Origin of the sequence: Companilactobacillus suantsaicola, assembly GCF_004745525.1 — a bacterium.
Lineage (GTDB): Bacteria > Bacillota > Bacilli > Lactobacillales > Lactobacillaceae > Companilactobacillus > Companilactobacillus suantsaicola.
The window spans coordinates 1-57671 of sequence record NZ_RKLY01000010.1; the positions used below are offsets into that span (position 1 = coordinate 1).

At 36.6% G+C, this 57671-nt stretch carries 45 protein-coding genes (1 of these 45 running past the window's edge); 28 read left to right on the forward strand and 17 right to left on the reverse strand.

Annotation, left to right across the window (positions count from 1 at the left end; all coding sequences use genetic code 11):
* Positions 1-512: 512 nt before the first annotated feature.
* Positions 513-1454 carry a DUF1002 domain-containing protein gene (locus tag EGT49_RS05075; RefSeq protein ID WP_135372159.1) on the reverse strand — a complete coding sequence of 314 codons (942 nt, stop codon included), beginning with the start codon at positions 1452-1454 and terminating at the stop codon, positions 513-515.
* A 250-nt stretch (positions 1455-1704) separates the two neighbouring features.
* Between EGT49_RS05075 and EGT49_RS05080 the strand changes: the two genes are divergently transcribed.
* The 4 genes from EGT49_RS05080 to EGT49_RS05095 all read left to right on the forward strand — a co-directional run bounded on the left by EGT49_RS05080 (position 1705) and on the right by EGT49_RS05095 (position 7286).
* Positions 1705-2943 (forward strand): PTS sugar transporter subunit IIC, encoded by a 1239-nt coding sequence (locus EGT49_RS05080; protein ID WP_135372161.1) that lies wholly within the window; start codon positions 1705-1707, stop codon positions 2941-2943.
* A gap of 817 nt (positions 2944-3760) precedes the next feature.
* On the forward strand, positions 3761-4816 hold the full coding sequence (locus tag EGT49_RS05085) for a D-alanine--D-alanine ligase family protein (RefSeq protein ID WP_135372163.1): 1056 nt from the start codon (positions 3761-3763) through the stop codon (positions 4814-4816).
* Between the two features lie 276 nt (positions 4817-5092).
* Positions 5093-6253 carry an N-acetylglucosamine-6-phosphate deacetylase gene (nagA, locus tag EGT49_RS05090; RefSeq protein WP_135372165.1) on the forward strand — a complete coding sequence of 387 codons (1161 nt, stop codon included), beginning with the start codon at positions 5093-5095 and terminating at the stop codon, positions 6251-6253.
* Between the two features lie 289 nt (positions 6254-6542).
* Positions 6543-7286 (forward strand): glycerophosphodiester phosphodiesterase family protein, encoded by a 744-nt coding sequence (locus EGT49_RS05095; RefSeq protein WP_135372167.1) that lies wholly within the window; start codon positions 6543-6545, stop codon positions 7284-7286.
* A gap of 432 nt (positions 7287-7718) precedes the next feature.
* Here EGT49_RS05095 and EGT49_RS05100 read toward each other — a convergent pair whose 3' ends face one another.
* The 7 genes from EGT49_RS05100 to EGT49_RS05130 all read right to left on the reverse strand — a co-directional run bounded on the left by EGT49_RS05100 (position 7719) and on the right by EGT49_RS05130 (position 15333).
* Positions 7719-9626 (reverse strand): Ig-like domain-containing protein, encoded by a 1908-nt coding sequence (locus tag EGT49_RS05100; RefSeq protein WP_135372169.1) that lies wholly within the window; start codon positions 9624-9626, stop codon positions 7719-7721.
* A gap of 201 nt (positions 9627-9827) precedes the next feature.
* Positions 9828-11147, reverse strand: coding sequence for a zinc ribbon domain-containing protein (locus EGT49_RS05105; protein WP_135372171.1), 1320 nt, complete (start codon positions 11145-11147; stop codon positions 9828-9830).
* Positions 11148-11363: 216 nt separating this feature from the next.
* Entirely contained in the window at positions 11364-11657 is a 294-nt protein-coding gene (locus EGT49_RS05110) for a PTS sugar transporter subunit IIB (RefSeq protein ID WP_135372172.1), read from the reverse strand.
* A 16-nt stretch (positions 11658-11673) separates the two neighbouring features.
* Positions 11674-13014 (reverse strand): PTS galactitol transporter subunit IIC, encoded by a 1341-nt coding sequence (locus EGT49_RS05115; protein WP_135372174.1) that lies wholly within the window; start codon positions 13012-13014, stop codon positions 11674-11676.
* 30 nt (positions 13015-13044) lie between these two features.
* The gene (locus EGT49_RS05120; protein WP_135372175.1) at positions 13045-13491 is read right to left on the reverse strand and encodes a PTS sugar transporter subunit IIA; all 447 of its coding nucleotides are present in this window, start codon (positions 13489-13491) and stop codon (positions 13045-13047) included.
* A gap of 2 nt (positions 13492-13493) precedes the next feature.
* Positions 13494-13886, reverse strand: a complete 393-nt coding sequence (locus EGT49_RS05125; protein ID WP_135372177.1) for a PTS sugar transporter subunit IIA — start codon at positions 13884-13886, stop codon at positions 13494-13496.
* Positions 13879-15333 carry a BglG family transcription antiterminator gene (locus EGT49_RS05130; RefSeq protein WP_135372179.1) on the reverse strand — a complete coding sequence of 485 codons (1455 nt, stop codon included), beginning with the start codon at positions 15331-15333 and terminating at the stop codon, positions 13879-13881. The genes EGT49_RS05125 and EGT49_RS05130 overlap by 8 nt, the downstream gene beginning before the upstream one ends.
* 233 nt (positions 15334-15566) lie before the next feature.
* Here EGT49_RS05130 and EGT49_RS05135 point away from each other — a divergent pair, with 233 nt between their 5' ends.
* Positions 15567-18038: a hypothetical protein gene (locus tag EGT49_RS05135; protein ID WP_135372181.1), complete on the forward strand. Its 2472-nt coding sequence runs from the start codon at positions 15567-15569 to the stop codon at positions 18036-18038.
* A gap of 213 nt (positions 18039-18251) precedes the next feature.
* On the opposite strand, the gene EGT49_RS05140 is transcribed toward EGT49_RS05135, so the two are convergent.
* Positions 18252-19004 carry a tyrosine-protein phosphatase gene (locus EGT49_RS05140; protein WP_135372183.1) on the reverse strand — a complete coding sequence of 251 codons (753 nt, stop codon included), beginning with the start codon at positions 19002-19004 and terminating at the stop codon, positions 18252-18254.
* A gap of 64 nt (positions 19005-19068) precedes the next feature.
* On the opposite strand from EGT49_RS05140, the gene EGT49_RS05145 reads away from it, so the two are divergent.
* From EGT49_RS05145 to EGT49_RS05170, 6 genes are all read left to right on the forward strand, one after another.
* The gene (locus EGT49_RS05145) at positions 19069-19833 is read left to right on the forward strand and encodes a glycosyltransferase family 2 protein (protein WP_135372185.1); all 765 of its coding nucleotides are present in this window, start codon (positions 19069-19071) and stop codon (positions 19831-19833) included.
* 209 nt (positions 19834-20042) lie between these two features.
* Positions 20043-20627, forward strand: coding sequence for a hypothetical protein (locus tag EGT49_RS05150; RefSeq protein ID WP_135372187.1), 585 nt, complete (start codon positions 20043-20045; stop codon positions 20625-20627).
* Positions 20628-20685: 58 nt separating this feature from the next.
* Positions 20686-21690, forward strand: a complete 1005-nt coding sequence (locus EGT49_RS05155; protein ID WP_135372189.1) for a helix-turn-helix transcriptional regulator — start codon at positions 20686-20688, stop codon at positions 21688-21690.
* Between the two features lie 115 nt (positions 21691-21805).
* Positions 21806-22945 carry a hypothetical protein gene (locus tag EGT49_RS05160; RefSeq protein WP_135372191.1) on the forward strand — a complete coding sequence of 380 codons (1140 nt, stop codon included), beginning with the start codon at positions 21806-21808 and terminating at the stop codon, positions 22943-22945.
* Positions 22946-23157: 212 nt separating this feature from the next.
* Positions 23158-23823: a type 1 glutamine amidotransferase gene (locus tag EGT49_RS05165; protein ID WP_135372193.1), complete on the forward strand. Its 666-nt coding sequence runs from the start codon at positions 23158-23160 to the stop codon at positions 23821-23823.
* Between the two features lie 8 nt (positions 23824-23831).
* Complete coding sequence (locus EGT49_RS05170) at positions 23832-24434, forward strand: alpha/beta hydrolase (protein WP_135372195.1); 603 nt, start codon at positions 23832-23834, stop codon at positions 24432-24434.
* A gap of 31 nt (positions 24435-24465) precedes the next feature.
* On the opposite strand, the gene EGT49_RS05175 is transcribed toward EGT49_RS05170, so the two are convergent.
* Positions 24466-25275, reverse strand: coding sequence for a hypothetical protein (locus EGT49_RS05175; RefSeq protein ID WP_135372197.1), 810 nt, complete (start codon positions 25273-25275; stop codon positions 24466-24468).
* 302 nt (positions 25276-25577) lie between these two features.
* Positions 25578-25817 (reverse strand): hypothetical protein, encoded by a 240-nt coding sequence (locus EGT49_RS05180; protein ID WP_135372199.1) that lies wholly within the window; start codon positions 25815-25817, stop codon positions 25578-25580.
* Between the two features lie 429 nt (positions 25818-26246).
* Here EGT49_RS05180 and EGT49_RS05185 point away from each other — a divergent pair, with 429 nt between their 5' ends.
* The 6 genes from EGT49_RS05185 to EGT49_RS05210 all read left to right on the forward strand — a co-directional run bounded on the left by EGT49_RS05185 (position 26247) and on the right by EGT49_RS05210 (position 34077).
* Positions 26247-26627 carry a YueI family protein gene (locus EGT49_RS05185; protein ID WP_135372201.1) on the forward strand — a complete coding sequence of 127 codons (381 nt, stop codon included), beginning with the start codon at positions 26247-26249 and terminating at the stop codon, positions 26625-26627.
* 15 nt (positions 26628-26642) lie between these two features.
* On the forward strand, positions 26643-27620 hold the full coding sequence (locus EGT49_RS05190; protein ID WP_135372203.1) for a ribose-phosphate diphosphokinase: 978 nt from the start codon (positions 26643-26645) through the stop codon (positions 27618-27620).
* 609 nt (positions 27621-28229) lie between these two features.
* Positions 28230-28934 carry a trehalose operon repressor gene (gene treR / locus EGT49_RS05195; protein WP_135372205.1) on the forward strand — a complete coding sequence of 235 codons (705 nt, stop codon included), beginning with the start codon at positions 28230-28232 and terminating at the stop codon, positions 28932-28934.
* Between the two features lie 53 nt (positions 28935-28987).
* Positions 28988-30499 (forward strand): PTS transporter subunit EIIC, encoded by a 1512-nt coding sequence (locus EGT49_RS05200; RefSeq protein ID WP_135372207.1) that lies wholly within the window; start codon positions 28988-28990, stop codon positions 30497-30499.
* 9 nt (positions 30500-30508) lie between these two features.
* Positions 30509-32821: a glycoside hydrolase family 65 protein gene (locus EGT49_RS05205; protein ID WP_167849758.1), complete on the forward strand. Its 2313-nt coding sequence runs from the start codon at positions 30509-30511 to the stop codon at positions 32819-32821.
* 614 nt (positions 32822-33435) lie between these two features.
* Positions 33436-34077, forward strand: coding sequence for an SDR family oxidoreductase (locus EGT49_RS05210; RefSeq protein ID WP_135372211.1), 642 nt, complete (start codon positions 33436-33438; stop codon positions 34075-34077).
* 68 nt (positions 34078-34145) lie between these two features.
* On the opposite strand, the gene EGT49_RS05215 is transcribed toward EGT49_RS05210, so the two are convergent.
* From EGT49_RS05215 to EGT49_RS05225, 3 genes are all read right to left on the reverse strand, one after another.
* Positions 34146-35294 (reverse strand): MFS transporter, encoded by a 1149-nt coding sequence (locus EGT49_RS05215; RefSeq protein ID WP_135372213.1) that lies wholly within the window; start codon positions 35292-35294, stop codon positions 34146-34148.
* 154 nt (positions 35295-35448) lie between these two features.
* Positions 35449-35811 (reverse strand): hypothetical protein, encoded by a 363-nt coding sequence (locus EGT49_RS05220; protein WP_135372215.1) that lies wholly within the window; start codon positions 35809-35811, stop codon positions 35449-35451.
* Positions 35812-36057: 246 nt separating this feature from the next.
* Positions 36058-36516 carry a DUF2975 domain-containing protein gene (locus tag EGT49_RS05225; RefSeq protein WP_167849759.1) on the reverse strand — a complete coding sequence of 153 codons (459 nt, stop codon included), beginning with the start codon at positions 36514-36516 and terminating at the stop codon, positions 36058-36060.
* A gap of 282 nt (positions 36517-36798) precedes the next feature.
* Here EGT49_RS05225 and EGT49_RS05230 point away from each other — a divergent pair, with 282 nt between their 5' ends.
* From EGT49_RS05230 to EGT49_RS05255, 6 genes are all read left to right on the forward strand, one after another.
* Entirely contained in the window at positions 36799-37635 is an 837-nt protein-coding gene (locus EGT49_RS05230) for a PRD domain-containing protein (protein WP_167849760.1), read from the forward strand.
* A gap of 104 nt (positions 37636-37739) precedes the next feature.
* Positions 37740-39734 carry a beta-glucoside-specific PTS transporter subunit IIABC gene (locus EGT49_RS05235; RefSeq protein ID WP_135372221.1) on the forward strand — a complete coding sequence of 665 codons (1995 nt, stop codon included), beginning with the start codon at positions 37740-37742 and terminating at the stop codon, positions 39732-39734.
* Between the two features lie 66 nt (positions 39735-39800).
* Positions 39801-41252 (forward strand): glycoside hydrolase family 1 protein, encoded by a 1452-nt coding sequence (locus EGT49_RS05240; protein ID WP_135372223.1) that lies wholly within the window; start codon positions 39801-39803, stop codon positions 41250-41252.
* A gap of 118 nt (positions 41253-41370) precedes the next feature.
* A complete protein-coding gene (locus tag EGT49_RS05245; protein ID WP_135372225.1) occupies positions 41371-41565 on the forward strand; it encodes a hypothetical protein in 195 nt (64 codons plus the stop codon).
* 134 nt (positions 41566-41699) lie between these two features.
* A complete protein-coding gene (locus EGT49_RS05250; RefSeq protein ID WP_135372227.1) occupies positions 41700-43910 on the forward strand; it encodes an SLAP domain-containing protein in 2211 nt (736 codons plus the stop codon).
* Between the two features lie 113 nt (positions 43911-44023).
* A complete protein-coding gene (locus EGT49_RS05255) occupies positions 44024-46258 on the forward strand; it encodes an SLAP domain-containing protein (RefSeq protein ID WP_135372229.1) in 2235 nt (744 codons plus the stop codon).
* A 65-nt stretch (positions 46259-46323) separates the two neighbouring features.
* On the opposite strand, the gene EGT49_RS05260 is transcribed toward EGT49_RS05255, so the two are convergent.
* Positions 46324-47529 (reverse strand): MFS transporter, encoded by a 1206-nt coding sequence (locus EGT49_RS05260; RefSeq protein ID WP_135372231.1) that lies wholly within the window; start codon positions 47527-47529, stop codon positions 46324-46326.
* 199 nt (positions 47530-47728) lie between these two features.
* Entirely contained in the window at positions 47729-50056 is a 2328-nt protein-coding gene (locus EGT49_RS05265; RefSeq protein WP_135372233.1) for an HAD-IC family P-type ATPase, read from the reverse strand.
* An 87-nt stretch (positions 50057-50143) separates the two neighbouring features.
* On the opposite strand from EGT49_RS05265, the gene EGT49_RS05270 reads away from it, so the two are divergent.
* The 4 genes from EGT49_RS05270 to EGT49_RS05285 all read left to right on the forward strand — a co-directional run bounded on the left by EGT49_RS05270 (position 50144) and on the right by EGT49_RS05285 (position 55158).
* Entirely contained in the window at positions 50144-50806 is a 663-nt protein-coding gene (locus tag EGT49_RS05270; protein WP_135372235.1) for an HAD hydrolase-like protein, read from the forward strand.
* A 2-nt stretch (positions 50807-50808) separates the two neighbouring features.
* Positions 50809-51624, forward strand: a complete 816-nt coding sequence (locus tag EGT49_RS05275) for a hypothetical protein (RefSeq protein WP_135372237.1) — start codon at positions 50809-50811, stop codon at positions 51622-51624.
* Between the two features lie 123 nt (positions 51625-51747).
* Positions 51748-53415, forward strand: a complete 1668-nt coding sequence (locus EGT49_RS05280; RefSeq protein ID WP_135372239.1) for a glycosyltransferase family protein — start codon at positions 51748-51750, stop codon at positions 53413-53415.
* A gap of 36 nt (positions 53416-53451) precedes the next feature.
* Positions 53452-55158: a glycosyltransferase family protein gene (locus EGT49_RS05285; protein WP_135372241.1), complete on the forward strand. Its 1707-nt coding sequence runs from the start codon at positions 53452-53454 to the stop codon at positions 55156-55158.
* A gap of 368 nt (positions 55159-55526) precedes the next feature.
* On the opposite strand, the gene EGT49_RS05290 is transcribed toward EGT49_RS05285, so the two are convergent.
* Positions 55527-56915, reverse strand: a complete 1389-nt coding sequence (locus EGT49_RS05290; protein WP_135372243.1) for a hemolysin family protein — start codon at positions 56913-56915, stop codon at positions 55527-55529.
* Positions 56916-57141: 226 nt separating this feature from the next.
* Here EGT49_RS05290 and EGT49_RS05295 point away from each other — a divergent pair, with 226 nt between their 5' ends.
* Positions 57142-57671, forward strand: the 5' portion of a protein-coding gene (locus EGT49_RS05295; protein WP_135372245.1) for a MerR family transcriptional regulator. The gene runs 31 nt beyond the window's last position; the window shows 530 of its 561 coding nt (coding positions 1-530); the start codon lies at positions 57142-57144; the stop codon falls past the right edge of the window.

Below are 57671 nucleotides of genomic sequence, written 5' to 3' on the forward strand. Positions count from 1 at the left end.
AGCCTAAACCAACAATTATAGAAGAAAAAGCACTCGACTTTCTGGAAAGAAAGTCGGGTGTTTTTGCGTTCTGAAAGAAATCAGAAAATCAATACGGTCGGTTATTTACTGCTTACGTTTTATGATTGGATAAATTTAATGGAAAATAAAAGAGGATCTTACTAGGAATGCAGTAATTTTGCTGCAACTTAGTAAGTTCCTCTTATTTTTTATTGTTGTTACTTTTTTAGTTTTGAATAGTAGAACGCAATATCCAATTAAGATATTAAATCCTAAGTCAGAATAGAATCTCTATTCTCAAATGAATGAAAAGCAAATAATTAATAGAACGAAAATTCAGTCCGGAATAGCAAAGCCGATTTGGCTCAGATGTGAAATTATTCTTAGCGCTTTAGCGCTTAGAATAAGGCCAAGCTTTGAGATTTTGCGCACTTTGCAAAAGCTCAAAGTGTTGCCGCCAAAATCGGCTTTGCTATGGAGGACGGCATACTTAACCTTCACTCACAAAAGAACTAATTGAACAATCCACTGAAGAATGAAACGATGCTGTCCCAGATTCTTTGTAGGAAATTGCGGTTTTCTTCGGTGTTTAGATTGTCGAAGATGTTTTTGGCTTTGCTCATGATGTCACTGCTTAACTTTTTAGCTTGTTCCTTAAAGTTGGAATTGTTTAGTGCACCTGAGTCTCTGATTTCTACCATTAAATTGATGATCTTTTGTTTTTGACTGTTGTTAATAATGTTTTGCAAGTTGTTTTTTTGCAAATTGTTATTAACGATTGTGGTGATTTGGTTAACGGTTACGTTGTCACCTTTGTTAGCAAGGTCTGATTTCATACCGGCAACGGCATTGTTTAGTTGTTTGTCGGAATAACCATCGGTGTTTTTGTTAGCGTCGGTGATATTGCTTAACACGTTCATTTCTTTTTGAGCGGCATTAACTTGGTTTTGATTTAAAGTTTCACCACTGTCGGCGTATGCGGCATAGATTCCAGCCAGAGCACCTGATCCATCGATTGGTGTAGCGGATGTTACGTAGATATTGGCATCACTGATACCAGCCGTTACGGCAGCGTTACGGTATTGATCAGCGGTGATAGTTGTGATGTTGTTTTTACCATTATAATCAACAATTTTCACGTTGATACCTGAGCCAGATGAGGTTTTTTGAATCAAGGCTGAAGACCAAACACCGTTACTGCTAGTAAAGCTGCTGCCACTTGGATTCAAGTATTTTACTAACGTATCGCCTGTAACGGTAATAGTTTTGTAGTCACCACTGATTTGTGATGATAGAGCATCGATTGTTCCTTGTCTTTGACTCGAAGTTAGGGATGTTCCCAGTGTCATAACTGGTTGATCGTTTAAAGTGTCGGCTTTAACTGTTTGAGTTGTAAAGACTCCTAAAGTTATGAGTGACACTAGTCCTAATAAAATGATATTTAATTTTTTCAAGGTTGTTTCCTCCTTAGGATAATTAAACCAAATATGTGTGAAGAATTCGAGAAGATGAGAAAAATTCTATTTGAAGTGTAAATTCTAGTTCATATTAAAATAATAATCAAATTCGATTCGAAAAAATAATAGAAGTTGACGTAGCGTCAATTATTTACTAAATTTGGTATATACCTATTGAATAAAAGCGGTTGCAAGAATATACTCATCATGTTATTAAATCGATTTATCAGAAAAGAGGGGAAGACTTTTGAGAAAATTTATGGATTGGTTGCAGAATAAAATCATGCCACCAATGTCAAAGGTCGGAAATAACAAATATCTTGTCTCGATTCGTAATGGGTTAGTACTCACTCTGCCAGCTATTATCAGTGGTAGTGTCTTCTTGATTATCGGAAATATTCCTATTACTGCTTGGGCAAATTTCATCAAACCATATATGAATATGATTGGGGTTGCTGTTAACGGATCGTTTGGAATCATTTCGTTGTTGGCAGCAATTGGGATTGGTTATGAACTTGCCAAACAATTGGACATCGATGCAATCTCTGGTGCTGGACTCTCGACGATGGCATTTGTGATTGTTTCGTTCAACGATAAGTTCAAATTAGATGTTAATAATTTTTCATCTTCTGGGTTATTTACTGCTATTATTACGGCAATGATTTCGGTTTCAATTTTGAACTTCTTCATCAAAAAGAACATTGTCATTAAGTTGCCAAACGGAGTTCCAACCGCTGTTTCCAACTCATTTGTTTCACTATTACCAGGTTTTGTGATTTTAGTATTGTTCTGGTTCATCAGAATGCCACTACATATCGATATCAACCTAGTAATTCAATCAATTTTCCATCCATTGCTATTTGCGATGAACACATTACCAGGAATTCTCGTCTACACATTCCTAGTCAGCCTACTTTGGGTCTGCGGTATCCACGGTGACATGACTTTGGAAGGAATTGCCGATCCAATTTTCCTACAATTCCTAGCCGCAAACGGAACAGCCTTCGCACATCACCAGCCATTACCCTATGCGACCGCCGCTGGATTTTCTAGTTTGATGGTTAACGTTGGTGGTACTGGGGCCACAATTACGTTAGTTGTTTTAATGTTGTTCTCAAAGAGTAAAACCTATCGAGATCTCGGACGAGTTGCCTTTCCGGGTGCCTTGTTTGAAATTAACGAACCGGTTATCTTTGGATTTCCTATCGTTATGAATCCATTGACGATGATTCCATTTATCGTGATTCCCTTGATTTTAGCTACCGGCAGTTATATTTTGATCAGCTTAGGTTTAATGAATGCCCCAGTAGCGATGGTTCCTTGGACAATGCCACCAATTATCGGACCATTGATGGCTACTGGCTGGGATTGGCGTGCCGCTGTTTGGTCAGCCATCGAGTTAGTTTTAGCTGGAGCAATGTACTATCCATTCTTCAAAGTTGCTGAAAAAGGAATGCTTGCTAAAGAAAAAACAACTGAAAATTAGTTTTGATTCTCTTTGGTTGATGGTGGTTAGATGCCGTCTTCCGTAACAACTCGGGGAAACGCTGGAACGCTGTCGGCACAACTTGGAGCCAATTCCAAGAGCGGGAATTGTCTTCAAGATTGGCCTTCTAGTAAGCGATAAATCGCTAACTAGAATATGACGGCTGAGCATTTCCCCGAGTTGTTGCTCCAGACTAGAATGCAGATCTATGCAATATTTTGGTGAATTCTGATTGGAATACTATATCTATTTGGAACTAGGTGTTGAACTGATTTATAGTTTGGATACATTATAATCATTTGAACTTTCGTTAGTAAAATTTCATAAAAAATAATAGAAGACATTACTAGAGATGTAGGAGATTGCTGCATACTAGTGATGTCTTCTTTTTTTATGCTGCTCATACTTCTATTCAGAATAGGGAAAGTAATCTAATCATAAAAATATCAAGCACTATATATGAATAGAATCAGTATCCCTAAATGAATGGAAAGCAAATAAATCATAAAAGTGAAATTCAGTCCGGAATAGCAAAGCCGATTTGGCTCAGATGTGAAATTCTGCTTAATGCTTTAGCATTTAGCAGAAGGTCGAGCTTGAAGACAATTTCCGGTTTTGAAATTGGCTCCAAGTCGGCCCACATCGTTCCAGCCAAAATCGGCTTTGCTATGGAGGACGGCATACCACTACCACCAACAAATAAAACTTACTAAATTACCATCAAAAAAATAGTAATTAATGCTGGTTTGTGCTATTCTGTAGGTTCTAGGAATACGCTTAAGTACATAATTAAATAAAAAGGATTAGGTGAAACACAATGAAAATTGTCGTTCTTTCAGGCGGAAGAAGTACAGAAAGAAATGTTTCTTTATCTTCCGGAGTTAAAATCACCAACGCACTACGTAGTAAAGGTTACGAAGTAGCTTACGTTGATTCATTCTTAGGTATGGATATTGCAGAAGATCAAATCGATGATCTTTTCACAACCGAACCAGAAGATGAAACAAATTTAGTTATTGATGATGAAGTCTTAACTGACGAAAAAATCAATGCACTTCGTACCGATGGAACTATCGGTCTTCTAGGCAAGAATGTTCTAAATATTTGTCGTCACGCTGATATTGTCTACATGGGACTTCACGGTGAAGATGGCGAAAATGGTAAGATGCAGGCAGTCTTTGATGTCTTCGATATTAAGTATACTGGTAGTGGAACATTAGCTTCTGGTCTTGCTATGGATAAGAAGTATTCAAAAGAAATCTTCGTTCAAGCAAATATCCCAACAGCTAAGTTCACAACTACAAAAACTGATAAGATTTTGTCAGAAGATATTCCATTCAACTATCCAATGGTTGTTAAACCATCTAACGGTGGTTCAAGTGTTGGTACACATATCGTTGAGAACGCAACTGAATTAAGAGAAAACGTTGCTGACGCTTTGAGATTTGATAGTGAAGTTTTAATTGAAGAATATATCAAAGGTAGAGAATTTTCCGTTGCTATCGTTGATGGACTAGTTTTACCAGCCGTTGAAATTACCGTTGATACTGGTTGGTACGATTTCCAACACAAATTCCAAGCTAACAATGTGACACATTTCATCACACCACCAGAAAACTTGGATGACGAACTTCATACTAAGATGCAAGCTTTGACAAAGAAGACGTTTGAAGCCTTAGGTATGAGCAATTATGGTCGAGTGGACTTCTTGTTGCGTGATGGCCAATTATATGTCATGGAAGCCAATACTTTACCAGGTATGACCCCATTGTCATTGATGCCAAGAGAAGCAGAAGCTGCCGGCATTTCTTACGCTGATTTGTGTGAGAGAATTATTAAGAGCAAAATGCATTACTACGAAACTAAAAGATAATAAAAAACAGTTAGGTCGATTGATCTAACTGTTTTTTTGTTAAAAAAATTTACAATGTAAAATTTTAGTTATTTAGCATTTTTCACGGTCATTTTCTGTTACTATGAGCGAGTGCAAGGGTAGGGTAAATTTATTTTGTGGGGGATTAATCATTCCTTATACCAAAATAAGTTTTTTTAATGACAAAATGGTGATTAATTGTTGATTGGGATGTGGTATAGACCAGTAATTAATGCTATAATGAAATCGTTAAAACAATTAAGGAGAGACTGGATAATGTCATATTATATTCATGCTAAAAAGTTCTTTTTGAAAAACGCTACTGAAAACGGTGGTTATCTAGAAGTTACAGATGACGGTAAGTTTGGTAGTTTCTACACGGAAGAAATGGGTAAACCAGAGGGTAAGATTGTCGACTACTCAGACAAATTTATTGCTCCTGGTCTTGTTGACACTCACATTCATGGTCTATGTGGTCATGATGTTATGGATGATGATTTTGACAAACTAAATGAAATGTCAGAAGGCTTGTTAAAGGCCGGTGTTACTTCATGGTTGCCAACAACATTAACAGCTTCACATGACCAACTAAAACATATTTGTCAAACAATCGGTGACAATTATAAGAAGGCCACTGGTGCTAAGATTCAAGGTATTCATTTTGAAGGTCCTTTCTATACAGAAAAGCATAAAGGTGCTCAAAATCCTAAGTACTTCAGAGATCCAGATGCTGAAGAATTCAAAGACTGGCAAGATGCTGCTCACGGTATGATCAAGAAGATTTCTATTGCCCCAGAAAGAAAAGGCTCAGTAGAATTCACTAAGGAAGTTGCTTCAGATGATGTTGCTGTTTACCTTGGTCACAGTGATGCTACTTTTGAACAAGCAAAGGCTTGTGTTGAAGCAGGCGCTACAGGATTCACACATACATATAACGGTATGAGCGGCTTAAACCACAGATTACCAGGAATGGTCGGCGCAGCTCTTTCAATGAAATTAGTTGACGACGAATTGATTTGTGATGGACACCACGTAAATCCATTTGCTGCTAGAGTAGTTATCGAAAAGAAAGGCGCAGAACACGTTGCCTTGATTACAGATTGTATGCGTGCCGGATTGATGCCAGAAGGTAATTATGTCCTAGGTGAATTACCAGTTATCGTTAAAGACGGAACAGCCAGATTAACTGATGAAACACACAACTTAGCCGGTTCAATCTTACTTCTTAAGGATGCTATCAAGAACGTTGTTGACTGGAACATTGCAACTGATGAAGAAGCTATCGAAATGGCAACATACACAGCTGCAACAAGTTCAAAGATCGGCGACAAATGTGGTGTAATTGCTGAAGGTAGAGATGCTGACTTTATCGTATTAGATGACGATATGAGTTTGGAAGAAACATACTTAGACGGAGTTTCACGTTACCAAGCATAGATTAGAGCGTGGAGCAGGCCCGCTTAGGACTTGGCAGATAGCCTAGCTTCACGAATTATCCGCGCACTTTGCGGATGATTTGGGAAGCGTAGCTATATGTCCAAGTCCTGGCCTGCGGAACGCGTTTTAGCTATTCCGCATAGAACCATGGTTAAAAAACAAAAGAACTAATTCTATCTAATATCAAAAAAAAACCCAAAACCAAAAAACCGAGGTCTACCACATAGACACCTCGGCTTTTTAGTCCCTTGCATAACTGTTGTATACTCTATTTATCAGGAGGATTAAGATGAATAAAAAAATTGTTGCTCATAGAGGAATACCAACATTAGCACCTGAAAATACCATGGCTTCATTCAATGAAGTGGTTAATCGTGATGTTAAATGGATCGAAACTGACTTGAGTATTACTAAGGATGAAAAGGTTTTTGTCATTCATGACGATAAGTTAAACAGAACAACTAATCAATCTGGTTCAATCGAGACCGTTGATAGTGACACTGTTGAAAAAGCTGATGCTGGTTACTGGTTCGCGGAAAAATTCCGTGGTGAGAAGGTACCTACTTTAGATCAACTAATTGATTTTCTTAATATTCATAAAATTAATGCCAATATCGAATTAAAAGGTGTTGTCGGGGACAATGCTAATTACTTAGCTGACCGCTTGGTGGAAGAATTTGCCAAAGCCTTAGATCGATTGGATGAACATGTGGAATTGATCATTTCTAGTTTCAATCCCATCATGTTGGAAAAAATGTATAAAGTTAGACCTGATTTGAAGTATGCTGTTTTGTTCAGTCGGGCTACTTTAGGTGATGATTGGAATTTAGTTATGCAAGCTTGTCATGCTAAAATCGTTCATCCCGAAGGTGCTGGTTTAACTGAAGAAAAAGTTAAGCAAATGAAGGATTACGGTTATGAGATCAATGCATGGACAGTTGATGACATTAATCGTGCCCAAAAATTGTTGAACTGGGGTGTTGATGGCATTATCACCAACATCGCAGACAGAATGTTATTTTTAGAAGATTAAAAATTTGAACAAACAAATAGCCTCGAAAAAGTTGGTATCGGAAACTTTTTCGGGGCCTTTTTGTCTAGACAAATTTCTTTTTTCGGAGGATTCATCGTAATAATAAATGACAGTTTCAGTTCTTAGAAGGGACAAGAACTTACTTAGAACACATGATTTATCTAATATCATTTGCTGATACAACAAAATCTTTAATTAAATTGATTTTGTATCATCTCCATTTCAACCCGTTTTTTTGTAACTATCCCGTTCATTACAAATACCGCGACTACGATTGATCAATCGGTGACATTTTGGTATGTGTAAGCTCACAAAGTGAGTCTTCGAAGAAGAGAGACACCACCTTCTGTCTACTGTTCCTCTTACTTTCAAGTATAAACACCAGTATCGATATTCCAAGATATGAACCGTATATCATACTTATTGTCAAAATTAGATACTCTGTTCAAAGGTCCAACTGAGTTTAGAGGAATATTTTCCAGAGACAAAGGATTTTTTATCGAGATGCAGCAATAATCCGTTGTCTTTATGCCAGATTATCGAATTAAAGATATTGCCATTGTGTGATTGGGAAACTAGAGTTTTCTGATATAAAGGATTTTTAAAGGTTGAGCCATTATACAATCTTAAACTAGCCGGTAAAATGACATTCGTATCAGAAGTGAAAGGTGTCAATTGTGTTAAAAATAATCTCATAGCCATTTTTTGGCGACGCTGATCATCAACTTTGATAACCGGATTAGGGTCGTTTGTTTCCTCGGTTCGATGTTTGATGGAATGCCCGTCATACAAGGAGATTGGTTCAAAACTGATGTCTTTGAATTGGGCTGTTAATTTGTTGGTAATGTAGTTGATATTCAACTCAGGGCCGTAACTAGTGTATTTATCGCCATCGGGATCTAAACCGTAGTATTCAGGAGTCGAGAGGAAAGATTCCTTACTAGTAATATCGTGAGTTAATGTATCAATTTTTAAACTTTTAGATTGGTTTTGGTCCAGTCCGTCCAAATCGATATGTAGGATACTTTTTTTATCCGTATCACTCTGATAATAATCCAGTTCAAATAATTCTTCACCATCGACAGTGATTGAATTGATTTCAGTTCCAAGAGGTAGCGGAAGCTCTAAATAAGTGTCGTGAACAGCTCTTTTACTATTGTTAGTTAAATTTAAATTATAGGTTAGTTGATCGTCGTTAGTAACGTTGTTGATAGTTGTGGGGCTATCATCTTTGTCAGGGAACGATTGATTGGTTACTGAAGTTTCAATATTTACGTCAGGATCATTTGGTGGAAGAACAGTTAACTTTGCTGATCCAGTAGTAACAGAATTGTTTTTACCGACAGAAATACGAGCATAATATTGAGCACCATCGTCTTTTGTAGAGGTAATAGGTGTAGTATATTCAATCCTTGCAGGATCTTTTTGATGTTCAACTAATGTTGGTTTTTGGTTCGGTAACTGTTTATACCAATCAACTGTGAATGCGTAATCATTGTCACGTTGTTCGTCATTTCCACCTTGAAGTGTAAAGGTAGCTTTTTTTCCTGAATTAACAGTTTGATTAGTTAAGCCGCCGCCGATAAGAATTTCTTTGGAACCGGAAATTGAAGGGCCATTTTTATTTTCAGCGGTACCGGTAATTGTTACAATGCCAGATTTTCCGTTTCCGTTGGCTGTGATTAATTCGTCCGGTTGAACTGTAGCTAAACTTTCATCGCTTGATGACCAATGAATTTTTGAATTTGAATCATCAGGTTGGAGTTCGGCATGAGCCATAGTGTCTTTATTTAATAAATCACTATTAATGTTAAATAAATAATTTAAATCAGTTGTGACATTAATAGATGAAGCGTCGATTGGTTTTTCAGAAACATATACTGTACTAACTTTAGAAGTATATGTAGTAGTTATAAAACGCGTTCTTAGAAAATAATAGGTAACACCGGGCTTACTAGTATCCACTTTTAAGTTTTTACTACCTTTGTTTGTAAGGGACACCGTGTTCATTCTTTCCCAGTTATTTCCATCAAAAGAACGCCACCAATAATAGCCAATTATACGCGAGGGCTCCCAGATAGGCCATTTTACTTGGGTTTCCAATGTCAAAGGATCACCGACAGTAACATGGCTGACTTTAGCCGGTTGAGTGGTATAACCAGTCGTAATTACTGCTCCCCAAAAGGTTTTTGGATCCGGGTCGGCAGGAAATTTAGGATGAATCACTGTTTCATTTGAATCTGCAACGGCGATATGACTAGTAGAGGGCATGACAAAAAAAATCGTTAGAATCATGATTAAAACGAATATTAATTTTATCCCCATATATTTTAAAACCATTAGAATTATCTCCCCGTTATTATGTGCCACTTGTATTGTATATAACCTGAGAGTTTTTTAAAAGACGTTTTGGCAATTATTTCAAATTTTTTGCTCTAAAATGTGATTAAAAATTTTTATATTTAAAAATAAAAAAACCGCAAATCATTTTGCGGTTTTTATAATTTAAAGATATTTAAATTTTATTGATATTTAATAATTCTATCTTACTTTTGGACGCAATGAGTATGCCATAAGCATTGAGACGATAGAAGTCACTAATAAGACGTAGAAACTAGTACCGAATGAACCATTGGTCGTCACAGCAACTTGACCTGTAATGGCAGTTGAGTTAACTAGACCGGCATAGAGTGAACCGTAAAGTGCAGCGTACAAAATCGTAGGTAGAACAGTGAAGATTCTAACCAAACGGATAGTTCCTCGAGCTCTAAAACAGGCAGCTATTAAAGCAATGATTGGTGATAGGAAACAAATCAAACGAATAGCGGAAAATCCGTTAGTGATCCAGACTGATTGTGCTCCCATATTAGCGGTATAGTTAGCAGCAGTTGAAATTGTACTTGTTAATGAAACACCGTTCAAGAAAGGACCACCGATAGAAGCAATGAATCCAACAATTGATGAAAAGATGATTACTTTTTGGGCAGTTGTCTTGTGATTAGGCTTGAGTCGTTCTTGAGCAGTTGCTTTATGATTACGAGGTTCTTTTCTTTCAGATTCGTAATGATTTTCAGAACCAGTATCTTCATGTTCAGGTTTCTTTAACGAAGTCTCACGTTTTAATGCTTTATTGGCACCTGTTTCGTTACCATGACCTAATTGTGAAAGTAAGAACCACAAAATGATTACAATGGCTAGAGCAATGAAACCGTAATTACGTTTGAAGACCAATAGTACGGCTACAATAATGACTGCCAAAATACTGATGAAAGCATTATTTTTAGCAAATTTGATCATATTGTGAATAAAGCCATCATTAGGGTCAACTTGTTCAGCAACAGCTTTGGCTTTTGCAGCTCTAATCTCACTTTGAGTGGGTTTGAATGGGTCACCAAGTGGTTCTTTGATTGGATCATCAAAAGTATCATCAAGCTTATGTTGATGTTTTTGTTCATAAGGTTTTTGTGAAATCGGATTGAAGTCATTCTTGTTATAAACTTGAGTCCGATCATCTAATGGTTCCTCTTTGCCATTATTATTTTTTTGAAATGACGAACGATTAGATTGATTAAAAGTTTTTACTTCTGGTTCTTTTTCTGAATGATCAACTTTATTATGATCAAATTCTCGTTTTTGAGCAGGAGCTTGTTCTAAGACCGGCTTTTCTTCTTTATGAGCGTTAGGGTCTTCTTGATTTAATTCTTTTTCAATTTCGGACAAAGAACGAATTGTATCATTATCTTTTGTCTCATTTGTTTCAGTATTACTTGTTTCGATTGGTTTTTTCTTTAGGGCATAGCCGCAATTATCACAAAATTTCTGATTGGGATCGACTTTATGGCCACAATTTGGACAAAACATTTTTGCATTCCTCCATTATGTTGACAAAATAAGTATACAAGACACTTTCGGCTATATGAAGACATTTGGTAAAAATTCACAAAAAGGTCACAGTTTGCTTCGGCGTATTCGAATCTTAATTATACAAAATATTTTTAAAGATTGCTTAAAATTTTTGTAATTGGATATAACAAAAAAGTTCAGAAACGGCTGTTTCTGAACTTTTTAAAAATTAAATTAAGCTTCAACTTGTTCTTTAATTTCTTCAAGAACTTTATCAGCACCGATGCCTGTAAGTAATGGAACACCGTTAATGACTTTATCTTGAATTGAACTAGGAACCATTGTTGTTGAAACGACGATGTCATATTCACCGTTTCCAATAGCACTTACTTCATCAGCAATTTTTGATTGAAGAAGATGAACATCTGATCCAAGACCTTGTTCTTCAAGATATGATTTGATTTTTCCTGTAGCGACTGTTGATGTAGCGATACCTGTACCACAAACAACCATTAATGATTTTGCCATGTTTTAAAACCTCTTTTTATTTATTTTCTGCGGCGACTTTCTTGTCGTGAAATCTATTTAACCAGATCATTAAGGCAAGAACGATAATACCTAGTCCTATTATACCTGTCCAAGTCATTAATTTGCCAAGTCCGACGATCATTAATGTTGTCCAAGTACCACCATCTGACAAGATTGAGATAGATGTTGCACCCTTCATAGCAAAGTGAGCGGATTTTGCAGTGATTGTAAGCATTGGAGCAGCCCATGAAGCAATCAATAGTGAAATAGCGATATCGATAATACCACCGATAACGATTCTGAATACATTACCACCAAAGACAGCGGCCATAACGGCAACCATGAATGGAATTGTTGCCAAATCACCGAAAGGAAGAACTTTGTTTCCAGGTAAAATAACAGCGATTAGTAATGAAAGTGGAACTAATACAAGCGATGCGGATAGAACAGCTTCTTGACCAACAGCTAGAGCTGAATCCATACCAATGTATAAACTACGTCCTGGGAATTTCTTTTGAACTAATGTATTAGCGGCTTCAGAGATTGGTTGTAAACCTTCCATCAATAAAGCAACCATTTTAGGCATTAAAATTAGCACTGCGGCTGTAGACATACCTAAGTTAAGAATTTTTGTACCACTATATTGTGCCAAAGCACCAATAACGATACCAATGATTAGACCCATGATAGCTGAATCACCAAAGATACCAAGTCTCTTTTGGATAGTTTCTGGTGTCCAATGGATATCTTTAACGCCAGGAATACGATCTAGTAACCAATTGATAGGCAATGCCAGAACGAATCCAGGGGCCGAAGCACCTTGTGGGAATGAAATACCAGCCAATCCGTAATGCTTTTGGATTGTTGGGGCAGCCAAGTCAGCTAAGAAGTAAATCCACATTGCATGAACAACCATAGTAGCTAAACCAAGAGCAAAATTGTTTGTTGCGGCATAAACTAGTGAGCCAGTGAAAGCAATATGCCAGTAGTTCCACAAATCGACGTCTAGAGTTTTTGTTAATCCAAATACTAATAATACAACGTTAAGTGCAACACCGATTGGAATTGCTAAACTACCTAAAGTAGTTCCGTAAGAAATAGCTGAAGCGGCAGGCCAACCAACATCGATAGTGTTCAAACTCATGTGGAAGTTTTTAACCATTGCTTGAGCTGCAGGTCCAAGACTATCAGTAAGTAAACCGATAACCAAGTTTAGACCAATAAATCCGATACCAACCGTAACGGCAGCCTTGAAAGCGCGTCCGGGTTTAATCTTTAAAATTAATGCGAAAACAAATAATAGAATTGGTAAGAATACCGTTGGACCAGCATTCAATAACCAGTGAATAATTGCCATGATGACATCTCCTTATAATTAATCCCTAAATTAAAGATTGTTTTCTGTTAGAACTTTAATAACATTTTCTGAATCTTTGACTGATAATAATTCAGAAACGGCTTTATCATTTTGAATAAGAGCCATTAATTTTTGTAATGTTTCCAGTTGTGCATGTGGTTCTTTTAGTGCAAGCATAAAAATTAATTTTGCTTGTACATCTGCTCCGTCGCCCATTTGCAGGAATTTAACCGGATTGGCTAATCTAGCAATTGCAATTTGTGCTTTGTTAACATGGATTGCGTCTGTATGTGGTATTGCAATTCCACAACTAGGAGCATTTAGACCTGTTGGGAAAGTCTTTTCACGTTCAATAACGGCGCTTTTATATGATGGCTTAACAATTTTCTTTTCAATTAGTTTATCAGCTACTAAAGACAGTGCTTCGGTACTATCTTTTGCATTAATATCTAATAAAACTACTTTTTCATCGAACATTTTTAAACCCCCTTTATTATTTTTTCAAATTCATTTGAATTTTTACATCTACGTAATGATTCAAGACCAGTTTCATCGAGAATGTTTTTAAGAAATTTCTCTAAGTCTTCGTTTATTTCTTTGGGATTTACTATCAAGAACAGTGATGAATGTAAATCTTCTTGCAAAAAATAATTTACTAGAAAGACCCCTTGAGATTTTCCATCGTATTCAATATGTGGTAGTTCAAAATTTTTACTTACTTGAACTGATCCTAAAGCTTTACGCATTTGTATTTTCTTTCGTACTTCAGTAGTAGGAATACCATAGGTCTTCTCAATTTGCTGACTAACAAGTATATCCACTTCTTCTTTTGAAGATACTTCGTTAAGAAATAAAAAATTATATTTAAACATTTAAAAATGACTTAACCCGTTGTAAATCCAATTCATTAAGAAGGGGACTTACAACGACAATTGGAACTTTACTTTGTTCCGGAATTGCAACAGTACTAATGATTAAATCTGCTTCCTGATTGTATTTTTCCATATTTTCTCGATAACTGTAGGAAGAAATAACATCAGTTATATTCATATTAGGAATTGCATTAAGTAATTTTGTCCTTAGTAATTGTGCAGTTCCGATGCCCGTGGTACACATTAGTAAAACTTTATTTGTTTTAGCGCTTTCTTCAATAGCCTTAACAACGTACAAGGTAATGAAACTAACCTCATCATCTGAAAGATTCATTTTGTATTTTTTAGATGTGTAATTATCAACAATTTCTCTTGTCTGCAGAAATTCTTTACTGTAACTATCTTTTATTTCCTCAACTAAAGGATTCACGACAACTAGGCTTGATTTTAATCTATTCAACATTGGCTTTATATGTGCGCATAAATCTGTTAGTAAATTTTGTTTATTAATCGGTTTCTTAAACGGATAATTATCGATAATGTTTGTGGCAAAATCTAAAACGGGTTTGTCGAATTTAGTTGTTGGTGCAGCATTATTTATTTGCTGAATGTCGTTACTGTGCATATATCGAAGTGAAAGCAAATATTGTGATAAATAAATAATTTCGCTAGCATTTATAGTTCTATTTGTGTATCTAGAAATATTTTCAATTATTAATCTAGCTGTTTCGTAAAATTGATCATATTTAACGTCTGATTCGTCAATTTCTTTTGGCTGATTAGTATGAGCGGCTGATCTAATGCGACCCATTAGTATATATAGATGTGAAAAAATGTTTAAGGTATATGGATCAACCAAAACAACATTTAATTCATCTTGAATCAATGTTAGTTGCGTAATTAGAAAACTCCGATCGTTTTCATCTATTGAAGGAAAAATCTCAGATACTGAAGTAAATCCTTCAGAAACAGCACCTTTTCGGATTAAAAGAAAATTTAAAGCTTGTCGTATGCCAATTTCGTTACCAACAACAGTTAAATGACCATTTTTTCTAGTAATCTTAATTTTGAACTTAGTTAGAATAGAATTGATTTTTTGAATTTCTTTATTTAAAGCAGATTCAGATAAATAAAACTTATCTGCCGTATTGAAGAATTTTGGTCCAACGGGTTGGTTAAAGAGAACGTAAACTCCAATTGCATAGGTCCTTTTTTTATTCTCGTTTATATCATCAAAATTGTCGGTAATATCGGAATCTTGGACTAAGTTGATAGCGTAACCCAAACCACGTTGTGAAGTGATTATTTCTTTATCAGAGTTAATTTTTTTAACAGTACGATAAATTGTTTTGGTCGATACGCCTAACTTCTTAGCTAAATCAGCGGATTTAATATATCCAACGTTATTTGAAAGATAAAGAACTATCTTTTTTGCGAGTGGATCCATGATATTCCTCCTTCCTGTCTTTTATTATAGGGGCTTTAAAAGTTATATCTTGTATTAGTGTGTCCATTGCAATGGACATTCAAAAGCCAATTGACATTGTACCCGTGATAAGAAGGGAATACTAGTCATAGAAAAAGATGTAATCGCTAACAATAATGGTGAGTTTATCTCAGTTAATTGATATAATTGTTTATATACTATGACAATAATATTAGTTAAAGGAGGACAATTTTATGAAAAGACCTGTGAGGAGAATTATTCAGACCTTGATGCTGATAATTGCTCTTTTTTTGACTTCAGTTTCTACTTCTAAAACGGCCCTTGCTTTGACTACTTACGACAATTCGGCGATTGCGGATCACCCTGGAGGTTTGAATATTCAAGATTATTTTGTCAAAGATAGTTTTAGTTACGTGAAGGATTTTCCGTTCACCAAAAACTCGGCTAAAGTTGGTGGCAATGGGGATGTCTTGATCTTGACCGATGGTGAAGGTGACGATGTTAAAGGAACATTAGGAGCCCTCTGGGGAGATCAAAATAATCTCAATTATATAAATATCAATGAACGCCAGACGATTTCAGCTTGGCTTTATTTTGGGCCGGATAAAAGTGATGAACTCTATAACGGTCATGGAATGACGCTAGTTTTGCAAAATGATAATCGAAAAACTCAAGCTATCGGAATGGGTTTACAAGGCCTGGGGGTTTATGGTTATGACAAACATAAAACAAGTTTTTTTGCCGGCCTTGCTACAGATAGAAATCCGCCAACGACCGATTGGATTTTGAATACTGCTATTAAAAATAGTATGGCTTTGGAATTTGATACGCAACGTAGTGATGTCAACGGAACTCCTTCTGATCCCGCTAATTTCACTAACGGAAGAACCGGTTATCCAATTACGATGAGTGAGAGCCTCGTACTCGGAACCGGTAGTGGAACTTATTCACTGAACGGTTACGATACAGTTAATACTGCAAGTGCGTCGGCACCAGCTGTTTTCCCAGATGATACTTATTTAGGTGCTAGTGGAACGTACGGTCATATTGCTTTGACTTATCCAGGAATTATTGATAGTTATTACAAGTATCCAATTCGTGATGGTGACAATGCTAGTCAATGGAAAGGGTATGAAGAAGCACCGTCGATTTTCCATATTAATTCAGCTAAAGCTCAACTGATCAATGATTATGACGAGAATGGTGATTCGATTCTTTGGCACCATATTACCTTTGAATGGATTCCTCATGATTACGACGATAAAGCCACAATTAAATATTCTTACAATGATAAAAAAGTTAGTGGGGAAGAAAATCTGAATACTACCGACCGTGATTTTAAACGAATCGACAAAGAAATTATCGTTAACCCTGATATTTTTAACGCCGGAGCTGATGGGAAAGTTTTGTGGGGGTTCACTGGAGCTAACGGTCACACAAACGAAGTTAACAGTAAGTTGGTAGTTTTCGAATCGATCCCCGCCATGGTAACGGGACAAGCTGAAGCCACAATTAAGAATCTGGATACTGGAAAAACCGTTACAGAACAAGATAAATACGTTCCCCACGGTTCTAATTTAGAGTTAAATTATCGAGTAGAGTTTGTTCGCGGGCGTGAAAACTGGCAAGATATTGTCGGAAAAATTGATTTGCCAGAACACGTGACCTATACCAAAGATGGTGAAACAACGGCAGTAATAGAATATGAAAATGGTTCTATTGAAACTGTTAATAGTGCATTTGACTATTTTCCTAATCCACTGTCAGCGCCGATTCAAGAGCCATTGGGTAATCTGAATGGAAATCCCAACAGTTATGCAAATGTAAAAATTTATGGAACAGCTATCAACGAAACCGACACGAATATTACTGTTGATGAGCAACCAGCTGTTTTCACGGGTTCGAATGCGATTGCTTCAACCAATACACCGGAATTCATCATTGGTAATAAAAAGTCTTGGAATCTGAATTTAGCTGGTGGCGGCGAAATCAATTTGCCGTTTGAACAAGAATCAGAGCTCAGTTTACCAACAACTTTGAGTTATACCCAAGGCCATCCAATTCAAGCAGATGACCAGTTTACTTACCAAATAGCCATCACGGGACAAGATAAGACGTATTCACTGACGAGTTCGGTCGATCAGGATGGAAAATTGAATCTACCATTAAAAGAAATCATTGGTGATGAATTTTGGAAAATTTTCCAAGAGGGGACTAAGCAAGTTGTGACGATTACAGCGCGTGATGGGGATTTAATAAAGTCCAACCCAATCACTTTCACAATCAATGTGATTGCTAATCGACTGTTGAACTTAGAAGTTAGCGACAATTTAGAATTTGAGACGATCACTAGTTACAGTGAAGATGATATTTTGAATCGAGTTAGTGACTATGATGTGATAGTTAACAGTTTGCGTAATCCGTGGACTTTAAGTGTGGCAGCTAGTGATTTGGTCAATTCTAATGGTGGAGTTTTTGATGGTGATTTGACCTATATTGATGAAAATCGTGAACAGACTATTGGGGATGAAGTGGTTGATATTTTTTCAGATATTAACTCTTATGAAGAAAATAAGGCTGTGAATATCTCTGATGGTTGGAATGAAAATAGTGGTATCTTGTTGCGACAATACGAAAGAAACCAGGGCGGTCAGTATCGCGGTTTACTAACTTGGCAAGTTGGCGATTATATGAAAAATCTCTAAATTTTCAGAAAACAAAAAAACCTCATACGGTGTGTATGAGGAAAACGATAGTTGGTTTTGTATCAGTCAAAATAAGTATGGATTGTTTAGGAAGACGTAGACTGCTGGTTTGTAATGTTGTAAGGTGAGGTTCGTCTTCCCACAAAGTATTATAACGAATCCATTGTCAATTCTGCCAACTTAGTTTGATATAAATTGATATTTATTAAATTGTTACTCAGTATAAAGTTCTTTGAGACGCAATAATTTATCGTGGTCGATGCCAAGTGCTTTGTCCAAGTAATTTTCAAAGCTTCCATAATAATGTTCGATTGCTTTGAAAATAGAAGTGATACTTTCAAGATCACCTTTGGTCATATTCATCTTGTTGATGTCGGCATCCCCAGTTTTAGCGTTCAAAGTTTTCTCAATTTCAGCTCGATTCAAGTACATCAAGTTGGTTAACAAGTAATCTTTAGTGATAGTTTCATCATCGACACCGAGAGCTTTTAAGATCAACAATGCGCCAATACCAGTCCGATCTTTTCCGGCTGCACAGTGAAAGAGTAGTGATTGGTGTTCTTGGTCATTTTCAAGCATCAAGTCAAAAAGCATTTTGTAGGCCGCTTGGCCATGTTTGTCGAGGACGACACTTTGATAAATTAAGCCTAAATATGAATAATCGCCTTGATTAATAGCGTTGGCTAACTTATCACCGTTACCAGTCAATGGATAGACTGGATCTGAATAGACGCGGTAGAAATCTGAGTTCACATCGGACCACATTTGTTGCTCGTTTTCTGAGCGGAAGTCCAAGACAAATTTTAACCCATAGTTTTTAAGGTACTTTAAAGACTTATTTGTTAAATTACTAATATCTCCTGAACGAAGGAGTTTATTATATTTAATTGTCGTACCATCCTTAGTGGGATATCCACCAAGTTCACGTAAGTTGATAGCACCTTCTAGATTTAATATGCGTTGCATTATTTATCCTCCCTGTCGTTGCTTATTTTAGGTCATTAGAAGTAAAATGTTATTAAGGTGAATTATGGTAAAAAATAAACTTTCAATTATTATGACAGCTTATAACGTTGCTGGCTACATTTCTAGCTCGATTGAATCAGTGATTGCCCAGACGAATCATAACTTTAATTTAATCATAGTCGACGATTGCTCAACTGATCAAACTCAGAAGATAATTCGTTTATACGAACAGAAGTATGATTGGATCTTCGTTGTTTGCCACAAACAAAATTCAGGTGTCTCCAGTGCCCGTAACACCGGGTTAAAATATGCGACCGGTGAATTCGTGACTTTCATCGACGGAGATGATTGGGTGGAACCTGATTATGTGGAGCACTTCTTAAAGAAATTTGCGGACTATGATGTTGATATGGTTACCTGCGGTTTCTTTAATGAGGGCGAAAATGGCAAAGTGAAGAATAAACTGGCTCCTAACCAAACGTCGATCGTTGGTCGGGATGAAGCAATCAAGCAAATCATTAAAATGACTGGAACCGTTATGGGTTACACGTGGAACAAGGCTTACATCCGCTCAATTATTATGGATAATAACTTGAGTTTTCAAACAGATTTAGATTTGATGGAAGATCAAGTTTTCAATGTTGAATATGCGACCGTCTCAAGAGAATTTTACTTTGACAACGTGCCGCTTTATCACTATATCTCCCGCAAAGACAGTATTACTAAACGTTTTGCGATGGAAAATGTCCGCGATGTTGGTGTCGCTAGAATGAAAATTTATAAAGCAATTCGAGATAGCTCTCGAAAAGAAAAAAATCAATTACAGTAGTCGAGCGAAGAACTCGGCTATTTTTTATGCACAATCTCTGTGATGGACTGGAACGCCTTAATAAGTAACCTAATCAAGAATAGCATTTAGTGTTGTTGTCTGCTTTCAAAAAAAGTTGAAACAAATTTTTGAAATTATCTATGAATGTCATATTATGGCAGGCCTCAATGATAGACTTTGAAATGTTATAGGAGATGGGGGACCGGTATATGGCTAGTAATAGAGATAAGAATAGTCAAGAACGTGTATTAGTTATGGCCTTTAGAATGATATTTGGAGAAAAAATCAATGTTAATAACGATGCAGAAAAATACGGTGTCTCCAGAAGGACTATTTTACGCGATATAAGTGCTATTAAGCATTCTTTAGCCGATAAAGAAGTAGGCAATTATCGATTTGGAGTGAAATATAATGAAAAGCAAAATAATTATAGTATTTTTGATCATGGCGTTCTTAGTATTACTGAAGTTTTAGCAATGTTGTTGGGCTTGATGGGCAGTGATTTGAGAATTAGTGCTGACCGTTTTAGCAAGATTCAAAAAGATGCAATACAAATGGTGGCAACAGATGAACGTCGGACCATCAGTAATCTACTAATTAATTTACATGATAACTATGCTCAAATTTTGAAGCGAGATGATAATTTAGATCAATTTCAGCAATTATTGAATGGAATTATTAATCAACAAACAATTTATTTTACTTATCAAGGCCAGATAAATGTTCAAAAAGGTGTTCCATTATCTATCTATTCAAATAATGGACACTTTTATGCATTAGTCTATTATGAATAAGTTAAAAAAAACGATTTGAGTAGAATATAATTAAATTAATGAGAGAGGAGGTATTGGAATGAAAGACAAAGAATTAACGCCTCAAGAGAAATTCATTTTAGATTCTGGAAGTCGAGCAAGAATTTTGGATCTTTTTTTAAGAATGTATACTGGAGAGAGCGTCGATACTGAATGGGCTGCTAAATATTTTAACGTCAAGCCACGGGCAATTCAGCGTGATTACGAAATAATTAAAAATGTTCTGGAAAAGTATCTACCTAATAAGGTAATGGTTCTTAATCGTGAAGATAGGACACGCAGTTTAGACATTGATGAGGGTGTTCCAGTTTCTGGAGTAATAGCTGTTTTGAAGATGATAATTGGAACTCGTGCTTTTAGTAAAGAAGAATTAGAAGATTTTAAAGAGGACATTTTGTCGTTGGTTTCATATAAGGAACGTCCAATGGTAAAAACTTTATTGGCTGCAACATTGAGCAAATATTATCCGGTTGATGTTCCAGATGATTTGTTAATGAGGATTGATAAATTTTCAGAATGGATTGTGAAGAGAAAACCAATTCATTTTGAATATCGAAACGGTTATCCCGGAAAAGTTAGTGAATTCAAAGGTGTACCAATTAATCTGTATTTTGATACCTCTTTTTACTATGTGATGATTTATATTGTCGATAAAGAGAATTTAAGTGAAAATCCATTAGTGTTCCGTGTAGATCGATTTGTTTTTCCTGTGAAGGAACTAAGAAAATCCTATAATATTCCATTTGATAAGAAAGTTGACGAGGGTGTTGTAATTAATAAAATGTTCCTTTTGAAAATGGGAAATGATGTACATTATCGCTTTCAATATTGGTCTAATCCACAAACAGCGTTGAATAAATTACCTGGATCAGAAATTGAGAAAAGTATGCCTGATGGAAGTGTAATTATTAAGGGTGAGATATTTTCGGAAGGGGCGTTGTTATGGATTTTTAGCCAGGGTGATCAAATCAAGGTTTTAGGACCACGATCTTTGAAAATTATGGTTAAAGAGAGATTAAGGAAAACTCTGGAATTGTATAAATAGAGGGTATCCCTTTCCGGGATTTTGTTCTTAATTAATCACAAAATTATATTTAATCTTTCGAGTTAGAGCTAGATAATAAAAATATAACTGAAATTCTTTTTACTGGAGGATAAGCATGAGTACAAATAGAGAAATTTACGAAAAATTAACTAAGGTTAATGGTAAAGAATATAATACCGATATACCAGACAGTAATAATTATCAAAGTATTGATACTTTTGCATCATTTTTAAGCGATAAACATGACCTAAAAAGTAATGAAGAATTAGAAAATGAATTCGCGGAGTCTTTGCGTACAAAAGACAAAGATGAGAATAATTACTTTGATAAAAAGCATATAAAGGATTTTTGTTCAGCTGACTTTCATTATAAGGACATATTTGATGATGAACATGGGGATGATGAATTTAATGACAATTATCTGTTTTTAGCCATGAATTGTGCCTTAAGAAGCGAGGATACAAAAAATAAACGAGGTAGTTGGGAAATGTTCCACGATATTACGGACCGTGGGGAATCCCAAATGTTAAATTTACGATTATTGACAAATGGAGTAAACGCTAAGGGTTGTTATATAACGGATGCATTGAAGGGTTACGAAGATAGTGCTTCAGATAAAATTATACGTAATTTTATGGTAAAGGATTCCCATTATTCTTTTAATAATCCAGAGGTTAATGACAAGCAACGTGCAGAAATGCTTTATAAGTGGGATAAAGAAGCATTAGATGCATCGGAAAAGAGTAAACGAAGAAAAAGTAAAAAAGAAGAATTAGGAATAGATTCGAAACATAGCTTACCAAAAAAAGAGAAGGATAAGATATCTAAAGACGTAGAGAAATTGACTCCTGTGAATAGTGAGAAGGATGATTTAGATATTATTGATGAGAATCGTGATATTTATAATAAATCGATTAATGTATTAATCCATGAATTAGATGTTATTTTTCCAAAGCAGGTTGTCATTTTTGGAAATAGAGAAAAAGCACCCAAAGCAAAGGGTGATAGTATTAAGGGAGAGAGTACTACTGATTTAGTTAATATAATCGCTGATTCTCCATTATTTAGAAGATACAAAAAGGATTCTAAGAAAGGTCACTATCATGATGGATCTGAGTTGCAAAAGCTTTTAAAGAATGCAATTTCTATCACACATTACTCAGTTCAGGGAAAAAACTGTCGTGATTTATTTAATGAAAAAAAGGATAGTATTGCTAAAGCAACGCCAATTAACATCAAAAAACAATTAAAATAATGTAAGTGATAAAAGCCTTGAAGTATCAGGGCTTTTTTTATACGAACAAAAGTTAGTTATATTTTAAAAGTCACAGCCCTGACACAATATGTCACCCCCTTTAAAATACTCATAGGATTAGAAAAAAGAGCTGTCATGTTATAATATTCCCATCTTGGGGATTTGCAGGCGAACCCCCACTAAACATTGCCGTTGATGTGGAAAGGAAAATTATGCGTATAAATGTGTTGCAACATACTCCTAATGAGGGGCCAGGAATGATTCAAGATTGGTCGCAAAATCATGGACATCAAATGTATATTTATCATCCCTATCAATTTGGTTATTTACCAACCGCCAGTGAGACTGACATGTTGGTCATTTTAGGTGGTCCCATGAGTCCTAATGATGATTTAGATTGGATTGATCAGGAACGCCAATTGATTTTAGAATTGATCAAACAAGACAAACCAATTTTTGGAGTTTGCTTCGGGGCGCAACAAATGGCCAAAGCACTCGGTAAAAAAATCACCAAATCGCCAGTTAAGGAAGTCGGTTGGGCACCAGTTTATCGTCAAACTGAAGAAATTTTTGGCTTACCGGAAAAGACAACTGTCTTACATTGGCACGAAGAAATGTTTGAACTACCGGATAAGGCGCAATTACTTTTTTCCAGCGACAAAGTGAAGAATCAAGGCTTTGTTATCAATCACCGGATGGTTGGATTGCAGTTTCATCTAGAGCCAAAAGCTGATAATGTTCGAGAAATGGTCGTTAACGACTTTCCATATATTAAGGGTTCGGTGTTGAATCAGACTAAAGAAGACATCCTCAATTCGCCGGTGCCAGCGGAAAACGAACTGATTTTGAATCGACTTTTGGATTACATAACGGAGTAGGTGGCAGCGTGAAAAAAGCAATTTTATACGTCCACGGCAAAGGTGGCAGCGCGGCAGAAGCTAGACGTTTTGGAATGGATTGTCCAGAATATGACGTCTTCGGTGTCGATTATCAAGAATACCTACCTTGGGTTGTGGAAAAATTGATCCTGGAAGATTATGAACGCCTGTCACGCAACTATGAATCAGTTAGTTTGATAACAAACAGTATCGGGACTTATTTTGGGATGTTGGCACTGCAAGATAAGCCGCTAAAAAAAGCCTTATTCATTTCGCCAATCCTAGATATGGAAAAGTCAATCACCGATTCTTTGCAGGCAGAAAATATTTCGGAAACACAGTTACAAAAAGAAGCCCAAATCACCTTAAAAACAGGTAAAGAAGTTTCGTGGCGATACTTACAATTTGTTCGTGAACATCCCATCGATTGGCAAGTACCGACAAGTATTCTCTATGGTGAAAAAGACGATCACACTTCGATTGAAACGGTTAATAAATTTGTCAGTGAACATTCTTGTAAGTTAACAGTGATGCCAAAGGGTGAACACTGGTTCCATACTAGAGAACAATTAGCTTTTCTAGATAAGTGGACAAAAAAAGAACTCCAATAATCATTTGATTATTGAAGTTCTTTTTACATGTCTAATCTAAGCCATTTGTGAAAGGCGTGACATCATCAGCTTTGACGTTTGATTGTTCGTCAAAATACCAAGTGATATTTTCCAGGCCATCATTGAAAATGTTATTGGTGAAGGAGCTTTGACAGACACAGATTTGTGGCTTTTTAGACGAGAAATGTAGATTTTTACCAGTGACACGTGAGTCATCGAATACATAAAATTCATCACGATCCAATGAATTAAAGGCATTGACGTGTAAATTGACGAAATCAAGAGTTGAAACGTAATCAAGTGTCACAGATACATTGACAGTGGTGTCCTTGATTAAACATTGGGAAGATTTCAAATAGATGGCATCCATCCAATTATTTGCAAGATACAACTGACAATTTTCGACGCTCAAACATTGTGTTTCATTGTTACAAGAAGAAATCGTTGAGTTGGTCAGTGACAATGTGGAATTTTGTGCATAAATCGGATTCCAATTATCGTCGACAGAATGTTTGATGTGAACATTTTTAGCGGTGAAATGATCATTGTCATACATCATTACGGTATTGAATTTATCGCGAGTATAGTTAACAGTTAGATTTTCAATCGTCAAAGAAGCACCTTTTTTGATGAAAAATGAGCCAAATATTTTAACGTCATCACAATCATAAGTTTTACCCACGATAGTAACGTCTTTTTCAATTTCAAAAATATTAGGTTCGTTAGGTGTGAAGTAATTACCAGGCATCAAGACGATAGTGTCACCAGGTTTGGCAAAGTCGAGGGCTTGGATAAGTTGTAATTCACGATTTGATTTTGTACCGACATAAAGTTTTTGCATTAGACGATTCCTCCATTTGTTTTATAAGTCTATTTTAATGGGGTAGGCGTCACATAGTGTCATTTTGAGAAGGTTATAATTGTAAAGTTGTGTAAATTTTTTGTTATGTTGAATTTACATTGGTGCTTTTGGATGGTGTCAAGAAATTTTTGTGGTGGAGGTTCTATGCAGCTTAAACGCGTTGCGCAGGCCAGGACTCGACATATAGCTACACTTCCCAAATCACTCGCAAGGTGCGCGAGTAATTCGTGAAGTTAGGCTATCTGCCGAGTCCTAACCGGCCTGCTCCACGCTCTCATGCTCTAAATCTTTTTCTTCAAATGATAAGGTATAACGCTCTTATCACTATCCTTAACATCAGACTTCTCATCTTTAGCAAAATAAACTACAAAAGACTTATCATCGCTTACATCCTCAGCGACTATTAGGGATGATTCATAAGGATCTTTCGCTTTGTAAATTTGTGCCCCACGGACTGCTTCGCCAAAATCCTTTGAATTGGCAATCGCATCGCCAGGATTAAAAAATACCATTTCATCCATAAGTAACACATCCTTTCTTTACGCCCATTATACAATTGTGAAGTGTAATTAAGAAACAAATATCCATATTAACAACTTTTATAAATACGCTGTCTCAGCTATACTATGACATATGGAGATTCTTACTGTAGTTTGGTTATTAGGGTTAAAACGGAGAAGTCGTATTGATAAGATTCTTTCATTATTTTTGAATTTAATGGGATAAAGAATAAAATCACTTACCTAGTCTGGAGCACAAGCCCTGTGATGACTCAGCCGCCAAATTCTTGTTAGTGCTTTAGCACTTACAAGAAGACCTAGTTTTGAGATTTTGCGTACTTTGCAAAAGCTCAAAATAGCGTCGGCAGCGTTCCAGCTCATCACAGGGCTTGTGCGGAAGACGGCATTTTACGCAAACCAAGCTTTAGTAAGAACATATGGAGGGTAGATATGACAAACGTTGAAGACTACATTAAAAAGAACATTTTTGGTAAGCCACAATTAAAGCCTGATGAGAAAAAGAAGTTTCTGGGAAACTTTGCTGAGAGGGTCGCAATCGCTTTAACAGTTGCCCAGATAAAAAATCCTGACAATGTGAAAACGGTTGAGGGAGTTATGAAGAAATATCCAGATTATCATATGTATTTAAATGGCAAAATTGATTCATATTTACTGGATAATTATCTCCAATTGAGTGTAAAATTAAAGTATAAGTTTACAATAGTTTCACAATCGGGAATGCGCACTAAGAACAATACTTTGTCAGAAAATGACATGGGATTAGTTATTGCAGACGAGAGTAAACCTGTTGGTAGACCAGTACTTATATAATTTTGGAGGACAAATATGTCTAATAGTACATTAGATAACGTTGCTTTACTTTCTTTAAATGGTAATAGACCATTGGCTAAGAGAATTTCTGACTACATGGATATTCCATTATTGGATGCATCAGTTTCACACTTTAGTGATGGTGAAATCAACATTCAAATCAATGAAAGTATTCGTGGAAAAGATGTTTATATCATTCACTCAGTTTCAGATCCTGTTAATGACAATTTCATGGAATTGATGATTGCTGTAGATGCTCTTAGACGTGCCAGTGCACAAAATATCACTTGTGTGTTGCCATACTTTGCATATACTCGTTCAGATAGAAAGTCTCGTTCAAGAGAACCTATCTCAGCTAAGTTATTTGCTAATATGTTGGAATTGGGTAAGGTCGATCGCGTGATTGCCATCGATATGCATGCTGATCAAATTCAAGGATTCTTCGATATCCCAGTTGATCATTTACGTGCAATGCCAATTTTTGCAAGTTATTTTGAAAAGAAGATCAAAAATCCTGATGATTTTGTCTTCGTTGCACCAGATCACAATTCAACTAAACGTGCTCGTTCCTTAGCTGAAGTATTCGGTTCACAAATCGCCATCGTTGACCAAAGATCAACTGAAGACGACGAAGTTATTCCAGATATCATTGGAGACGTTGACGGCAAACAATGTGTTATCGTTGATGACTTGATCGATACCGGAACAAGAATGATCAATTCTGCCGAAGCCGTAAAAGTAGCTGGCGCAAAAACAATTTCAGCCGTAGCCACACATCCAATTTTCTCTAAAGATGCTGCTAAGAAACTAGAAGATTCCGACCTAATGGAAGTATTAGTTTCCGATTCAATCGTCGTACCAGAAGATTGCAAGTTTGCAAAATTAAAGATTCTTTCAGTAACAGATTTAGTAGGCGACGCAATCAGAATGACAGAATTAAACGAATCAATCGATTCATTGTTCACCGTCAGAGAAAGCTATACAGAAATCTAGAGAGTTGCTCTTACGTAACTCGTTTCAACTATAAAAATAAGAACAATGGTTATAACTAAAAAGGACTGTATTTACGATAATGTAATACAGTCCTTTTTTAATCCCAAAACAATAGAGCAAGATATTAATTAATACCACAATTAAACAAGGAACCAACCGAATAGAAACTCCATTCATCTCTGAAATTATCGGAATAAATACAAAGAAACGGATCTAGTCCGGAGCACAATCCCTGTGATGACTCAGCCGCCAAATTTTCCTTATCGCTTTAGCGATTAGGAAAAGACCTAGTTTTGAGATTTTGCGTACTTTGCAAAAGCTCAAAATAGCGTCGGCAGCGTTCCAGCTCATCACTGGGTTTGTGCGGAGGACGGCAATAAACCACCCACCCTCATAAGAACAGTGGTTTATATAAAATAATCAATCCAAAAATTAAATAATTATAAAAAATACAAACACAAAAATAAAAAACCAAAAAACTTGTCTAGTTTTAGTTCATTGGTTAGTTCGGCTTTTACTTCAACTTGTCTAGTTTTTTCAACAAAAGTTGACAGAACGGTAATGTAAGCGGTTTTTATTTGTGCTAATCTAAAGCTGTTGGAGGTCAAGATGAAAAAGTACTTGGTGATTTACCACGATTTGTTAAGTGGCATTCAAACGAAAAAATATCAGTCAGGAAAACTTCTTCCTAGTAATCAACAATTGGTCATGCGCTATCAGGTATCCCGGGAAACAGTGCGAAAGGCCATGCAGTTACTAGCAGATGAAGGTTACATCCAAACGATTCGAGGCAAGGGAAGTCTCGTGTTGAGTACTAAGCGTTATTCGTTCCCAGTGTCGTCAATTAAGAGCTACAAAGAAATCGTTAAAGAAAACGGACTTGATTCAAAAAATAAGATTGTCAAAGTAGAGAAACACGTTTTAGTACCGGAGAACTTACTTTTTGGATCACCGAAAATTTACGCCGAACTAATTGTGCGTGAACGGATCGTCAACGGAATTCCAACCATCCTTGATTATGATTACGTTAATGAAGAGATAGCAAAGGATATTCCGCTGGATGAAGCACAGAATTCACTCTTCAATTATTTCGAGGAAAACTTGGGCTTAACGATTGATTATGCGGTTAAACATTTGACGGTTGAACACGCTGAGTATGAGGATTGTAACCAATTAGGGATCGAACAGACGACGCCGATCGTGGTGGTCAGAAGTGAGACTCATTTGACTGACAGTCGAATTTTATCGTACACCGAGTCAAGGCATCGGGCGGACAAATTCAGTAGTATCGAGTTTGCCAGACGTCATCATTAACCAACAATAAATGGGGTCACTATTATTAGTGAAAACGAAAGGGATTGAAAACTATGTCAAAAACTAAAGATTATTCAGCCCTCGCATCAGAAATTATTAAGTATGTCGGTGGGCCAGAGAATATTCATAAAGTTATTCATTGTATCTCACGTTTAAGATTTTATTTGAAAGATGAAAAGAAAGCTCAAACTGAAAAAATTACTGCCCTTGATGGGGTATCGGGAGCTTTGTACAATGCCGGATTGGATCAATACCAAGTCGTTATTGGTCCGGCAGTAACTGATGTTTATGATCAAGTTATTGCTCAACTTGGTTCAGAATTTGCGGACGAAGATGCAACTGAATCAGCTGTTGATGAAACTAAGGCAGAAGCACCACAAAAACCAACTAATCTTTGGGGCTGGATTTCTAAAGGCTTCCAGCTTCTAATCGGAACAATTACCGGTTCAATGATTCCAATAATCGGATTGTTGGCTGCATCTGGTATTCTAAAAGGATTTTTGACTTTATTTACTTTTAACTTACATTTGATCGATACGAAATCGACAACTTACATCATTATTAACGCAATGGGCGATTCCGCTTTTTACTTCTTACCAATTTTAGTAGGTTACACTGCTGCTAAACAATTGAAATCTGATCCAATTGTTGTGGCTGCGATTGCCGGTGTATTAGTTCACCCTACGATTGCTGCTTTGTGGGCTGCACCTACTAAAGGAATGTCAACTTTGTTAGGAATTCCTTTGAACGCTGAATTTTTCGGTATTCCAATTCACATCCCACAGTACACTTATTCAATCTTCCCAATTATCTTCGCTGCTTGGTTAGCTAGACCAGTTGGTAATTGGCTCAAAAAAGTTTTGCCATTAAGTTTACGTTCTATTTTCCAACCATTATTCACGTTATTTATTGTTTCTGCTGCTGTCCTAGTTATCATGGGACCAGTTATTTCCTTGATTTCAAGTGGATTAGCCGCAATTATCAACCTCTTGGTAACAGCTAACGAAGCTATCGCTGGACTTGTTATCGGTGGTTTGTATCAAGTACTTGTTATCTTTGGTTTGCACTGGATGGTCGTTCCTATCGTTTCAAACGATATCGCTATGACTGGACACTCAGTGTTAAATGCTTTGATCAACTTTACAATGATTGCTCAAGGTACTGGTGCTTTAGCTGTTTGGGCTAAAACAAAGAATGCTTCAATTAAAGGTTTGTCACTAGCTGGTGCCTTGTCTGGTTATGCCGGCGTTACAGAGCCTGCTATGTATGGTATTAACTTGAAATACGGTCGTGTTTTCTGGATGTCTAATATCGGTGGTGCCGTTGGTGGCTTTATCGCCGGATTAATGAAGATCGATATGTTCGGATTCACTGGTTCATTGATTGGTTTCCCATCATTCTTCTCCAAGACAAATCCTAATAACATTTGGGCATTCGTGATTGCTAGTGCCGTTACTATCGTTGTTTCCTTTGTCTGTGTATACTTCTGGGGCTTTACAGATGCTGATTTAACAAAGACTAAGGATGCTAAGAAGAAGAACGTCTTCAAGGATGCTGTAAACTAGGAGGTTATGATGACTAATAATTGGCAAATCACTTATAAAGATATGCCAACCGGATCTAAGTCATACGGTCAAGAAGCACTGTTGACCCTAGGAAATGGCTATCTTGGTTGGCGCGGTGCACCTTTGATGAGCCGTTATAACGCTGACCACTATCCTGGACTTTACGTGGCAGGAGTCTTCAATCAAACAACGACCAACGTCAATGGACACGATGTCGTTAACGAAGACATAGTCAATTTTCCTAATCCTCAACTACTCAAGGTAAAAGTAGATAACGTTAGTATTTCAGTTCCCTATCACCAACGCTTGGCTACCTTAGATTTGAAGACAGGTGAATTAATTGAGGAACTAGTTTATCCAGTCGCTTCTGGACACTTGTTTGTGAAGACAACCAAAGTAGTTGATCCGGATAACTATCATCGTTTCGCTTTAAAAGTTGAATTGAGATTAGATTTTTCTGCTAGAGTCCAAGTCGATATGTTGATCGATGGTGATGTGAAGAATCAAAACGTCGTTCGCTATCGTGACTTTAATAGCCAAGAATTTTCTGTAGAGCACGTTGCTGATCAAGTTTTACAAGGTCAAACTTTGCAATCAAAAATCAAGTTTGCAATCGGTGCGAGAACCGTCAGTGAGGATGGAGATTTCACAACTAGTGCGACTTTAGATACAGTTGATGATCAACTGACGCTTGATTTGGCCGCTAATCAAACTTTGCAATTCAGTCGCGTGATGGCTATTTCGACCAGTTACGAGGATCAAAATTTCCTAAAAACGGTCCAAGATGCACTGACACACACGTTTGAAGAGATTGACCAAAACAGCCGCCAACATTGGCAAGAATTCTGGATCGACGGGGATGTTGTCTTAGATAGCGATGATCCAGATATTCAAAAGGTCATTCGTTTGAATATTTTCCAATTGCATCAAGCGGCATCAAAGAACAATCAAGATCTTGACGCTTCGATTGGTTCGAGGGGATTAACTGGTGAAGGCTATCGAGGACACATTTTCTGGGATGAACTATTTGTCATTCCTTACCTAGCCAAAACAAATCCAGTAGCCGCTAAAGCAATTTTAAAGTATCGAATCAAAAGGTTGCCAGCCGCTCGAAAAAATGCTCAAGCACAAATGGAGCATGGAGCAATGTACCCTTGGCAGTCAGCAAGTTTGGGGGACGAGCAAGCACAATTTATCCACTTAAATCCCATCAGTAATCAGTGGTACCCAGACAATTCCCGCCTACAAAGACACGTTTCATTAGCAGTAGTTTACGATTTGTGGAGTTATACTCACATCACCGGTGACTACAGTCTAATGACACACGGTGGCCTAGAAGTCTTACTACTGACTAGCAAATTCTGGCTAGAGAAACTCGAGTATGACGGTCAAAACTATCACTTGTCAGGCGTTATGGGTCCAGATGAATATCACGAAGCTTATCCTGATACGAAACAAGGTGGTCTATCTGACAATGCCTACACGAATCTGATGCTAGTCTGGTCGTTAATGTGGCTGTTAGACTTACAAGAAGATTCACCAGTCTACTTCCAGCAAATCTGCCAAAAAGTTGGTTTCAGTACTGACCTGTTAGAAAAAGCCGCTGAAGTGACTCACAGATTAAAAGTATTCACGAATCAAGAAGGAATAATCGAACAGTATAACCACTACTTCGAATTAAAAGACTTGAATCTAACTGAATATGCCAAGAAATATGGAGACATCCACCGAATCGATCGAATCCTGACTTCAGAAAACAAGTCAGCAAACAATTATCAGGTAGATAAACAAGCGGACACCTTGATGATGATCTACAATTTCGGACCACAAGTCATGGCCAACGTCTTAAAGAAATTAGGAGTTTCAGTTTCGGATGATTGGCTAACGAAGAATCGAGACTACTATTTAGCCAGAACCGTTCATGGCTCAACCATGTCTCGCCCAGTTTACGCCAGTATCGACGCTAATTGTGGAGACAGTGAAGCAGCTTGGAAGAAACTCCAAATAGCCATCCGCTCCGATTATGATGACATCCAAGGTGGAACAACCGCCGAAGGAATCCATATCGGCGTTATGGGCTCAACACTAACAGTGATGATGCGTGATCTGGCGGGTGTAAAGCTAATTGGATCAGAACTAACCGTAGATCCAAAACTACCAAAAACTTGGCACAAGTTATCCTTCAGTCAAAAGTACCGTGGCAATAGTTATCACTTCACTTTTGAACATAACACCGTTACAGTCTCAGCAGAACACAGTTGCTTGATCAATATCAAAGGCAAAGAGTTCAAGCTAGAAAGTAAACAGGCAGTAACGTACTAGGGTGGTTTGTTGGTGAGATATTCCGGACTAAATAACGAATCTATTAGTTATATACTTTCCAATTATTTAAGAATAGTAATCCTATTCTGAAGTAGACCTTGATATTTTAACTGTTTACAATGTTTTTAACGTTATAAAAATTAACAAATAAAAAAAGAGGATATTACAATATTGCAAAATTTTGCAGTAGCAGTAATATCCTCTTTTTTTGAAATAAATTAATAGAAATATCAAAGCGTTATAACGCATTTAAACTATAAAATAATTCTGTATTTAATAAAATAGAAGCTATATCCATTTTTGAATTAAATACAATAAATGCAAAGAACTAAAATCTAGTCTGGAGTAACAGCTCTGGGAAATGCTCAGCCGTGAAATTTTTGTTAATGCTTTAGCATTTACAAAAAGGCCAATCTTGGAGATTGCGCGTACTTTGCGTAAGCTTCAAGTTGTGCCCACAGCGTTCCAGCGTTTCCCAGAGCTGTTGCGGAAGACGGCATCTAACCACCAACAACAAAAAAGAACGACACCAAATAAAATTTACCTCGAGACATAATAATAGAATATCAAGATAATTATTGTTAAGGTGAAAACATATGAGGAGGTAATTATTGATGAAAGTACTTATTATTGGTGCACACGGTAAAGTTGGCCGTTTGCTAGTAAATGAATTGCAAGATAGAAAAGTTGACGTGGTTGCTGGTTTGAGAAAAGAAGAACAGATCAAGTCATATCAAGCAGATGGGATTGCTACACAATACATCGACTTGACGGCACCATTTGCTGAAATTAAGCAATCTATCGCCGAATCAAAAGCTGATGCAGTGGTCTTTAGTGCCGGTGCTGGTGGCGCAAGTGATGGATTGACAATTGAGATTGATCTCGATGGAGCTATTAAGACGATGGATGCAACTGAACAATTAGGCATCAAGCGTTATGTAATGGTCAGTGCTGTCTTTAGTGATGATCCAAGTAAGTGGGGTGCTTCAGGTATTAGACCTTATTACACAGCTAAACACTATGCTGACAAGTATTTGCGCAGTACGAACTTAGATTATACAATCGTTCATCCAGGAACTTTGACCGATGAAGCTGCTAATGAAAAAATCAATCTTCAAAGTAATTACGAAGGTGGTTCAGTTCCAAGAGCTGACGTTGCTAAAGTAATTGCTCAATCACTTGAAACACCTTCAACAATCAAGAAGGACATCAATTTTGTTTCTGGTGATGAACCAATTGATGAAGTTGTCAGATAGAGAGCGGAACAAGCCAGTTTAGATAAAAAAAGTCGCGTGATCACTATTTTGATCACACGACTATTTTTTTATCCCAAAAGCTTTCGATTGAACCAATAAATCAAAACAATCAATGGCAGAGTGAGCATCATGATAGGGTAGAACCAGGTCATTGGCAAGAAATTGCTAATCAGACCACCGATAATTGGTCCCAGCGACATGCCTAAATCGACGCCGACAAAGAAGGTACTGTTGGCAATCCCGTGCTCATCTTGATTGACGACCATCAAAGCTTTCGCCTGGCAAATTGAGAACATCAAACCGTATCCCACTGCTAGACCAGTGGTACTTATCAACAGATAAAATAAGTTAGTCAGATGGGTCAAGCCGATTAGACCAATTAAATTACCGACTAAACTTAGCCACAAGAATTTCTTGAAAGGAATGCGGTCAAACAAATCACGCATCAAAATTCGCAGAACTAACAAAATAACCGCATAAATAGGAAAGAAGATTCCCGCTGAAACGTTGAGGTGGAGTCGAGTAATGTAGCTGACTAGATAAGTTTGGGTAGCAAAATATGGTAAAGAGAATAACAGTAAAATAATTGCAATAGGGACAACTTTAGGATGGACAATTCGAAGTCGTCTCTTTTTGGTAGTTTTTAAAATGGTAGGTAAACCACGATTGGTGACGAATTGGATGATAATTATCAATAGGAAACTAGATGCAGCAGCAACCCAAAATGAAGCTTGGTGACCAACATGTTTGTAGAGAAAAATACTGATCGCCGGCCCACAAGCCATACCGAGTGCGTTGGCAAGACCATAAATTCCCATACCAGCACCAACACGAGTCGGTGGTAAGAGATCAGCAATCCAAGTCGACATACAGACCGAGCACATCGTATAACCAATTCCGTTGATAATTCTTAAACCGGTAATGATAGCCAAATTAGTCGTTAAACCATAACCAAGATTGGCGATTAATAAAAAACTAGCCCCAATCATAGTTAACTGATATTTAGAAATTCGATCAGTCAGATTACCAGCAATCGGTCGCAGTAAAAGTGAAGTGATGTTCATAATACCAGCAATTAAACCGGCAATGGCACTAGTAGCTCCAATACTTTGAGTGAATTCGGCAATGATCGGCGTGATCAACATCGAGCTCATCATATAGAAGAAACTAGCAATCAAAACGAGTGTAACATTAGTAGTAAATAATCTTTTTTTCATAAATAATATCTCTTTTTATAATTTGTTCCATTAGAAATATTATAATTTTCATTTTTCTTTTGCAAATGAATAGAAATAAGACCTGGTGGAACAAAAAAACTCGATTGGCCGTATCTGAGCCCAATCGAGTTTTTTGTGGAAGACGAAATACTTATTATGCCAAAGAAGTTTCCGGAACAAAGCCGTGTTTCTTCTCTAGCTTGTGAGAAATAGTTGTTCTGAGATGTTCATTTTCAAAAACAACTTGTGTGAATTCATTTCGACCTAGAAAACGAGCAACTTGTTTTGAAAAATAATTAGTCTTTAACAGATCACGTTTCTTAGAACGTTTCATAAAACGTTGAATGAATTTATTGATTATTAAATCGCCAAATTTAATAACAAGTGGGATTCTGATTTGTTTGGTGTTAGCGGTATACCAAACTTTTTGATTATCAAGTGTGATAATGAGTTCGTCACCACCAACATAGGGAATCTTCTTTGTATTCATGGCTACAACAGCAATATTTTTTGTCATATTCAAGACTCCTTATTATGTTTATTTATTAGCATAATATCATAATAAAATTTATATCGGTTCAAAAAAGAATTACTCATAGAATGATTTATGCTTCTATCCCCGTTAACTCAAGTATAGTCGAGTTTATAGACATTTTGTAGCGTTATTTCGATGGTTATCAGTTGACAGCGTTTCCAAAATATCTGATTAATATTTTGACCAACTTTATTAAAGCAAAACATTAATAAAGGTAGCTTAAAAAGGCTATTTTGTCAGCAAATTTATCGCATTGAGTAAAATTTTTTCCATCACCGAAACAAAAGCTGCGATTGTCAAAGGGATGAAAATTAATATCAGAGCTAAGATGATAATTCCTGGCGTGTTATCGATTTTGGCGGCCGAATAGGCTAGGGGGATGATTGCTAAAAATAAAATTGTGCAGCTAATTAGTGAATAGCGAATCTTTCTGACATAGCTTAGTGCCTTTTCAGTGAAAAAGTTATTCGTGCTAAGGAGTTTGTATAACTGAAACAAATAAAAACTGATGATTAGGATTATAATAGTGGCGATAAAAACAGGTATGCTAGTCATGGTGATTAGATTAAAGCTTGGTTTATTTTGAAGAGAACTAAGAATTTCCAGTAATAACATAAGTGAGAAGAGAGAAACGAATAGATCAGCGATAATTGTAATCGTTTTGAGCCAGAAAGTATTGATTTTCATAGTTTTGACCTCTTTTTTGATTAGGAATAGTTTACTTGAAATTTTATCGAAAAACAATATAAACATATCGAATAACAATGGATAATGATTGTGTGATTACTAAATTATTTATTTTTGGCATAAAAATTTTCTAAAAATGACTTGACTTAGTTTTAAGAAAACGCTAACATAGTGCTCGTAAACAAAAGAGCGTGTTACTGATTCGATCAGGCATAAACCTACTGAGCTGTTACACTATTAGTGTACGGTTAGTGGGTATTTTTTTTGAGGAGGTATGGATTTTTGAAATTTGTCAAAAATTATAATAATAATGCCGCCCTTGTCGTCGATGACGAAAACGTTGAATGGATGATTGTTGGAAAGGGAATTGGATTTGGAAAGAAACCGGGGGATTTGGTGGACGCATCAAAAATCACTCAGAAATTCAAGTCTGTTAATAATGATGAGCTTGATACTTTAGAAGAGTACGATGAATCGATTATCAACGTCACTTCCGATATTGTTCAGGATGCTGAAAGCTTTTTGAAGGTTAAATTCAATGACCATCAATATTTGATTTTAGCTGACCATATCAATTTTGCTTATGTACGCGCTCAAGATGGAATCGAGTTTACAGATCGAGCTGTTAGTTGGGAAGTAAAGAAATTATTTCCTAAAGAATATGAGGCTTCAGCTCGAGCAATCGAAATTATTAAAAAGGATTTGGACGTTGTATTTCCTAAAGGTGAGCTGGTTTTTCTGACTTATCATTTCGTTAATCTCGAAAATGAGAAGGAAAGTTTGCAAGATACGATTCAAGTTTCTAAGATGATTGCTGATATTATCAATATTATTCAAATAAGCTATCATACGACTTTAGATGATGAATCATTCAATTACAGTCGTCTGGTGTCACACTTGCGATATTTTCTAATTAGAAAATTGAAATCTAGTCAAGTTTCAAGCGAACAATTGGATCCGAGTTTATTGAAACTGATGATTGCTAAGTATCCAGATGAGAACAATACAGTCCAAAAGATTTCGACATTTTTACGCAATACTAAAGGATGGGCACTCTCTGAAAATGATCAAGTTTACTTGATTTTACACGTTTGGCGAGTGACCCATCGAAACAATTAAATATAAAATAGCGTGTTACTGTTCGGCAGGCATTAGCTCAAGATTTACAGACCTTTTTTAGAGGTGTGTTGTCTTGAGCTTTTTTGTTGGAGAAGGAGGATATTATGATTAAAGACTACGACGGTTTAGCTAAAACTATCGTTAAATTAGTTGGTGGCAAAGACAATGTTAAAAGTGTTGTTCACTGTGCCACAAGATTACGTTTTAGATTAAAAGATGAGAAAAAAGCTAGTACGAATGAGTTAAAAGATACTGAAGGTGTCGTAACGGTCGTTCAAAGTGGTGGCCAATACCAAGTTGTTATTGGTAATGAAGTTGCTGACGTATACGATCACGTTATCAAAGTCGGTGGTTTTCCTGATGGGGGAACGGTTGATGCTGATGATGATTCAGATGAAAAAACTAGTGTCTTAGATAAATTTATTGATTTAATTTCAGGAATTTTTGCTCCAGCTTTAGGTTGCTTGGCTGCCACTGGTATGATCAAAGGTTTAGCAACTATTTTATTAACAACTGGGCTTGTGACTGAAAAATCTGGTACTTATATTGTGCTTTATGCTATTGGTGATGCATTTTTCTACTTCCTACCAATTATTTTAGGTTTGTCAGCTGCTAAGAAATTTGGCGTTGACCAATTTATCGGGTTATCGATCGGGGCAGCTTTAGTTTATCCAACTATCGTTGCTTTGAACCCAACCGCTGCCACTGGTAAGCCATTATTCACTTTGTTTGCTGGTACAGCTTTGTCTTCACCAATTCACATTACGTTCTTAAAGATTCCGGTAATTATGATGAACTATACCTCATCAGTTATTCCGATTATCGTAGCGATGTGGATTGCTTCTAAAGTTGAAGGATATTTAAAGAAGGTTATCCCAACTTTTGTTAAAACTTTCTTAGTACCATTCTTTACTTTGATTGTTGTTGTTCCATTAACACTATTAGTTGTTGGACCTGTCACATCATGGATCAGTGATGCTTTGGCTGCTGGTGCTTCTGGTCTTTACAACATGAGTCCAATTATCACTGGTATTTTGATCGGTGGTTTGTGGCAAGTACTTGTTATTTTCGGTTTGCATTGGGGACTAGTTCCACTTGCTATGTTGAATCTTCAAAACTTACAATATGATCCAATTCTTGTTTTAACTGGTGCTGCTTCATTTGCTCAAATCGGAGCTGTTCTAGCTGTTATTATGAAAGTTAAGAGTAAGAAGATTCAAGGTCTTGGTTGGTCAGCCTTCTTATCTGGTATTTTTGGAATTACTGAACCAGCTATTTACGGTATCACTTTGCCACGTAAAAAGGTCTTCGCAATGAGTTGTATCGGTGGCGGAATCGGTGGTGCCATCTTAGGATTATTCGGAACTAAAGCTTATATGGTCGGTGGACTGGGAGTCTTCTTATTACCTAGTTACATTGGACCAAATGGTATCAATATGGAATTTTACGGAGCTATCATTTCTTGGATCGTAGCTTTTGCAGTTACTCTAGGTCTTGCCTTAGTATTTGGTTTCAATAAAGAAGATTTGAAAGCAGAAAACGCCGTTACAGAAACAGATAATAATGAACCAGAATTAGCTACAGCTATGGTGGGTTCAACTGCTACCGCTACACCAGCACCAGAAGTAGTTGAAAAAGCTGATGTTACACCAGAAACAATCGTTAGTCCGATCAAGGGAAGCGTCGTTTCATTGAGTGAAGTTAAAGATGAAGTGTTCTCTTCAGAAGCTTTGGGTAAAGGAATTGCTATTTTGCCTGATGAAGGTAAGGTTTATTCACCAGTTGATGGAAAAGTTTCGGTAGTTTTCCCAACTAAACATGCAATTGGATTAAACTCCAACGATGGAGCTGAGTTATTGATTCATATCGGAATGGATACAGTTCAACTTGAAGGTAAAGGATTCACGAGTCACGTTGAACAAGATCAGGAAGTTAAGAAAGGTCAACTCTTGATGGAATTTGATGTCGATGGTATCACGAGCCAAGGTTATGACGTTACGACACCAGTTGTAGTAACTAATAGCAAGGATTATAACGGCGTTACAGTCGAGAATAACGGCCAAGTAAATGTCGGTGACAATTTAATTGATTTAAAATAGAACTTGTTTTCTGAAGAAAGAAAACGTTAACATATAACTATATTGAGATGAAGGAGATATTAATTTATGACTGAATTTCCAAAGAATTTCTTGTGGGGTGGCGCTACTGCTGCTAACCAATTTGAGGGTGCCTGGGATGTTGATGGCAAAGGCGATAGTACTGCTGACCACTTGTTAGGTGGAACTTATGAGACACCACGTGTGTTCACTAAAGAATTTAAAGATGGTGCTTATTATCCTTCACATCAAGGTAGTGACTTCTACCACCACTACAAAGAAGATATTAAGTTACTGGCTGGTATGGGCTACAAGACTTACCGTTTGTCAGTTGCTTGGACAAGAATTTTTCCAAATGGTGATGACAAAGAACCTAACCAAAAGGGATTAGACTTCTACCGCAATGTTTTCGAAGAGTGTCACAAATATGGCATCGAACCACTTATAACAATTTCTCATTACGAGATGCCTTATCACTTAACTGAAGCTTACGGTGGCTGGGGTGACCGTCGTGTCATCGACTTCTACGTTAAATACGCTGAGACTTTGTTTAATGAATATAAGGATCTTGTAAAATATTGGTTAACATTCAATGAAATCAATATTGGGATGATGTTTGGTGGCTACATGTCACTAGGACTTCCTGTTAAAGAAGGTTCGGCTCCATTCAATCCTAAGATGAGTAACGATGATATCCAACAAAATCTTCAAGGTTTACACCACCAATTCGTTGCCAGTGCTTTGGCTGTCAAAATTGGTCACAAGATCAACCCTGACAACATGATCGGTTGTATGATTGCTGGTAATGTTAGTTATCCGTTGACTTCAAATCCTGATGATATTTTGAAGGCTCAATTGGCTAACGAAATGAACAATTACTACTGTGGTGACGTGCAAGTCCGTGGTGCATATCCTCACTTTGCAAAACGTTTCTGGGCTGAACATGATGTTAAATTGAACATCACAGCTGAAGATAGTGAAGTTCTAAAAGAAGGTACAGTTGACTTCTATTCATTCAGTTACTACTCATCAAATGCTTTGACAACTGATGAAAGTAAAGCTGATGCCGCTGGTAACCTTAGTACAGGTGTTAAGAATCCATACTTGAAGTACAGTGAATGGGGCTGGGCAATGGATCCTAAAGGACTTCGTTGGTATCTAAATGATGTTTACGGACGTTATGGTATTCCAGTTATGGTTGTTGAAAATGGACTAGGCGCTCGTGATACAGTTGAAAAAGACGGTTCAATCAACGATGATTATCGTATTGAATATCTCAAGGGTCATATCGAACAAATGAAAGAAGCTATCAAAGATGGTGTTGATTTGATTGGTTACACTCCTTGGGGCTGTATTGATCTTGTTTCTGCCGGTACTGGTCAAATGGCTAAACGTTATGGTTTCGTTTATGTTGACCGTGACGACGATGAAAAAGGTGATTTCAGCAGAACACCAAAGAAGAGTTACTACTGGTATAAGAAAGTTATCGAATCAAATGGTGAAGATTTGAGTAACGAATAATAAAAAGCTCTCACATAGTGGGGGCTTTTTTTGTATGAAATTTTAAGGCATCTTGATTGCGAAATTGAAATTTTCCTTCCATAATTAAGATAGAAGTATAAAAGAGGTAGTGTTTTTTATGAAAGATAAGGTCCCGAAAGTTACTTTAGGAATTTCAATATTGGTTTTTATGATTTTGGCGATTGGATCATTTTTCTATAATCAACCACATGCTCTATTGGCATTGTTTGCTGTGATTGTGTTGTCGATAGTTTATTTAGGCGGTATGGAAAAGAATCATAAAGATTTTATGGATCATCATAAGCGTGAATAACGTTCAAATTTCAAAAAAAATACATAATAGTTAAAAAAAGAAGGTGTTTTCTGATGAAAGCGCCTTCTTTTTTCCTTAAATCCTGATATTCTATATACATAGGGTCATATTATATATGTCAGGGAGATACTACGATGAAGAAAATGCGGACGGTAATTTTAACGAGTATTTTGTTATCAGCAACAGTTTTGGGAAGTAATGTTTCACTAATTGATGCGGCGTCTAAGAAGAGTACGCCGATTTTGGTTAAAAGTGAATTGACCGACCAAGAAAAAGCCTTGTATGTGAAGGATGCGAGAACAAAGGAATCAAGTATTTCTGATTTTGCTCCGAGAGTACTTTTTTCAACTTTAGAAGATGGTGAAAATTTGCCAATGGCTCCAATTTTTGAAAGTGGTACTGTTTCTGCAGAAAATTATGAAGAAGTTTTGGCTAAAGAGTTAGGTGTCGTGGACGATAGTTTTAAACCATTGACAATGAATGTCAAATCAATTGATGAATCACATGGATTCATTAATCAAGTTAGTTATACAGACCCAGAAACGAATACGACAAAGACTTTTAATATTGATTACCAATTAAAAAGTCCTGAAGTCAGTGATGGTTTGCAGTATGCCTTGAATTTTAAGTATGGGACTTCTCTTGAGAAGTATCGTTTGATTATTGAAGAAGGTAATAAGGGAAGTAATTTAAATACTGATTCTAGTAATATACAGGCAACCGCCAAAAATGGAACAGATATGAAAGGTAATAAAGATACAGCTACTGTTTCATTAACACACGGTTTGGATGAGAATTTTGGTGAAACGAATTCAGAGGTCACTTTTACTACCAAAGATGATTTGTATGATGTTCCTGATGTAGTAACTACTAGGGAAGTAAAGGTCTTTAAAGAACCTGATTGGTCTAAAGTTAATGCGTCGATTCAATTAGGTGATAAAGATATTTTAGATGCTTCGACAAGTTTAAAAGATGAAAACGGCAACGATTATATGGTGACAATTACTAATCCTGAAGATATCAATATAAATAAAGCCGGGACTTACGAAGCTAAATTTAAAGCAATTGGTATGAACATTAGTCCGGCGGAAGAGTACGGAACAGGTAAAAATATTTCGTATACTAAAACGATTCCGATTACTGTTTCAGATGATAAGTCAGAAGTTAATTATAATTATTTGGTAGTCGATAAAAAGACTGGTAATACAATAGCTTCACAGTCAGGTTCAGCGGCTGATGGTACAAGTATCACACTTGATAAAGCTAATTTACCGACGGGATACACATTAACAGATGCACAAAAGACATTTACGGTCGATGCTAAGAATCCAACTAAAGTAGCAACAGTTGCTAAAGATGTCGATTATACGATTACGTTTGTTGATAAAGATAACCAAGAAAAAGTTGGCCAAATAAGCGATACAGGTAAGGAAGGTGAGTCAAGATTAGTTACAGCTCCTGACGGCTATACCTTAGATGATAGTACCGACATGATTTATACACTCGACAGCACTGAACCAGAAAAAACTATTTTAGTTTCTAAAGGCAGTATTTTGACTCAAGATTTGAATTATACAATTAAATACACCGATGTTGATACTGACAAAGTTATTTCCGAGAAAAAAGGAACTGGTAAACTTGGTGATCAAATTACGGCTGTCGCACCCGATGGTTATGTGATTACCGATTTGACTTCTGCTGGATTCACTTTGACTAAAGATGATGATTCATTCACTTGTTATGTCAAAAAAGCTGATACGCCATACAACGTCACTTATGTTGATCAAGATACCGATGAAGAAGTAGGTACACAAAAAGGATTAGGAATTGTTGGTGAAAAAATCACTTTGAAAACACCAGCTGGCTACACTTTTGTGAATGCCAACGATGCGACTTATGAAGTTGATAAAGACAATCCCAACGCCAAAATTTTTGTAAAACAATCGACTCTGACGGAAGACAATTTGCTCACAACTCATCCATATGAAGGTTACGTTGAAATTTATGACGAAAACGGTAAATTGAATAAGGATGTTGTTCTTTCGCAAAATACTGACTGGGCCACTGATCAGAAGAAAACAATTGATGGCGTAGACTATTATCGAGTAGCGACGAACCAATATGTCAAAGCCGATTCAGTGTATGTTTACTCACCACTCACGGGAGTCGTTACAACTTCAAAAGTGACTCCGGTTTATAATTCCAAAGGCCAATTAGTACTCGATCGAGCTTTGGACAAAGATGCTCCATGGTATTCAGATAGAATTTCTAAAATAAAAGGTGAAAAAATGTATCGTGTTGCGACTGATGAATGGGTCAAGGCAAGCGATGTAACCGAACAATAAAAAAGAGGAACCACTTTTGAAAAAAACTTCAAAAATGGCTCCTTTTTTAATGCAAGACTGCTATGCTTTATGTGTTAAGAAGATAAATATTATAGTCAGGGAGATATTTATTTATGAGAAAAATTACAACGATGGCTTTAGCAGGCTTGATGCTTTCAACAACTATTTTGGGGGCAGCAACACCGGTTATTGCGGCAAAAAATGCAGATCCAATTCCAGTAACAGACGAGACTGGAAAACAAGCGAAGGCATTAACAGCGGTCTCAGAGCTTGATGACACAGATGTTGATAACACAGATACCGATACAGCTAATGGTCAAAGAGCATTTGATGATTTGAAGGACGGAGCAACTTTAGATGTGGTACCAGTTTTTAAAGAGGATGCTCCAACGGCTACAAAGTATCAAGATTTATTGCAAAAGGCGATAGGAATTGTTGATAAAAACAAACAAGAAGTTCCTATGACTATTAAAGATCATGATAAAACTACTGGTTTTGCCTCGGTAGTTAGTTATACCTCAAATGGCGAAACTAAGACCTTTAATTTGAAATATAATTATTACCAACCTTCTTTACATACAGAGACTGGATTTGAGAATCCACTCATTTTCCAAGCAGATAATATGCCTGATAATTTTAACAATATAATCACTAGCGGAGAAAATTTGAATAATGAACACTCCAATGTAGTCAAGGATGCTAATAAAAATAAGACCGATTTGAATGGACATGTTGGTAATAATCAAACGACTATTACTCAAAAATCTGATGATATTGAGAAAAAAGGTGGAACTGTTACCTTTACTCCTGAAGATATTACTTACAAAGTTAAGGGAGAACCCTTTGTTCGTCAGGTTAAGGTCTATGATGGGCCCGATTGGAGTAAATTAAATAAAACTATTCAATTAGATAAGAATAACAAATTGGATTTGAATAATTATCAAGTTCTATCAGACGATAATGGGAACAAGTATCGAATTTCAATTGATTCTAAAACAGTTGATGTAACTAAAGCTGGTCAACAAAAAGTGGATTTTGTAGCGCATGGAATCAAGGATGATGGGACAGATGCCATTCAAACGAGAACTAAGAGTCCTAATACACCGGTTGAATATACATTATCCAATCAAACATTAACTGTCTCAGATAACACCGAACAAGTTAATTACAACGTATTAATTGTTGATAAAAATACTGGCAAAATCGTTGGTTCACAAGCGGGACAAGCTGCTAATGGTTCAACTCAAACGGTTGATCCTACAAAAGTACCAGCTGGATATACTTTGACCGATGCCCAAAAGAATTTCACCGTTGATGATGAAAATCCTACGAAAGTCATCACAGTTGCTAAAACAGTTCCTTATGAAATCACCTTTATTGATAAAAATACCAACACCAAAGTTGGGGATGTTCAAACTGGAAACGGTGAAGAAGGCAGCGACATTCTCCTAAACGCACCGGAGGATTATGAATTTGTTAATAGTGCTGATATGATGTTCAAATTGAGTAGTGATACGCCTAAGAAGACTATTTATGTAAAAAGTAAAAAGTTAGACTTGCAGAATTTCAATTACACAATTCAATATAAGGATGCTGATACTGACAAGGTAGTTGGAAAAACCACTGGTAAAGGCAATTTCGGTGACTTTATCAAAGCAACAGCCCCTAAAGGTTATTCAATCACTGATTTGAAGTATCAAGGCTTTGTTTTGACTAAAGACAAAGATAGCTATGTCAGTTATGTCAAAAAAGCTGATACTAATTATCAAGTAACTTATATTGATCAAGCAAATGACCAAGAAGTCGGCACTGAAACTGGTAAAGCTGCTCAAGGGGCAATTGTTACTTTGACTGCACCAAAAGGCTACATTTTCACAACTGCTTCGGATGTCACTTTGAAAGTTGATAAAAATTCCGGAGTCGTTAAAATTTATGTGAAAAAGTCAGATGCGACTGAGACGAATTTAATTACGACTTATCCTGATAGTGGTTACGTAGCTATTTATGATGAAAATGGTAAATTGAATAACGACGTTGTATTGTCACAAAATTCTGACTGGGTAACAGACCAGACTAAGACAATCGATGGAGTAACATACTATCGTGTGGCAACTAACCAATATGTCAGAGCAAGTTCGGTTTATAAATATCAACCATTCAGTGGGGTTGTGACAACTTCAAAGGAAACAGCTGTCTATAATTCTAAGGGACAGTTAGTAATTGATCGCGCACTTGATAAGAATACGCCTTGGTACACTGACCGTACTAGTGAAGTTAAAGGTGAAAAAATGTATCGTGTGGCGACTGATGAATGGGTCAAAGCAAGCGATGTTTCGATTAATAACTAAAAAAACGTTGAGTAATGACCCAGCGTTTCTGATTGAAGACAAACTAAATTTACTATTAAGTAAATCTAAAGTTTGTCTTCTTTTTTTTGATGGTATAAAACAATTATCAAACCAAATATTATTGTGATGATGCCAACAATTTTCCATAAAATTAAAGTTTTTACATTAATCCATACGGCAAAGTAGCTGACAACTGAAAAGAGTGCAAACGTAGAGGTTACTAATGCATGCATGGCTGATATATTTCCGACATTAAATGATCGATACATTAGTTTTTCAAAAACGTTTCCTGACATTCCCATGACTATTCCCGCTATTAGAAGAAGGGCCAGTCGCATGAAGTTATTGATGGAAAGTGTTGCACCTATGAAACAACTTCCGGAAACGACATAGTCAAGGGTAAAAAATGTTGAGGCATTCCATTTAATTAACGGAGCAAAGATACCACCTACTAAATCCCCTGTTTTTTGAACGGCATTGACAATCGAGAACACTGCTACCGATAGCCCTAACTCTTTCATAGTTAATGGCAATAGTTGGAATAATAGACCAGTCAAACCTCCTAAAATTGCTTCAAACAAAATAATTAAAAAGGCTGGCATTGTATGTGAGAATTGATATAACGAATCTAGCATTTGCTTTAAATATGAATGCTCAGGTACATTTTGTTCAATAGAATTTTGGATATTGAGGCTTGTATCGTAACTAATTGATCTATAAAAAATAATTCCTATTGGTGCACTAATAAAGCTAGTCATTAATAGCCAAAAACTATCATGTCTCACAAGCATAAGTGAGCTGACAATATTAGTTAAGATTATTATTCCAGCTCCCATGAAATATTGAAAATCAACGGATTTTTCGATCATATCTTCATCTTCTTGAAAAACGATGGGAACAAATCCAACTTCTACAGAACCGGAAATTGTGCTGACGGCACTCAATATAAAATATAGAACGCCAATACTAGACAGATTGATATGTTTTATTAAAAATATTCCATCAACAAGAATAGTAATAGTCGAAATTAATTGAAGATTTATCAAAATTCGTTTGTTATTTTTTATTCGGCCTAATTTTGGAGATAGAAAAATAATCAAAGCAGGTGGGACTGCAGCCATTCCTCCAAATATTGCTACTATGTGAGCATTAGCTTTATATTGTTGGACTAACAAATAGAGAAGTACTGTTGAATACATGGTAAATGAAATTAATAATAAGGCTTGACCTATGACTAATTTAAAAAGGTTTCTATTTTGTTGAGATAGCATCTATCAAAGACCCCCATCTGTCCAAGTTAGTCTAAACAATTTTTCTAAATTGTAATTATTATTTAGCATTAATTACAAATAATTAGAATTTACGTATGGTATTCATTTACGGATACCGTATTTTTGAGCAATTAAAAAAGACAAAGTCTCAAAAGTGAGTACTTTGTCTTAAGTTTTAATTGTTAAGAAAAAATCGAATTTATTTCCAATTTATTCTTGAAAATACACGTCTTCCCAGAACTTCACGCATGAACATAAACAGTGGCCATGCGGTTAGGAAGATAGCGACAAATAAGTAGGTATATTGCAGATTCAAGATACTTTCGATACCAAACGCGGTATGTCCGAAAATGAAAGTAACGATGAAAAGAACAAAGGAAATTCCAATCATAACTTGCTTTCTGATGAATAATGGATTACTGATAGAAATCAAAGCACAGTAACCGATGATGCCAATCGTGAAGACAGATAAGGTCGAGGTTGTATCGTAATTAAAGTTGAAATGTTTACCTAAAACTGAAATGGTAATAATGAAAATAATATTACACAAAGCTGACGGTAGAGCAATCTCCATTACGTTACGCATGAAGCGACCGGCTGGTGGGGTATAGTTTGGCTCCAAGGCTAATAAGAAAGTTGGGATTCCCACGGTTAAAGCGTTGATAGGCGTTAATTGTGAAGGCTGGAATGGATAACCGGTTCCTAAAATGATGAAGATGATCGACAAAACGACTGAGTAAATCGTCTTGATCAAAAACAGTGAAGCGACACGTTCGACGTTGTTGATCACTCGGCGGCCTTCGTTAAGCATGAAAATCATCGAGTCAAAGTTCCGGTTCAACAAGACGAAATCGGCACTCGCTTCGGCGGCATCGCTTTCACCAGCAATCGCTACACTACAGTCGGATTGGCGCATGGCCAAAACATCGTTGACACCATCCCCAGTCATTCCCACCGTTAAGCCATTATCTTGCATAGCTGAAATTAGATCGGCTTTTTGGGTTGGCAGCACTCGTCCAAAAATTTTGTATTGCTTGACTAAATCGTGATAGTCATTGTCTTTGACTGTACTCATGTCGATATAGTCTTTGCCACTACTAATTCCCGCCTGAGCAGCAACGTTTGCGACCGTGACCGGATTGTCACCTGAGATGATTTTCAAATCGATTCCTTGATTACGCAAATAATTGAACGTATCAGGAGCTTGAGGCCGAACTTCGTCCGCAATCAACATCAGTCCGAGCAAATTTTGCTGGGTGGATTCTTGCAGAATAGCAATCACGCGATAGCCATCTTGAGCTGCCTGTTGAACAGTTCTAGTAACTTCTTTGGTAGGATTTTGAATGATAAATTCTGGCGCACCCATTAAATAACCCACACCTTTAGAAACAAAACCAGAATATTTTGTTTCAGAAGAAAAAGGAATCACTTCATCGACCACGGCGGAAAATGGTTCAACCTTTAGATTGGCAATTGCCTGAGCAGTGGCGTTAGTTTCTTGAGTTGCGACAACGATTCGACTGGCAATAGCTTGCAGTTTTTCTTCAGTCACACCAAAAGTAAGCGTCTTTTTGACGGTTAAATTGCCAGTAGTAATCGTACCTGTCTTGTCCAAACAAAGTGTATCAACTCGGGCCAAGGTCTCAATGGCACTCAATGACCTGACCAAAATATTTCGTTTGGATAAATTGTACGATCCAGTGGCTAAGGCAACTGAAGTCAATAAGACTAAACCTTCAGGAATCATCCCGATAACCGAAGCGGAAGTTCCCAAAATTGATTGGGCAACGTCGCCATTTCTTAAGAATGAGCGGAAAAATAAAAGAAGTCCAATTGGGATGATAGTATATGTTAAAATCTTAATAATGTTATTAATTATTTTCATTAAAACGCTAACAGAACGTTTGTCTGTTCCAACAGCTGAAGATAGTTTAGAAACAAAACTTTCATGACCAACTTGGGTCAATTGAATCTTCGCTAGACCGGCAATTGCAAAACTACCTGAATAAACTGGGTCACCAGTACTTTTAGTGATTGTATCTGATTCACCGGTGATACCTGATTCATTAGTTTGTAGACCATTAGAAGAACGAACGATTCCATCAGCGGGCATTGTATCGCCACGTTTGATCAAAACTAAATCATCTTCAACTAAGTCGTCAATGTCGACTTGTTTTTCCGCACCGTCACGTATGACGGTGAATTTAGAAGTGTTAACGAGACTGATTTTATCAACGGTTAATTTAGCCCGAATTTCTTGATAACTACCGATGATGACATTTGCGATAACGGGGCCTAAGAAGAACAGATTACGATATGAACCCGTCCAAAAAATTAAGCCTGCGATAACAACGTTTAATAAGTTAAAAAGCGTAAAAATATTGTCGGCTAAAATTTTGGGAATCGGACGCGATAATTTTTTAATTTGGACGTTGATCAGTCCTTTTTGAACTTGCGTATCAACTTGTTGAGTAGTGAGTCCATTTTCGAGACTGGTATACGTTTGTGGTTGCTTGATTTTTACCATACTCTACCTACGACTGTTAGTTATTTTTAATTGATTGCTATATAATCTTTACATAACTTAAATTTAACATAAAAGGATGAATAAAATTTGAACAATTTGTTTTTTGATCTTGATGGCACCATAATTAATTCGGAAATTGGTATCATGAAGAGTTTACATTACATGTATGAACATACTTTGGGCTATATTCCACATGATGATGCAACTTTGCACACATTCATCGGGCCAACTATTGGTGCTTCACTTCAAAAATATGATCACGTCGAAGCTGATGATCCAATCATCAATCAAAGTTTACTGGCTTTTCGTGAATATTACCAAGATGAAGGCTGGCAAGAGTTCACGGTTTATGATGGCGTCTATGATATGTTAGAATCCTTAAAGAAAGCTGATAAGCAGTTGTTTATCGCTACTTCAAAGCCAGAGATTTTTGCCAAGAGAATCATTGATAAGTTAGATATGAAACAATATATTCGCCATGTTTTTGGCGCCGCTGAAGATGAATCGATTCGTTCGTTAAAGGAAGATGTTATTGCCTATGGAATCGAAAAGACTTCTGTGGAACTAGATCCTAAAAATCTTGTTATGGTAGGGGACCGTAATAGTGATATCGTAGGGGCACATAAAAACAATTTGAAAGCTATTGGCGTTACTTATGGATTCGGGGATTTTGACGAACTGAAAGAAGCAAATTCAGAATGGATCGTCAATTCACCACAAGAAATTGTTAATCTAGCTATGGAGAAGTAATTATGAGCAAGTCATTGTCATACAATCGACACGGTTTCACCCTGATTCTATTGTCCATCTGTTTGATGGTCATAGTCTTTTTGGGGATTACTATGTCTACTGTGCTGAGTAGTAGTTATGTAAAAAAAGTGGTTAGTAGCGATACTAATGTGACTTTGATCAAAAATTATACGAATCAACGCTTGGGTAGACTAGTCAATAGTTATTCGATTTCGACTAATTTGTCAGCCGTTAATTTGACTGACTCTGATGTCAGAAAAATTATTAACACCTCAGTGGATGAAGTGTACGATGATGACTCGCAACTAACGATTGGGACAACGATTTTAGCAACCATCGGTAGTAAATTAAAAGCCGAAGCTAGAAATTACAATCTCAATATCGGTACCGAAATTGATACCGTAATTCAAAATAGTGAACCCTTGATGAACCAAATTGTCGATAATGACTTGGGGCCAATTGAGCGTGGACTCGTCAAAATGCAGACGATTAAACGTCAAATTAAAGTGGTGATTGCTTCAAGTGCTATCATCTTTTTGTTGCTGGCGATTCGTTTACGTTCAAAAGTCAGCTCCAATATGTTATTTTTCCATCACTTAGGAACCGTCGGTATTTGTACATCAATTTTGTTAGCGATAGTTTTGGGATGTGGCTATTACCCATTGCAGGATTTGATTGTCACTAATATTGACTACAACGTTAGAGACGTATTGTATAACGTTTTGAATGGCATCTTTTTAAGCTATATTTCGATTATTTTCATGGTCTTTATTTTGAGTCTGATCGATTGGGGTAGCACCTTAAAATATAAATATTAAACTAGTTGTTTGACTGATTATCAATAAAGTCGTATTAATAAAGTAATAATAAATGAGGGAACTTGGGGACTAATTTGTCTTCGAGTTCCTTTTTTTTGAACGCGGACTTTGTTGGAGAAAAAAATGGCTGAAATTTTAAAAAAACATCGTTTAACTTTTACTTTATTATTGTTTCTCGTAATGAGTATCGTCTCACTCTACATAACTGATATTAACAACGGTCATATTTGGTCATACTTGGATATTGAGACCGATGGCCTTTTCCATATTTTAAGAATCCAAGGACTGTATGAAGCACTCAAACATGGCACAATATTTCCGGCAGTCAATATGTCGTTTATGAATGGATTGGGATATATCGTCAATCTCTTTTATTCTGATTTGTGGCTGTATCCGGCAGCAATTTTGCGCTTCTTTTTTAAAACAGCTCCGGCCTTTGTAATATATTACGTCTTCTTAAATTTTTGTACTTTCGTCAGTTCGTTTTTTACATATAAATATGCCAGTAAAGATTACGCCAAAAGTCTGTTGTTTTCCTTTGTCTATACCCTAAGTACCTATCGAATCTTTGATATGGTCAGAAGATTTGATTTGGGCGAAGTTTTAACCTTGACCTTTTTACCAATCGTCGTTTTAGGCGTCTATGAAGTTTTCTATGCCGACGAGAGTAAGTGGTTACTACTCACAATTGGAATGGTAATGGTGATCTATTCACACTCACTGTCACCAATTCTGATTGGCATCTTTATCGTTTTGGTAATGCTGTTTCGATTAAAAACTTTGATTCAACAACCAAAAAGAATTATCAAATTAGTTTATTCAGGTTTGATGGCTTTGTTATTGAGCGCCGCCTATTTTCTACCGATGTTCGAACAGCTGCACCACACCCAGTTCAAATTGACCCAACCGACAGTCGATGTCGCCAATCGTAGCCTACCAGTTTTACAAGTGTTCAAATTTAGTTGGCATAATTATTTGCACCAACAAAACATTGGGTTAATTTTGATCTTGGTAGCGATTTTAATCCCCATCACGCTAGTTAAAGTGAAAAGCGCTGCTATTAGAGACTTCGCAATTATCGGCGAGATCCTGTTACTAATGACGACTAAGTTATTTCCATGGAGTTTTTTTGAAAAGACTCCGCTAAAAATCATTCAATTTCCTTGGCGCTTGGATATGTTGATCACGATTCTGTTCGCAATTTATTTAGTCAGTGCACCACTAAATTTCCTGAAACAAGATTGGCAAAAAATCATTTTAGGCGTCGTAGTCGTCTTATTGATGTTTAATAGCCAATTAGCTTTGATTAGAAACTTTCCTAATCAGTATGACAGCTATGCTTCTTTTGATCACTTGGATTCTTACAGCATTGGTAGTGGCGAGGAGTATTTGCCTAAGGATGCGAATTTGCAACAATTACGTCGAACCAGTCGTAAACCGATTTTAGTAGGAGTAGGTACGGTCAACCATTTCAAAAAACAAGGAACAAAGTTAACGTTTGACTTTCAAGGGACGAAAAACACCAAGATAATTTTGCCAATTATTGGTTATTACGGTTATTCGACTAAAGATTCACTTGGCAAAGTGTCAACTCTGACAATGAGAAAAAATGGTCTAGCACAGATTCGAGTCAGTGGTCACGGTAAGGCAATCGTTGATTACTACCCAACTATCGTCCAACAGGCTAGTCGCGTGATTTCTATTTTTAGTTTATTTGGATTATGCTTTGACCTAAGTTATAAAAAAATAATGAAAAAGCGGGTATTTTTTTCAGGAAAAAAGATATTATAATGATACGTGTCAATTTTTTTTAGAAAGGTCATATTTATGCAACTAACATTTTTGAAGAAAAAGAACGTTAAACGAATTCTTGTGACTATCTTGACGATACTGCTTTTCTTGGCAGTCAGTGTTCTGGTATTGTACCAAGCACAAATTTTTCAAGGTAAGATCTGGTCATTCTTAGGGACGAGTGATGATCGTTTTCACAATATGCGTGTGGAGGGGTTATATCGTTCAGTTCTAAGGCATCAATATTTTCCTTTCGTGAATATGTCATTTATGGATGGCTTTGGATATATTGTTGACATCTTTTACTCTGACTTTATTTTGTATCCAGCAGTTTTCCTACGTTTATTGGGTTATTCAAGTGCCCAAGCGATGGTAGGTTTGAACATTTTCTTAACCTTTTTGACGATGGGAGTGTCGTTTCTCTGCTTTTACAAGGTTAAAAAGGAATACTGGAGCAGTCTAGTTTTTAGTTTTGTCTACACGTTATCGACGTATCGAATGCATGATATTTTATATCGTCATGATTTAGGCGAAGTTGGCACATTTGTCTTCTTACCAATCGCTCTTTTAGGAATTTATGAAATTTTTTACGGTAAACATCAAAATTGGCTCTATCTAACTTTTGGAATGACGGCAATCATTTATTCGCACGCTATTTCGCCTTTACTGGTAGCAATTCTAATCGTTATAGTAGCGTTATGCCAAATTAGTGAATTGAAGAAAAATCCTAAGAGATTAGTTTCTCTGGGCTGGTCAGTTTTGTGTTCAATGTTATTAACGGCAGCGTATTTTTTACCAATGTTGGAACAGTTGAAACATACTAAATTTGTCTTGTCACAGTCCAAACCTAATTTGGTTGCGGCAGCTAATGATTTTTCAGATATGGCACATGCCAGTTTGAACAATGTCTTTGATCAAGCTAATCCAGGCTTAGTCTTGTTATTTGCGACTATTGTGATTTTTATCTCGGTCTCCAAGATCAAGAATCGAGCCGTTTTACATTTCTCTTTGATCGGGGCCATAATGTTGCTCTGTAGTACAAGGTTGTTCCCATGGGAGCTCTTTAATAAGACGCCACTAAGAATGATTCAATTTCCTTGGCGTTTCTACATGATTGCTTCAATTTTGTTGGCAGTCTTTATCGCTGATGATCCATTGAATATTTTCCAGAAGAGAACAATGAAAATCTTATTGATGGTTTTTGTGACTTTAACAACCGTTTCTTCAGCGTATCGTTTAGTTTCCGCTTCACCACTGCAAAAAAATACCTATCAGACATACAGCAAGCAATTGCCATATAGTATTGGGGCAGGGCAAGAATATTTACCAGTCGGAACTAACGTTAGTGAATTGCAACGGAGTTCTCATAAGGCGAAGGTCGTTGATGGGAAAGCTCGAATTTCTGATTTCAAGCAATACGGCACCGGACTTAGTTTTAATTTTAAACACGCTAAAGATGCCAAAATAGATTTGCCGATCATTGGTTATTATGGTTTCCAAAGTACTCAATCAAAAGGTAAAGTTTCAACCTTGAAGATGGATAAGGAAAACAATAATCTAGCCCAAGTGACTGTGAATGGGAAAGGTAAGGTAGTGGTAGATTACTTTGAAACCACGACTCAGAAGTTGTCGCGCCGGATCTCATTTTTGTCATTAATAATTATCTTGGCAGTTCTGTTCATCAACAAATTGAATTTGATAGATCTCAGTAAAATCGAAGGTTTTAAAAAAGAGAGTAAGTAGTCTGAAAAAATTTAACTAAAAAAGAATAGCCCCGTGGTAATCGAAGTTCAATTACCACGGGGCTATTTGCCTTAATACTCGGGAGTTGCTCATGTCCTGTCCCGTTCTTTAGTTGAAACGAGTTACACAAGAGCAACTCCCTCCGAGATAACAAAATTTCAGGAATCACTCGCAAAGTGCGACGAGTAATTCCTGAAATTACGTTATCCTCCTGGAGCTGACCGCTCTTGTTCCACTCTCTTATTGAAACGAGTTACACAAGCCAGACTCAGCCATATAGCTACATTCCCCAAATCACACACAAGACCGGTGTGCAATTCGTGGAATTAGGCTATCTGTCTGAGTCTAATCGGGCTTGTTCCACTCTCTTATTCTTTCAGGTCATCAACATCAGTTAATGAAGCGAGATTATCTTGTTTTGTGACAGCTTCTTTATCAATTTTTACTTTGAACCAGTTAACGAAACCGTGATCGAATTCGGCAACTTTGAACTTGAAATTACCAAGTTTGAATTCAAAGTTTTTTTGAATATTAGGATACTTTTCAATAATGTAACCACCAACGGTGATGATATCAGAATCTTGAAATTCTGGGATGTCGGTTCTGAAGTAACGTTCGAAATCATAAAGCGTAGTCTTACCAGAAACGTTATAAGAACCATCATCATTTTTAACGATATATTCATCAGAAACATCATCAATTTCATCTTTAACGGTTCCAAAGAGCTCTTCGTAAATATCTTTATCGGTAACGATACCACTAGTCCCACCGTATTCATCAACAACAATAACGATAGGAGTTTGTTTCTTGATCATCTTAGATAAGATATCTTGAATTGGCATAGTTTCTGGTACGGTATTGACTGATCTCAAAATACGACTGATACCAACATCACCGTCAACTTGGTTTTGACGGACAATATCGTAAGCATAGACATATCCGAGAACCTTATCTTTATCATTATCAGCTACAACTGGGAATCTGGAAAATCCTTGTTGAAGGTAATCTTTGATAACGTCTTTAACCTTATCGGTAATATCGACAACGTAAAGGCTAGTCCGATCGACCATGATATCTTTAGCGACCTTATCATTTAATTCGAAGGCACGCTGCATAAAGATAACATCATCTGGTTCCATGTCGCCACCCTTGATTGAAGACTTAGATAGTCTTAAAATTTCGGATTGCGAGAAGACTTCGTTTTCTGAATCAGCAGGTTTCATTCCCATTAAACGGACGATTCCTGAAGCCGAAACGTTTAGTAACCAAACGAATGGATAAACTGCTAAGTGGAAAAATCTCAATGGTGTAACGACTAACATGAGCATTGTCATTGGCATATCAATTGAAATGTTCTTTGGCACGATTTCTGTCAAAACAACTTCCAAATAAGTAAGTAAGAGCACACCAACAATCGAGCTGAGTGCATGTAAACCGCTACTGCCACCAGCAGAGATATGAGCTACGCCGAACACTTCTACTAAAAGATATTCAATTGTGCTTTCACCAATCCAACCTAAGATGATACCAGCGATACTAGTACCAACTTGAGTGGTTGATAAGTACTCGTTGAGGTTGTTGACCATCATTAGAGCACGTTTGAGTTTTTTTACATTACCATCGCCCTTAGCAATTGCATCTTCCAGTTGACTTGACCTAGTTTGAACTAAAGCAAACTCGGCAGCAACAAAGAAGAAGGCAAAAATAAAGGTTAAGAGAATGATAATAAAATTAGTTGTAATTGTAGAACTTGACAATATATGATTTCCCCTTCTGTTCTTGTAAAGTGAATTATACACCAAAGAAAAACCGACTGTGTCGGCTAAGAGTAAATATTTTATTAATACACCTTTAGTATATCCATTTTCATGGTTAAAATATAGCGAGGATGATTTTTAATTTGAACTACAGTGATTTTGTGGTTGAAAGTCGAAAATATTATTTTTATAATGGAGAGAATGAAACAACCTTGGGGGAATCCTTTTGACTAAAGTAAAAAGCAATAACTTATTAACTCCTGCACAAGCTGCCAAGAATTTAGGAATCAGTGTAGCCACATTGCGTAAATACTCATTGATCGTAGAAAAGACTACGGCCAACAATCAATATTTTGAACGTAACAGTCAAAATAATCGTTTGTATACGCAAAAAAATATCGAAAATTTTAAGGAAATGGTGAAATTAAGCCATGGTCCTAAAATGACTCTGGAAACTTCTGCAATGCAGATTTTCCCAGCTGCTGATGCCAAAATTGAAGAATCTAACGGGGACAACAAAAAAGTCGAAGAATTACAAGTGACTGTTGCTAAATTAGAATCTGAAAATAAGAAACGTGAATTGACGATCAAAGAGTTACAAGAAGAACTCAATGATGCTCAAAAAGCCAAAGAACAATTACAAGTTGAACTTGATACTTTGAAACAACAAGCTCAAGAAAAAGTTCAAAGTGCTGATTCACATGAAGATGAAACTATTAAAGAACGTGTAAATGAAAAGGTAAGTGACGACAAAAA

Bases quoted from the DNA above. Each gene is read 5' to 3' on its own strand.
- EGT49_RS05085 (WP_135372163.1), top strand. From the start codon at position 3,761: ATGAAAATTGTCGTTCTTTCAGGCGGAAGAAGTACAGAAAGAAATGTT.
- nagA (WP_135372165.1), top strand. From the start codon at position 5,093: ATGTCATATTATATTCATGCTAAAAAGTTCTTTTTGAAAAACGCTACT.
- EGT49_RS05095 (WP_135372167.1), top strand. From the start codon at position 6,543: ATGAATAAAAAAATTGTTGCTCATAGAGGAATACCAACATTAGCACCT.
- EGT49_RS05100 (WP_135372169.1), bottom strand. From the start codon at position 9,626: ATGGTTTTAAAATATATGGGGATAAAATTAATATTCGTTTTAATCATG.
- EGT49_RS05105 (WP_135372171.1), bottom strand. From the start codon at position 11,147: ATGTTTTGTCCAAATTGTGGCCATAAAGTCGATCCCAATCAGAAATTT.
- EGT49_RS05110 (WP_135372172.1), bottom strand. From the start codon at position 11,657: ATGGCAAAATCATTAATGGTTGTTTGTGGTACAGGTATCGCTACATCA.
- EGT49_RS05115 (WP_135372174.1), bottom strand. From the start codon at position 13,014: ATGGCAATTATTCACTGGTTATTGAATGCTGGTCCAACGGTATTCTTA.
- EGT49_RS05120 (WP_135372175.1), bottom strand. From the start codon at position 13,491: ATGTTCGATGAAAAAGTAGTTTTATTAGATATTAATGCAAAAGATAGT.
- EGT49_RS05125 (WP_135372177.1), bottom strand. From the start codon at position 13,886: ATGTTTAAATATAATTTTTTATTTCTTAACGAAGTATCTTCAAAAGAA.
- EGT49_RS05130 (WP_135372179.1), bottom strand. From the start codon at position 15,333: ATGGATCCACTCGCAAAAAAGATAGTTCTTTATCTTTCAAATAACGTT.
- EGT49_RS05135 (WP_135372181.1), top strand. From the start codon at position 15,567: ATGAAAAGACCTGTGAGGAGAATTATTCAGACCTTGATGCTGATAATT.
- EGT49_RS05140 (WP_135372183.1), bottom strand. From the start codon at position 19,004: ATGCAACGCATATTAAATCTAGAAGGTGCTATCAACTTACGTGAACTT.
- EGT49_RS05145 (WP_135372185.1), top strand. From the start codon at position 19,069: ATGGTAAAAAATAAACTTTCAATTATTATGACAGCTTATAACGTTGCT.
- EGT49_RS05150 (WP_135372187.1), top strand. From the start codon at position 20,043: ATGGCTAGTAATAGAGATAAGAATAGTCAAGAACGTGTATTAGTTATG.
- EGT49_RS05155 (WP_135372189.1), top strand. From the start codon at position 20,686: ATGAAAGACAAAGAATTAACGCCTCAAGAGAAATTCATTTTAGATTCT.
- EGT49_RS05160 (WP_135372191.1), top strand. From the start codon at position 21,806: ATGAGTACAAATAGAGAAATTTACGAAAAATTAACTAAGGTTAATGGT.
- EGT49_RS05165 (WP_135372193.1), top strand. From the start codon at position 23,158: ATGCGTATAAATGTGTTGCAACATACTCCTAATGAGGGGCCAGGAATG.
- EGT49_RS05175 (WP_135372197.1), bottom strand. From the start codon at position 25,275: ATGCAAAAACTTTATGTCGGTACAAAATCAAATCGTGAATTACAACTT.
- EGT49_RS05180 (WP_135372199.1), bottom strand. From the start codon at position 25,817: ATGGATGAAATGGTATTTTTTAATCCTGGCGATGCGATTGCCAATTCA.
- EGT49_RS05185 (WP_135372201.1), top strand. From the start codon at position 26,247: ATGACAAACGTTGAAGACTACATTAAAAAGAACATTTTTGGTAAGCCA.
- EGT49_RS05190 (WP_135372203.1), top strand. From the start codon at position 26,643: ATGTCTAATAGTACATTAGATAACGTTGCTTTACTTTCTTTAAATGGT.
- treR (WP_135372205.1), top strand. From the start codon at position 28,230: ATGAAAAAGTACTTGGTGATTTACCACGATTTGTTAAGTGGCATTCAA.
- EGT49_RS05200 (WP_135372207.1), top strand. From the start codon at position 28,988: ATGTCAAAAACTAAAGATTATTCAGCCCTCGCATCAGAAATTATTAAG.
- EGT49_RS05205 (WP_167849758.1), top strand. From the start codon at position 30,509: ATGACTAATAATTGGCAAATCACTTATAAAGATATGCCAACCGGATCT.
- EGT49_RS05210 (WP_135372211.1), top strand. From the start codon at position 33,436: ATGAAAGTACTTATTATTGGTGCACACGGTAAAGTTGGCCGTTTGCTA.
- EGT49_RS05215 (WP_135372213.1), bottom strand. From the start codon at position 35,294: ATGAAAAAAAGATTATTTACTACTAATGTTACACTCGTTTTGATTGCT.
- EGT49_RS05220 (WP_135372215.1), bottom strand. From the start codon at position 35,811: ATGACAAAAAATATTGCTGTTGTAGCCATGAATACAAAGAAGATTCCC.
- EGT49_RS05225 (WP_167849759.1), bottom strand. From the start codon at position 36,516: ATGAAAATCAATACTTTCTGGCTCAAAACGATTACAATTATCGCTGAT.
- EGT49_RS05235 (WP_135372221.1), top strand. From the start codon at position 37,740: ATGATTAAAGACTACGACGGTTTAGCTAAAACTATCGTTAAATTAGTT.
- EGT49_RS05240 (WP_135372223.1), top strand. From the start codon at position 39,801: ATGACTGAATTTCCAAAGAATTTCTTGTGGGGTGGCGCTACTGCTGCT.
- EGT49_RS05245 (WP_135372225.1), top strand. From the start codon at position 41,371: ATGAAAGATAAGGTCCCGAAAGTTACTTTAGGAATTTCAATATTGGTT.
- EGT49_RS05250 (WP_135372227.1), top strand. From the start codon at position 41,700: ATGAAGAAAATGCGGACGGTAATTTTAACGAGTATTTTGTTATCAGCA.
- EGT49_RS05255 (WP_135372229.1), top strand. From the start codon at position 44,024: ATGAGAAAAATTACAACGATGGCTTTAGCAGGCTTGATGCTTTCAACA.
- EGT49_RS05260 (WP_135372231.1), bottom strand. From the start codon at position 47,529: ATGCTATCTCAACAAAATAGAAACCTTTTTAAATTAGTCATAGGTCAA.
- EGT49_RS05265 (WP_135372233.1), bottom strand. From the start codon at position 50,056: ATGGTAAAAATCAAGCAACCACAAACGTATACCAGTCTCGAAAATGGA.
- EGT49_RS05275 (WP_135372237.1), top strand. From the start codon at position 50,809: ATGAGCAAGTCATTGTCATACAATCGACACGGTTTCACCCTGATTCTA.
- EGT49_RS05280 (WP_135372239.1), top strand. From the start codon at position 51,748: ATGGCTGAAATTTTAAAAAAACATCGTTTAACTTTTACTTTATTATTG.
- EGT49_RS05285 (WP_135372241.1), top strand. From the start codon at position 53,452: ATGCAACTAACATTTTTGAAGAAAAAGAACGTTAAACGAATTCTTGTG.